General features: G+C 69.5%; 41 protein-coding genes and 3 pseudogenes (1 of these 44 running past the window's edge). 23 read left to right on the plus strand and 21 right to left on the minus strand.

The genetic code is table 11. From position 1 onward, the window contains the following. Together Aph01nite_RS08785 and Aph01nite_RS08790 are read left to right on the plus strand one after the other, a co-directional pair. A protein-coding gene (locus Aph01nite_RS08785) for a carbohydrate ABC transporter permease (protein ID WP_204040282.1) crosses the window boundary here: on the plus strand, positions 1–545 show its 3' portion. Its footprint begins 361 nt before the window's first position; 545 of the gene's 906 nt are visible here — the last part of the coding sequence; its start codon lies beyond the left edge, outside the window; its stop codon occupies positions 543–545. Positions 546–618: 73 nt separating this feature from the next. Beyond that, positions 619–1,977 (plus strand): ABC transporter substrate-binding protein, encoded by a 1,359-nt coding sequence (locus Aph01nite_RS08790; protein ID WP_204040283.1) that lies wholly within the window; start codon positions 619–621, stop codon positions 1,975–1,977. Here Aph01nite_RS08790 and Aph01nite_RS08795 read toward each other — a convergent pair. From Aph01nite_RS08795 to Aph01nite_RS08815, 6 genes are all read right to left on the minus strand, one after another. Then, the gene (locus Aph01nite_RS08795; protein ID WP_239161496.1) at positions 1,964–4,015 is read right to left on the minus strand and encodes a beta-galactosidase; all 2,052 of its coding nucleotides are present in this window, start codon (positions 4,013–4,015) and stop codon (positions 1,964–1,966) included. The two genes, Aph01nite_RS08790 and Aph01nite_RS08795, sit on opposite strands and share 14 nt — an antisense overlap. A gap of 74 nt (positions 4,016–4,089) precedes the next feature. Continuing rightward, the gene (locus tag Aph01nite_RS41200) at positions 4,090–4,764 is read right to left on the minus strand and encodes a hypothetical protein (protein WP_239161497.1); all 675 of its coding nucleotides are present in this window, start codon (positions 4,762–4,764) and stop codon (positions 4,090–4,092) included. A 2-nt stretch (positions 4,765–4,766) separates the two neighbouring features. Next, entirely contained in the window at positions 4,767–5,663 is an 897-nt protein-coding gene (locus tag Aph01nite_RS08800; RefSeq protein ID WP_204040285.1) for a carbohydrate ABC transporter permease, read from the minus strand. After that, positions 5,660–6,586, minus strand: coding sequence for a carbohydrate ABC transporter permease (locus Aph01nite_RS08805; RefSeq protein WP_204040286.1), 927 nt, complete (start codon positions 6,584–6,586; stop codon positions 5,660–5,662). The genes Aph01nite_RS08800 and Aph01nite_RS08805 overlap by 4 nt, the downstream gene beginning before the upstream one ends. Positions 6,587–6,662: 76 nt before the next feature. Next, on the minus strand, positions 6,663–7,955 hold the full coding sequence (locus Aph01nite_RS08810; protein ID WP_204040287.1) for an ABC transporter substrate-binding protein: 1,293 nt from the start codon (positions 7,953–7,955) through the stop codon (positions 6,663–6,665). Between the two features lie 28 nt (positions 7,956–7,983). Then, entirely contained in the window at positions 7,984–9,000 is a 1,017-nt protein-coding gene (locus Aph01nite_RS08815; protein ID WP_239161498.1) for a hydroxyacid dehydrogenase, read from the minus strand. Positions 9,001–9,169: 169 nt separating this feature from the next. On the opposite strand from Aph01nite_RS08815, the gene Aph01nite_RS08820 reads away from it, so the two are divergent. After that, positions 9,170–11,080 (plus strand): DUF2264 domain-containing protein, encoded by a 1,911-nt coding sequence (locus Aph01nite_RS08820; RefSeq protein ID WP_204040288.1) that lies wholly within the window; start codon positions 9,170–9,172, stop codon positions 11,078–11,080. Here Aph01nite_RS08820 and Aph01nite_RS08825 read toward each other — a convergent pair. The 3 genes from Aph01nite_RS08825 to Aph01nite_RS08835 form a co-directional block, all read right to left on the minus strand. Further along, the gene (locus Aph01nite_RS08825; RefSeq protein WP_204040289.1) at positions 11,043–12,149 is read right to left on the minus strand and encodes a substrate-binding domain-containing protein; all 1,107 of its coding nucleotides are present in this window, start codon (positions 12,147–12,149) and stop codon (positions 11,043–11,045) included. The genes Aph01nite_RS08820 and Aph01nite_RS08825 overlap by 38 nt on opposite strands. Positions 12,150–12,216: 67 nt before the next feature. Beyond that, positions 12,217–14,193: a heparinase II/III domain-containing protein gene (locus Aph01nite_RS08830; protein ID WP_204040290.1), complete on the minus strand. Its 1,977-nt coding sequence runs from the start codon at positions 14,191–14,193 to the stop codon at positions 12,217–12,219. 81 nt (positions 14,194–14,274) lie between these two features. Further along, the gene (locus tag Aph01nite_RS08835; RefSeq protein WP_204040291.1) at positions 14,275–15,675 is read right to left on the minus strand and encodes a family 43 glycosylhydrolase; all 1,401 of its coding nucleotides are present in this window, start codon (positions 15,673–15,675) and stop codon (positions 14,275–14,277) included. Between the two features lie 387 nt (positions 15,676–16,062). On the opposite strand from Aph01nite_RS08835, the gene Aph01nite_RS08840 reads away from it, so the two are divergent. The 4 genes from Aph01nite_RS08840 to Aph01nite_RS08855 all read left to right on the plus strand — a co-directional run bounded on the left by Aph01nite_RS08840 (position 16,063) and on the right by Aph01nite_RS08855 (position 20,959). After that, positions 16,063–17,445 carry a glycoside hydrolase family 43 protein gene (locus Aph01nite_RS08840; RefSeq protein ID WP_239161499.1) on the plus strand — a complete coding sequence of 461 codons (1,383 nt, stop codon included), beginning with the start codon at positions 16,063–16,065 and terminating at the stop codon, positions 17,443–17,445. 112 nt (positions 17,446–17,557) lie between these two features. Then, positions 17,558–19,006, plus strand: a complete 1,449-nt coding sequence (locus tag Aph01nite_RS42065) for a glycoside hydrolase family 43 protein (RefSeq protein WP_204040292.1) — start codon at positions 17,558–17,560, stop codon at positions 19,004–19,006. A gap of 11 nt (positions 19,007–19,017) precedes the next feature. Next, positions 19,018–20,478 carry a family 43 glycosylhydrolase gene (locus Aph01nite_RS41215; protein WP_239161500.1) on the plus strand — a complete coding sequence of 487 codons (1,461 nt, stop codon included), beginning with the start codon at positions 19,018–19,020 and terminating at the stop codon, positions 20,476–20,478. 121 nt (positions 20,479–20,599) lie between these two features. Then, the gene (locus Aph01nite_RS08855; RefSeq protein WP_204040293.1) at positions 20,600–20,959 is read left to right on the plus strand and encodes a hypothetical protein; all 360 of its coding nucleotides are present in this window, start codon (positions 20,600–20,602) and stop codon (positions 20,957–20,959) included. A 317-nt stretch (positions 20,960–21,276) separates the two neighbouring features. Here Aph01nite_RS08855 and Aph01nite_RS08860 read toward each other — a convergent pair whose 3' ends face one another. Beyond that, positions 21,277–22,158 (minus strand): helix-turn-helix transcriptional regulator, encoded by an 882-nt coding sequence (locus tag Aph01nite_RS08860; RefSeq protein ID WP_204040294.1) that lies wholly within the window; start codon positions 22,156–22,158, stop codon positions 21,277–21,279. 276 nt (positions 22,159–22,434) lie between these two features. On the opposite strand from Aph01nite_RS08860, the gene Aph01nite_RS08865 reads away from it, so the two are divergent. Further along, entirely contained in the window at positions 22,435–23,361 is a 927-nt protein-coding gene (locus Aph01nite_RS08865; protein WP_204040295.1) for a hypothetical protein, read from the plus strand. A gap of 238 nt (positions 23,362–23,599) precedes the next feature. Here Aph01nite_RS08865 and Aph01nite_RS41220 read toward each other — a convergent pair whose 3' ends face one another. Then, positions 23,600–23,788, minus strand: a complete 189-nt coding sequence (locus Aph01nite_RS41220; protein ID WP_239161501.1) for a helix-turn-helix domain-containing protein — start codon at positions 23,786–23,788, stop codon at positions 23,600–23,602. A 12-nt stretch (positions 23,789–23,800) separates the two neighbouring features. Between Aph01nite_RS41220 and Aph01nite_RS41225 the strand changes: the two genes are divergently transcribed. The 5 genes from Aph01nite_RS41225 to infA all read left to right on the plus strand — a co-directional run bounded on the left by Aph01nite_RS41225 (position 23,801) and on the right by infA (position 26,870). Next, entirely contained in the window at positions 23,801–24,073 is a 273-nt protein-coding gene (locus Aph01nite_RS41225; RefSeq protein ID WP_239161502.1) for an MFS transporter, read from the plus strand. A 49-nt stretch (positions 24,074–24,122) separates the two neighbouring features. Then, the gene (locus tag Aph01nite_RS08875) at positions 24,123–24,899 is read left to right on the plus strand and encodes an aldo/keto reductase (RefSeq protein WP_204040296.1); all 777 of its coding nucleotides are present in this window, start codon (positions 24,123–24,125) and stop codon (positions 24,897–24,899) included. Between the two features lie 205 nt (positions 24,900–25,104). After that, the gene (locus tag Aph01nite_RS08880) at positions 25,105–25,533 is read left to right on the plus strand and encodes an MmcQ/YjbR family DNA-binding protein (protein ID WP_239161503.1); all 429 of its coding nucleotides are present in this window, start codon (positions 25,105–25,107) and stop codon (positions 25,531–25,533) included. 253 nt (positions 25,534–25,786) lie between these two features. Further along, positions 25,787–26,536, plus strand: coding sequence for a GNAT family N-acetyltransferase (locus Aph01nite_RS08885; RefSeq protein WP_239161504.1), 750 nt, complete (start codon positions 25,787–25,789; stop codon positions 26,534–26,536). Positions 26,537–26,645: 109 nt separating this feature from the next. Beyond that, positions 26,646–26,870, plus strand: a complete 225-nt coding sequence (infA, locus tag Aph01nite_RS08890) for a translation initiation factor IF-1 (RefSeq protein ID WP_204040298.1) — start codon at positions 26,646–26,648, stop codon at positions 26,868–26,870. 66 nt (positions 26,871–26,936) lie between these two features. Here the strand turns inward: infA and Aph01nite_RS41230 are convergent, their stop codons facing one another. Continuing rightward, positions 26,937–28,118, minus strand: a complete 1,182-nt coding sequence (locus Aph01nite_RS41230; RefSeq protein ID WP_239161505.1) for a helix-turn-helix transcriptional regulator — start codon at positions 28,116–28,118, stop codon at positions 26,937–26,939. A 183-nt stretch (positions 28,119–28,301) separates the two neighbouring features. Between Aph01nite_RS41230 and Aph01nite_RS08900 the strand changes: the two genes are divergently transcribed. Next, positions 28,302–28,646, plus strand: coding sequence for a hypothetical protein (locus Aph01nite_RS08900; RefSeq protein WP_204040299.1), 345 nt, complete (start codon positions 28,302–28,304; stop codon positions 28,644–28,646). Between the two features lie 251 nt (positions 28,647–28,897). Here the strand turns inward: Aph01nite_RS08900 and Aph01nite_RS08905 are convergent, their stop codons facing one another. Next, a complete protein-coding gene (locus Aph01nite_RS08905) occupies positions 28,898–29,725 on the minus strand; it encodes a hypothetical protein (RefSeq protein ID WP_204040300.1) in 828 nt (275 codons plus the stop codon). Between Aph01nite_RS08905 and Aph01nite_RS08910 the strand changes: the two genes are divergently transcribed. The 6 genes from Aph01nite_RS08910 (at position 29,724) to Aph01nite_RS08935 (ending at position 36,497) form a co-directional block, all read left to right on the plus strand. Then, entirely contained in the window at positions 29,724–29,906 is a 183-nt protein-coding gene (locus Aph01nite_RS08910) for a hypothetical protein (RefSeq protein ID WP_204040301.1), read from the plus strand. The two genes, Aph01nite_RS08905 and Aph01nite_RS08910, sit on opposite strands and share 2 nt — an antisense overlap. Before the next feature lie 930 nt (positions 29,907–30,836). Next, positions 30,837–31,961, plus strand: coding sequence for an IS701 family transposase (locus Aph01nite_RS08915; protein WP_239161506.1), 1,125 nt, complete (start codon positions 30,837–30,839; stop codon positions 31,959–31,961). A gap of 307 nt (positions 31,962–32,268) precedes the next feature. Beyond that, positions 32,269–32,616 (plus strand): ArsR/SmtB family transcription factor, encoded by a 348-nt coding sequence (locus Aph01nite_RS08920; protein ID WP_204040303.1) that lies wholly within the window; start codon positions 32,269–32,271, stop codon positions 32,614–32,616. Beyond that, the gene (locus Aph01nite_RS08925; RefSeq protein ID WP_204040304.1) at positions 32,613–33,053 is read left to right on the plus strand and encodes an SRPBCC family protein; all 441 of its coding nucleotides are present in this window, start codon (positions 32,613–32,615) and stop codon (positions 33,051–33,053) included. The genes Aph01nite_RS08920 and Aph01nite_RS08925 overlap by 4 nt, the downstream gene beginning before the upstream one ends. Before the next feature lie 5 nt (positions 33,054–33,058). Continuing rightward, the gene (locus Aph01nite_RS08930) at positions 33,059–33,646 is read left to right on the plus strand and encodes a maleylpyruvate isomerase family mycothiol-dependent enzyme (RefSeq protein WP_239161511.1); all 588 of its coding nucleotides are present in this window, start codon (positions 33,059–33,061) and stop codon (positions 33,644–33,646) included. A gap of 445 nt (positions 33,647–34,091) precedes the next feature. After that, complete coding sequence (locus Aph01nite_RS08935) at positions 34,092–36,497, plus strand: glycoside hydrolase family 31 protein (RefSeq protein ID WP_204040306.1); 2,406 nt, start codon at positions 34,092–34,094, stop codon at positions 36,495–36,497. A 66-nt stretch (positions 36,498–36,563) separates the two neighbouring features. On the opposite strand, the pseudogene Aph01nite_RS08940 reads toward Aph01nite_RS08935, so the two are convergent. Together Aph01nite_RS08940 and Aph01nite_RS08945 are read right to left on the minus strand one after the other, a co-directional pair. Then, a pseudogene (locus Aph01nite_RS08940) lies at positions 36,564–37,519 on the minus strand (NAD(P)-dependent alcohol dehydrogenase). Positions 37,520–37,800: 281 nt separating this feature from the next. Continuing rightward, positions 37,801–38,289 carry a hypothetical protein gene (locus Aph01nite_RS08945; protein WP_204040308.1) on the minus strand — a complete coding sequence of 163 codons (489 nt, stop codon included), beginning with the start codon at positions 38,287–38,289 and terminating at the stop codon, positions 37,801–37,803. 265 nt (positions 38,290–38,554) lie between these two features. On the opposite strand from Aph01nite_RS08945, the pseudogene Aph01nite_RS42575 reads away from it, so the two are divergent. The 3 genes and pseudogenes from Aph01nite_RS42575 to def form a co-directional block, all read left to right on the plus strand. Continuing rightward, positions 38,555–38,749 (plus strand): annotated as a pseudogene (locus Aph01nite_RS42575) (MucR family transcriptional regulator); the annotation flags it as partial. A 134-nt stretch (positions 38,750–38,883) separates the two neighbouring features. Further along, the gene (locus Aph01nite_RS41235; protein ID WP_239161507.1) at positions 38,884–39,300 is read left to right on the plus strand and encodes a hypothetical protein; all 417 of its coding nucleotides are present in this window, start codon (positions 38,884–38,886) and stop codon (positions 39,298–39,300) included. 115 nt (positions 39,301–39,415) lie between these two features. Further along, on the plus strand, positions 39,416–39,934 hold the full coding sequence (gene def, locus Aph01nite_RS08955) for a peptide deformylase (protein WP_373872276.1): 519 nt from the start codon (positions 39,416–39,418) through the stop codon (positions 39,932–39,934). An 11-nt stretch (positions 39,935–39,945) separates the two neighbouring features. On the opposite strand, the pseudogene Aph01nite_RS08960 reads toward def, so the two are convergent. The 6 genes and pseudogenes from Aph01nite_RS08960 to Aph01nite_RS08985 form a co-directional block, all read right to left on the minus strand. After that, positions 39,946–40,137: pseudogene (locus Aph01nite_RS08960) on the minus strand (CGNR zinc finger domain-containing protein); the annotation flags it as partial. Between the two features lie 61 nt (positions 40,138–40,198). Then, positions 40,199–41,935 (minus strand): thiol reductant ABC exporter subunit CydC, encoded by a 1,737-nt coding sequence (gene cydC, locus Aph01nite_RS08965; RefSeq protein ID WP_204040311.1) that lies wholly within the window; start codon positions 41,933–41,935, stop codon positions 40,199–40,201. 40 nt (positions 41,936–41,975) lie between these two features. Next, the gene (locus Aph01nite_RS08970; protein WP_204040312.1) at positions 41,976–43,679 is read right to left on the minus strand and encodes an ABC transporter ATP-binding protein; all 1,704 of its coding nucleotides are present in this window, start codon (positions 43,677–43,679) and stop codon (positions 41,976–41,978) included. Beyond that, positions 43,676–44,416, minus strand: coding sequence for an ABC transporter ATP-binding protein (locus Aph01nite_RS08975; protein ID WP_204040313.1), 741 nt, complete (start codon positions 44,414–44,416; stop codon positions 43,676–43,678). The genes Aph01nite_RS08970 and Aph01nite_RS08975 overlap by 4 nt, the downstream gene beginning before the upstream one ends. After that, complete coding sequence (locus tag Aph01nite_RS08980) at positions 44,413–45,480, minus strand: FecCD family ABC transporter permease (RefSeq protein ID WP_204040314.1); 1,068 nt, start codon at positions 45,478–45,480, stop codon at positions 44,413–44,415. Before Aph01nite_RS08980 ends, Aph01nite_RS08975 begins: the two co-directional genes overlap by 4 nt. Continuing rightward, positions 45,480–46,092, minus strand: a 613-nt coding sequence (locus tag Aph01nite_RS08985) for an ABC transporter substrate-binding protein (protein WP_204040315.1), incomplete at its 5' end; no start/stop codon positions are given. The genes Aph01nite_RS08980 and Aph01nite_RS08985, both read right to left, overlap by 1 nt.

Genomic DNA, 46,092 nt, shown 5'->3' on the forward strand with positions numbered 1-46,092 from the left:
TCCCCGGCAAGAAGGCGGTGTTCGCCGTCGTCATCGGCGCGGTCGCGGTGCCCGGCACGGCGCTCGCGGTGCCGACGTTCCTGATGTTCTCCCGCATGGGCCTGACGGACACGCCGTGGGCGATCATCGTCCCGTCGCTGGTCTCGCCGTTCGGGCTCTATCTCATGTGGACGTACGCGGCCGGCGCCGTCCCCGACGAGATCCTCGAGTCGGCGCGGGTGGACGGATCGCGGGAGTTCCACACGTTCGTCCGCATCGGCCTGCCCCTGCTGGCTCCCGGCATCGTCACGGTCCTGCTCTTCACGGTCGTCGCGACCTGGAACAACTACTTCCTGCCGCTGATCATGCTGAAGGACCCCGACTGGTATCCGCTCACGCTCGGCCTGGCCGGCTGGAACGCGCAGGCCGTCACGGCGGGCGGCGACGTGATCTTCAACCTGGTGATCACGGGTTCGCTGCTCACCATCATCCCGCTGATCGCGGCGTTCCTGCTGCTCCAGCGGTACTGGCAGTCGGGGCTGGCCGCCGGAAGCGTGAAGGGGTGACCGGCGCCGAACCCCACCCCGAACCCCACCCCGAACCCCACCGTCTCCCCGATCCACCGACGAAGGGACGACCATGACGACCAATCGCCGACACACTCTCCTGCTGGGCGCCGTCGCGCTGTCGATGTCCCTGCTGGCCGCCGCGTGCGGTGCCGATCCCGGCGGTTCCGATCCCGGCGGCGGAAGCGCCGCCCCGGCGAGCACCGCCGCCGCGAACGAGGTGCAGGCCGCCCTCGACGCGGGCGGCACCCTCAAGGTCTGGGCGTGGGAGCCCACGCTGAAGCAGGTGGTCGCCGGCTTCCAGGCCAAGTACCCGAAGGTCACCGTGGACCTCGTCAACGCCGGCACCGGCAACGACCAGTACACCGCGCTGCAGAACGCGATCAAGGCCGGGTCGGGCGTGCCCGACGTCGCGCAGATCGAGTACTACGCGCTGCCGCAGTTCTCCCTCGCCAAGTCGGTCACCGACCTGCGGGCGTTCGGCGCGGACCAGTTGCAGGGCACGTTCACGCCCGGCCCGTGGGCCTCCGTGCACTCCGGCGCGGGCGTGTACGGCCTGCCCATGGACTCGGGCCCGATGGCGCTGTTCTACAACAAGGACGTCTTCGACAAGCACGGCATCGAGGTGCCCGCGACCTGGGACGACTTCGTGGCCGCCGCGGAGAAGCTGCACGCCGCCGACCCGAAGGCGTACATCACCAACGACACCGGGGACGCGGGTTTCACCACGAGCCTGATCTGGCAGGCGGGCGGCAGGCCGTACCAGGTGGACGGGACGAGTGTGGCGGTGAACTTCGGCGACGCGGGCACGCAGAAGTTCACCTCGACCTGGCAGAAGCTGGTCAGCGGCAAGCTCGTCGCGCCGATCGGCTCGTGGAGCGACGCCTGGTACAAGGGGCTGAGCGACGGCACCATCGCCTCGCTCGTGATCGGCGCGTGGATGCCCGCCAACCTGGAGAGCGGCGTCAAGGCCGGCGCGGGCAAGTGGCGGGTCGCGCCGATGCCGCAGTGGGAGAGCGGCGGGAAGGCGACCTCGGAGAACGGCGGCAGCTCGCTGGCCGTCCCGGAGGCCGCCGCCAACAAGGCCCTCGCCTACGCCTTCCTGAAGTACGCCGCCGTCGAGGAGGGCGTGCAGGCCCGCGTGGACGGCGGCGCGTTCCCCGCCACGACCGCGCAGCTGTCCTCCCCCGCGTTCCAGGACAAGGAGTTCCCCTACTTCGGCGGGCAGCAGGTCAACAAGGTGCTGGCGGAGTCGGCGAACCAGGTCGCGGACGGCTGGTCGTACCTGCCGTACCAGGTGTACGCCAACAGCGTCTTCAACGACACCGTCGGCAAGGCGTACGCGGGCGGGGCGACCCTGTCGGAGGGACTGAAGTCCTGGCAGGACGCCTCCATCAAGTACGGCCAGGAGCAGGGCTTCAGCGTCCGGTGACGTGCGGCCGGCGCACCACGGCCACCTGACGGGGAGCGAGCGTCAGGCCGGCGGCCAGGGAGGGGGCTTGGAGGACCTCCCCCGTCAGGCCGCCGACCTCGACGCTCGCGCCGGTGCGGTTCAGCAGGAACCAGTACTCGGCGTCCGCGCCGGTGCGGATCGCCAGCTCGACCGCGCCGGCGGGCACGCCCGCGAGCTCGGGGCCCACCCCGCTCGTCTCCAGGAACCGCGCCAGCACGGGGGCCAGTCCCTCCGGCCCGAGCCGGGTGGAGACGTACGACGCCGAGCCGGTCCCGGCCAGGCGGGTGGTGACGGCGGGCCGCCCCGCGTGGTCGCCCGAGGTGTACGCGGCGACGACCTTGACGTCGGCGCCGGTGACGTCGATCCGGTCGGTCCACAGCGACCCGGAGACCCCGAGGTCGAGGCCGACGGTCTCGCCGTCCAGGAGGGGGCCGAACTCCTCGATGCGGATGCCGAGCAGGTCGCGCAGCGCGCCGGGGTAACCGCCGAGCCACACCTGGTCGTTCTCGTCCACGATGCCGGAGAAGTACGTGGTGACGAGGTGCCCGCCGCCGTCCACGAACCGGCGCAGCCGCTCGGCGAGTGAGGCGGGCACGACGTGCAGGACCGGGGCCACGACCAGGTCGTACTCCCCGAACGGCCCTTCGGGCCCGATGACGTCGGTGCGCACGCCCGCGTCCAGGAAGGCCGAGTACCAGTCCAGGGCCTCCTGCCGGTAGCGCAGCAGCGACGTGGGGTGGGAGTCCAGCTCGCTGGCCCACCAGGACTGCCAGTCGAAGACGATCGCCGCCCGGGCCCGGCGGCGGCGCGTGCCCGCGACGGGCGCGAGTGCTTCCAGGGTCGCGCCGAGTTCCGCCGCCGAGCGGAAGACCTCGCTGTCGGTGCCCGCGTGGGGCACCATCGCCGAGTGGTACTTCTCGGCGCCGCCCGCCGACTGCCGCCACTGGAAGAAGCAGACCGCGTCGGCGCCGTGGGCCACGTGGGTGAGGGAGTCGCGGGCCAGGTCGCCCGGCCGCTTGGCGGTGTTGACCGGCCGCCAGTTGACCGCGCTGGTGGAGTGCTCCATCAGGAACCAGGGGTCGCCGCCCGCGAGCCAGCCGGTGAGGTTGGCCGAGAACGACAGCTCGTCCCGCGCGCGCGGCCCGGTCTGCACGTAGTGGTCGTTGGAGACGAAGTCGACCTCGGCCGTCCAGGACCGGTAGTCCATGCCCTTGGTCTCCCCCATGACCATGAAGTTGGTGGTGACGGGGACTCCGGGGGTGACCTCGGCGAGCACGCGCCGCTCGGCGCGCAGGTGGTCGGCGAGGGCGTCGGAGGAGAAGCGCCGGAAGTCGAGCTGCTGGGCCGGGTTGGGGTAGGAGGCGGCCAGCCGGGGCGGCAGCACCTCCTCCCACGCGCCGTACGTCTGCGACCAGAAGGCCGTGGACCAGGCGCGGTTCAGCTCGCCGACGCCGGCGTACCGGTCGCGCAGCCAGGCGCGGAACGCCGTCGCGGCGTCGTCGGAGTAGTCGTGGACGTTGTGGCAGCCGAGCTCGTTGGAGACGTGCCAGGCGGCCAGGGCCGGGTGGGAACCGTACCGCTCGGCCATGGCGCGGACCAGCCGCAGCGCGTGCTCGCGGAAGACCGGCGAGGTGGGGCGCCAGTGCTGGCGGGCGCCGGGGCCGAGGGTGCGTCCCTCGCGGTCGACGGGGAGGATCTCCGGGTGCAGGGTGGTCAGCCACGGCGGTGGTGAGGCGGTCGCGGTGGCCAGGTCGACGGCGATGCCGTTGGCGTGCAGCAGGTCCATGACCTCGTCGAGCCAGCCGAAGGTCCACCGGTCCGGACCCGGCTGGAGCCGCGCCCACGAGAAGATCGCCAGCGAGACGATGTTCACGCCGGCGTGCCGCATGGCGCGGACGTCCTCGTCCCAGACCTCGCGGGGCCATTGCTCGGGGTTGTAGTCCGCGCCGTACCCGATCCGGCCGCGCTCCGGCTCGGAGGGCCAGCGAATCCAGCGAGAACCGCGATCAGCCGCCACCGAAGCTCCTCCGCGCGTCCAGATGTTTACGTAAACATACAGTAACGCATCGCGGAGGGGCTGGGCAGGGTCCGTCAGGAGCCGGGCAGCAGGGGCAGCACGACGTAACGGGTGGTCGCCCAGACTGCGTAGAGCAGCGGGGCGAGCCCGAGAAGCAGGCCGAGCAATGGCTTGACCAGCACGAACGTGACCGCGAGCGCCAGGACGGCCAGCGTGGGCGCCATCAGGTACCAGCGCCGCGCGACCAGGTACAGACATGGCCGGATCAGGCCGCGAACTCCGCGGGGCGACTCGGTGACCACGACGAGCACGGCCACGGCGACGGCCATGACCAGGCCGGCCGCCGTGACGAAGAACGGCACGAGCGCCGGCCCCCACGCGAAGCGCCCGGCGACCATGGCGTCCACCGCGAGCACGCTCATGGCCGCCGCGCCCGCCAGCCATACGATCACCGCCCGGCCGAAAGCCCGCCGGTAGCCGCCCCAAAAGGCGGCCAACACCGCGGTCGAGCCCTCCTCCACCAGGGCGAAGCAGCGGAACGCCCCCGCCAGCGCCGGGGCGCAGACCGCCGACAGCGCCGCGAAGAACGGCCAGGACGCGAGCGGATCCCGGACGACGGCCAGCGCGAGCAGCAACGGCGCGCACGACAGCGTGAGCAGCAGGTTGGTCACCAGCCCGGCGTACACGGTCGCGAAGACCTTCTCGTACGTCTCCTGCCGGGCCGGGCGGAGAATGCGCAGACCGGTCATGGTCACCCCTTCAGCCCGCTCGTCGCGATGCCCTGGATGAAGTAGCGCTGCCCGAACAGGAAGATCACCATGATGGGCAGCACCGACAGCACCGCCCCCGTCATGATCATCGCGTACTCGGCCTCGTACTGGCCGACGAAGGAGCGCAGGCCGAGCTGCACCGTCCACAGCTCGTTGCTGGTCAGGTATATGAACGGTCCCATGTAGTCGTTCCACGTGTTGACGAAGGTCAGCAGGGCCAGGCTCGCCAGCGCCGGTTTCGACAGCGGCAGCACGATGCGCCGGTAGATGCCGTAGTCGTTGAGCCCGTCGATTCTGGCCGCCTCGCACAGCTCGTCCGGGATGGACAGGTAGTACTGCCGCATCATGAACACGCCGAACGCGCCGAACGCCTGGAGCAGGATGATCGACCAGTACGTGTCGGTCAGCTCGGCGCGCTGCATCATGATGTACTGCGGCACCATGTACGCCTGCCAGGGCACCGCGATCGTGGCGATGTAGCCCAGGAACAGGGCGTCCCGCCCCGGGAAGCGCACCTTGGCGAAGCCGTACGCGGCGAAACTGCCGGTCAGGACCTGGAGGATCGTGATCGTGACCGACAGGAAGAGCGAGTTGCCCAGGTAGGCGGCGAGCGGGATGCGGTCCCAGATCTCCGTGAAGTTGGACCAGCGCAGCTCGTCCGGGATCCACTGGATGGGGATGGCCAGCACCTCGGTGTCGCGTTTGAGCGCGGCCGACAACATCCAGCCGAACGGCACCAGCGTCAGCGCCGTCACCGCCGCCAGCCCGGCGTAGGCCAGCACCCGCCGCAGGCGCGCGTACCCGGGGCCGGAGGGGCCAGGCCGGGCGTGCCGGGAGGGTCCCTTCGTGACCGGGGGCGCCTCGCGCAGCGTGGTCATGACGCGTTCCTCCGTTCGTTGAGGCGGAACTGGGTGACGGTCACACCGAACACGATCAGGAACAGCACCAGCGCGATCGCCGACGAGTAGCCGAACTGGCCCTCGACGATGCCCTCGCGGTAGACGAGCTGGGCCAGCACGAGCGTGCTGCGGCCAGGGCCGCCGCCGGTCATGACCACGATCAGGTCGAGCACCTTGAAGCTCTGGATGGTCAGCATGACCAGCACGAAGAAGGTGGTCGGCCGCAGCGACGGGAGGGTGATGCCCCAGAACCGCTGCCAGGCGTTGGCGCCGTCCACCTTGGCCGCCTCGTAGTACTCCTTCGGGATCGTCTGCAGTCCGGCCAGATAGAGCACCATGTAGTAGCCCATGTCCCGCCAGACGCTGGTGATGATCACCGCGGGCATCGCCCAGCCGGTGCTCGACACCCAGCGCGGCGGATCGTCCACGCCGACCGCCTCCAGCAGCAGGTTGACCGGACCCGCCGTCGGGTTGAACAGCATGTTCCACACCACGGCCACCGCCACCAGCGACGTGATGTACGGGAAGAACGCCGCCGTACGGAAGAAGTTCACGCCGCGCAGCTTCTGGTTCAGCGCCAGCGCCAGCCCCAGGGAGGCGACCAGGGTCAGCGGGATGTGGCCGCCCGCGTAGTAGAAGGTGTTGCGCAGCGCGACGTGGAAGCTCTCGTCGTCCCACAGTCGCTGGAAGTTCTCCAGCCCCACCCACTCGGGCGTGCCGTACGAGTCCCAGTCCATGAACGCCAGCGCGAAGGCGGCGACCACCGGGACGAGGGTGAACAGGGCGAAGCCCAGGAAGTTCGGGAGGATGAAGCTCGTCCCGATCAGGATGTTCCGCCAGGGCCGACGGCGGCGGGGTGCGCCCGGCGCGATCGGCGCGGGCCGCGTCGTGACAGAGGCCATGCTGATGCTGATCCTTGGTCTCGGCTGATGCCCGGTCCGGGAAGGCGGCGGGCCCGGGAGCCCGCCGCGGCGGCTCCTAGTTGAGGACCTCCTTCGTGACCCGCTCGTTCATCGAGCGGATCCCGTCGGCGATGGACTTGTCCTCGACCATGATCAGCTGGTGTTCCTCGTTGAGGATCGTGTCCACGTCGGAGGTCTTGTCGCTGACCGGCATCTCCAGCACGACCTTGTCGGGCGCGAACGCCTTCTTGGACAGCTCGTCGGACGGCATGCCGGGCAGCGCGAAGTACGCCTGCGTGATGGCCGGGTCCTGCAGCGCGGGGACGACGCCCACCTGCGCGATCGCCTCCGCGCCGGCCTTGCCCGCCGCGAACTGCACGAACTTCTTGGCCAGGTCGGCCGACTCGCTGCGCTTGTTGACCGCGAACGCCGTCGGCGAGCCGAAGGTGACGACCTCGGCGGAGCCGGGCCGCTGCGGCATCGGGGCCAGCGCCCAGTCGACGTCGCTCTCGCCCTTCTTCTTGGATTCCAGGATGCCGGAGATGTACCAGGTGCCCATCGGCATCATGGCCGTCTTGCCGGTGCCGAACATGGTGCGGTAGTCGGCCTGCTGCGCGGTCGCGGTGCCGAAGTCGAGGGCCGCCCCACTCTTCTGCAGGCCGACGGCCATCGTGTACTGGTCGGTGAAGAAGGTGTAGTCGCCGCCGAGCTGGTCACCGCCCGTCTGGGCCGCCGAGACCGCCTGGATCACCGAGCGCCACGTGTGGTGGTAGGTGCCGTAGACCTTGTCGTTGCCCTCGCCCGAGCTGAGCTGCTGGGCGTACTTCGCGTAGTCGTCCCAGGTCGGAGCCCCGTCCAGGGTGATGCCGGCCTTGGCCAGCAGTCCCTTGTTGTAGTACAGCAGCCAGAAGTCCTGCCGGTACGGCAGCGCGAAGTAGGTGTCGCCGACCTTGAAGGCGTCCAGGCCCGCCAGCTTCGCGGTGTCGGCCGAGGCGGCCACGTCGGTGATGTCGAGGAGCTGGCCGCGGCTGGAGTAGCGCGAGTAGTCGGTCACGTTCTTCATCGTGATCACGTCGGTCTTGTCGCCACCGGCCAGCATGGTGGTGACCTTCTCCGGATAGTCGTCGGCGAGGATGTCCACCGGCTTCACCGTGACCCCGGGGTTGGCCTTCTCGAACGCCTGGAACAGCGCGGTGAACTCCGGCGTCTTGGCCAGGTTCCACACGGTGACGGAGAGGGTGGTGCTCCCGCCGCCCGCGCTCGGCGCCCCCGCGCCGCCGCCGCCGCACGCGGCGACCCCCAGCGCGAGAGCGGCGGCGACCCCGATGATCTTCACATGCCCGCTGACGGAGCTGATGGCAGTGCGCATCGATCCGGTCTCCTTTCGTGAAGCCGGTTCAGGCGCTCACGGCGAACTCGTCGGCCGTCACCGCCGCGCGCGGCGGCCGGCCGGACAGGTAGCGGTCGAGTTCGTCGAGGGCGCTCTCACTCATTCGCCGGGTCTCCGATCCCAGGGAGCCCGCGATGTGGGGGGTGATCATGACGTTGGGGAGGTCGTACAGCGGAGAGTCCGCGGGTAGCGGCTCCGGGTCGGTGACGTCGAGGATCGCGTCCAGGCGTCCGCTGGCGCACTCGGCCTCCAGCGCGGCGGTGTCCAGGACGGCCCCGCGCGCGGTGTTCACGACGGTGGCGCCGTCGCGCAGCAACGCCAGTTCCGCCGCTCCGATGAGGTGGCGGGTGGCGGGCAGCGCCGGGACGTGCAGGGTGAGCACGTCGCAGCGCGAGAGCAGGTCGGGCAGCGCGACGAGCCGCCCGCCCGCGGCGCGGACCTCGGCGGCGTCGGCGTACGGGTCGGACACCAGGACGTGCACGTCGAGGCCCCGCAGCCTCTCGGTGACCCTGCGCCCGACCCGTGAGAAACCGACGACGCCGATGGTCCGGCCCCGGTTGGACAGCTCGCCGCGCCGGCCCGCGTAGGACCAGTCGGCGCGGTGCCTGCGCGCGTCCTGGGCCAGGAAGGGAGCCTTCTTGCCGGCGAAGATGATGGCGGCGAGGGTGAACTCGGCGACCGGTACGGCGTTCTCGTCCGCCGCGTTGGTCACGAGCAGCCCGCGCCGCCACACCTCGTCCGTCACGAACGAGCGCACGGTCCCGGCGCAGTGGAAGATCGCCCGCAGGCCCGGCGCCGCGTCCAGCCGCTCCTTGGTGAGCGGCGGGCAGCCCCAGGAGGTCACCAGCACCTCGACCTCGTGGAGCCGGCGCCGGACGAGCGGAGCGTCCAGGTCGGCGGCGGACAGGGGATCGGCGAGTTCGACGAGATCACGCAACCGGCGTAACTGCGGTTCCTGAAACTGCACGCCGAGGTGAGCGGGATCCATCACCAGCAGGGCCTGGGGTCGCGGGCGGTCTCGCACACCGATCCTTTCGGTAGCAAGCGCTTGTCAGTGGACCGATCATGTCCGATCATTTCAATCAGGTCAAGGGAATGTTAACGTTAATATGATCGTTATGATCAATGTTAATGCCCGTCATTGATCAGTTTGAGCACTTCTGATTAATAGCGTTCTCGGCACAGGAGGCCCGATGCGGCTGCTGGCATCACTGGCGGAGTTGGAGGACCGGCGGCTCTCGCCGTACACGGGCTGGACCAGGGAGCACTGGGTCGCGCTCGCCGACCATCTGCTGCTGTCGGCGCGCGGACACGCCTCGCCGGAGCACGCGCTCCTCTCCTTCCCCGGCGAGCCCGGCGGGTACGGACCGCGGGTGGACGGGCTCGAAGGGTTCGCGCGCACATTCCTGGCCGCCGGATTCCGGGTGGCGGGCGAGCACGGCCGCGACCCGCGCGGATACCTGGAGTGGTACGCGCGCGGCCTGGCCGCCGGCACCGACCCCGCCTCGCCGGAACGCTGGGTACGGCTGGACGAGCACGACCAGGCCAAGGTCGAGGCCGCCTCGATCGCGCTGGTGCTCCACCTGACCCGGCCCTGGTTGTGGGACCACCTCGACGAGCGCGTACGCGAACAGGTGGTCGCCTACCTCGCGCCGGCCGTCGGAGGGAAGTACCCGCCGATCAACTGGATCTGGTTCCAGCTCGTCGTCGAGCAGTTCCTGGCCTCGGTCGGCGGGCCGTACGCGCGGGAGGACGTCGAGACCGGCTTGGCGCTGACCGACGGCTTCGCCCGCGCGGAGGGCTGGTACGCCGACGGGGAACGCCGGGGCTACGACCACTACGCCGGGTGGGCGCTGCACTTCTACCCGCTGCTGTGGACCGAGATGGCCGCCGGCGATCCGGCCGCCGACGCGCGCCGCCCCGGCTATCTCGCGCGGTTCGAACGCTACCTGGACGACGCCGTCCACCTGGTCGGCGCGGACGGCTCGCCGCTCGTGCAGGGCCGCAGCCTGACCTACCGTTTCGCGGCCGCCGCCCAGTTCTGGGCCGCCGCGCGGGCCGGGGTCGCGACTGCCGCGCCCGGCCTGCTGCGCCGTGCCGCGTCCGGGATCGCGCGCCACTTCGCCGAGCACGGCGCGCCCGGCGACGACGGGCTGCTCACGCTCGGCTGGCACGGGCCCTGGCGGGCAATCGCGCAGTCCTACTCCGGTCCCGGCTCGCCGTACTGGGCGGCCAAGGGCCTGTACGGTCTGGCGTTGCCCGCCGGCCATCCCGTGTGGACGGCGACCGAGGAGCCGTTACCCGTGGAGCGCGGCGACTTCCGCCGGGTGATCCACGCGCCCGGCTGGCTGGTCTCCGGCACCCGCGCGGACGGCGTCGTCCGGGTCGTGAACCACGGCACCGACCACGCCACTCCCGGGGACCACCGGACGGACTCGCCGCTGTACGCGCGGCTCGGCTACTCCACCGCCTCCTCCCCCGTCCTGGCCGGGCCGTACGCGGGTGAGCCGCTCGACCAGTCGGCCGTCCTGCTCGACGCCGGAGGGCGGCCCAGCCACCGGACCGGCTTCGAGACGCTGCCGGCCGGCTGCCTGCCCACGGGCACCGCCGTCGGCGCGTCCCGCTGGCGGGCGCACTGGGTCGAACCCGATCAGGACGCCGCCGACCACGGCTACGGCCGTGCGGGCGAGGTCGTGCTGGGGCCGTGGATCACGGTGGTGTCGGCGGTGCGCGGCCCGTGGGAGGCGCGGCTGGTCCAGGTCGCGGGCGAGGGCGCGTTCCCGCTGCGTGTCGGCGGCTGGGCGGTTCCCGAAGGCGCGGCCGTGACCTCGTCGGTCGTTCCCGGCCCCGGTCTGGATCGTAGCGACGTGGCGATCGCCGAGGACGCCACGCCGCTGGCCGGGCGGACCGTCATCCCCTGGTGCGCGACCGCCGGTCCCGCTCGGCCAGGCCGGTGGTACGCCCTGGCCCTGCATCTCGGCGCGAGCCCGGCACCGCCCCCTCCGGTGATCGTCCACGACGGCGACGCCGCCCGGGTGACCTGGGCGGACGGCGTCGAGGACGTCGTCACGACGACGATCGCACGATCAGCCGGGGCTCGATGACCACGCGATGCGTGGGCCGGTGGGGGTCCGGGTCGGTCAGCCGGTCGGCCAGCAGCGTGAACGCGGCCCGCCCGATCGACCGGCGCGGCGGCCGGACCGCCGTCAGCGGCGGATCGCACAGTTCGGCCACCTCGTCGTCGTAGGTGATCACCGCCAGGTCGGCGGGGACCCGGATGCCGCGTTCCCGGCAGCGCTCCACGAGGCTGATCGCCTCCGGGTCGGAGTGGACCAGCAGCGCGGTCGTGCCGGTCTCCCGGCAGGCGTCCAGGGTCTGGTCCAGCACGCCGGACCAGGCCGGGTCGCGCTGGTCGACGGTGACGACGTCGGGGGTGCCGTCCAGGTCGAGGCCGAGCTCCTCCCCCGCCTGCCGCCAGCCGCGCCGTACGTGCGGGCTGGTGGGGCTCTGCAGGGTGGTGATCACGCCGATCCGCCGGTGGCCGAGGGCGGCCAGGTGGCGGACCGCCATGGTCGCGCCGAGCGCGTGGTCGCTGACGACGGACTCCATGGCCTCGCCGTACGCGCCGATGGTGGCGGCCCGTTCGATGAGCACGACGGGGACGGGCGCCTGCCGCAGCCAGCGCACCAGTTCCTCGCCGTCGTCGCCGGTCGTGGTGGGCGCGACGAGCAGGCCGTCGACGCCGGCGAGTTCCATGAGCCCCGAGAGCTGGCGTCGCTCGTCGGCCGCCTGGTAGGTGGCGCCCCGCAGCACGATCCTGGCTCCGGCCGCCGCGGCGGCCTCGCGCACGCCGCGGATGACCTCGGGCCAGTAGTAGTCGAGCGACGGGACGACCATGCCGATGGTGAACCGCCGGACTTCGCCGTCGGTCTCGCCGTCCGGTTCCTCGCCGTGCTCCTCGGCGGGGGCGCCGTCGAGCAGCATGGCCCCGCCCCGGACGCGCCGGATCACGCCCTGCGAGGCGAGCAGGGCGATGTCGCGGCGGATCGTGATGGCGGAGACGTCCAGTTCCTCGGCCAGGTCGGTCACCCGGACGGGTCCGCGCCGCCGCAGCAGCTCCACGACTTGGGCGCGGCGTTCATCGGGCAGCGGAGTGGGGTCGGAGACGGTCACGCGGCCCTGCCTTTCTGAGTAGCTACGACCACGGGCGCCAGATCCGTGCCTCTGCTTGGCAAACGCATCAGGCAGCCACCTGCACCCGCACCGCGAAGGATCCGCGGGCCGCGGCGGGCGGTGCCAACCGCAGCCGGGTCAGCCGCCGGCCCCACACCTCGGCCAGCATCGGATCGTCGAGTTTCCGTTCGTCCAGGGCCGCGGACGCCGACCCGGGATTCCAGGTGAGGAGCGCGGCCCGGCCGTCGCCGGGAGGCCTGACCAGCACCCGTCCGGGGGCCTCCTGCCGCACCTCCCCCGCCAGCAGGAACCGCACCTCACCGGGTGGCCCCTCGTCGCCGAAGGTCCAGGAGTCCTCGATGGTCACGCCGCCGTCCTTCCGATCCAGTCGTGCGGTACGCCGCCAGCTCAGGAGCCCCGCCACGGAGTAGGCGGGAGCGAGGTCCAGGCGCAGGGCGAAGACGCCGGGCTCGTCGGTCACCTCGACGTCGCGGGCCGCGAAGGACGCGCCCTGCCCCTGTTCCGCGCCGCGCACGACGGGGACGTTGTGCCAGCCGCTGCGCATCGTCCAGATGGCGTACCGGTCGGGGCCGAAGGTCTGGGCCGTGTACGTCGGCCGCCCCGCGTCCACGACCACGGGCACCCCGTCCACGGCGACCACGACGGTGCCCACATCGTTGTGGTTGTGGTTCTCGGCGTTGTGCCCGCCTTTGACCGCGAGCAGCAGCCCCCGTACGGTCCCCGCCTCGGCGCGGGCGACCCCCACCTGCGTGCCGGGCAGCCAGGCCGAAGCCACCAGCGGCGGCTCGGCGGAACCCGCTCCCCGCCACCCGTCATCGGCCAGCTCACTCAGCGCCCGTCCCAGCTCCGCATCGGTCGGAACACCCCCGCCCCGATGCGCCACGGCGTGCCGGACGCCGTCGTCGTCGCCCACTCGGCGCGCCCAGCGGTGCAGGACGTGCCACGGCTGATCGCCCGGCGGCCGCGCGCGGGCGTCGGCGAAGTTCAGGTACCACCGCCCGCCCACATGCATCCGGTACGGAAACCGCACCGTCTCGCGCACGACCGGCACGCCGACGGCCTCCAGGGCTCCGGACGTCGCGTGTTCCAGCACGTCGAGGGCCTCCAGCGCGCGGCACACCCCGTTCCACCAGTACTCGTAGCCCTCGTCCACCGACCCGTCGGCGGGCAGCGCCGCCAGGTAGCGGTCCAGGCCCTCGATCGCCAGCGCGACCTGCCGCGCCCGGCCGGGCCCCGGCTCGCCCAGCCGCAGCGCGGCCACGAGCACGTTGCCGCAGATCCACGGGCACCAGTTGTGCACCCGCCCGTCGAGGCCGAGCCAGTGCCAGTCGCGCCGCCGGGCGAACGGCTCCAGCACCCGCCACCGCGTCTCGGCGCGCATACGCTCGCGCAGCCCGGGGAAGCGCGCGGCGAGCCGGTCGCCGATCGCGGCGTCGGCCCAGGCGAGCTGCGCGGCCACGTCGGCCGCCCCCAGATCCAGGCACGGCGTCGCCGGGTCGGGCAGCACGGTGCCGCGCGCCGGGCAGGTGTCCTCGTGGGCGGGCCAGGCCCACGAACTCTGCTCGCACAGCAGGACCAGGCCATCCGCGGCCTCATCGAGCCACGCGTCCGCCACGGTCGCGGCGTCCGCCACGGTCGCCCCAGTCCCGGCAGTCTCCGCGGTCTCCGCCATCGCGGCCGTCGCGGCAGCCATGAGGATCGCGCGGGTGAGCCGGTCCTGCCGGGCGAACACGGCGCTCTCGTAGCCGGTGCGGTCGCCGTCGCGGAAGTAGCGGGAGTACAGGGTGGCCAGCGGCTGGGGCCACGGCGACCCGCGCTCCGCCTCCGCCCGCTCGCGCACCCGCGCCAGCTCCTCCTCCGCGTACCGGGACGGCACGGGCAGAGTGTGTTCGGGATCGGGCAGGATCCGGGCCAGCGCCTCGGGTGAGGCGGCCGCGCCCCACCGGCCGAGCAGGGGGCCGGGGACGCCGCTCGTCAAGGGCGGAGCGGGCAGGGCGGGCGCGTCGGTCGCCGGATGGGTCATGGTCCTCCTCGGGACCTTCTCATCCTAGCGATCGAAAGTGATCGAAGTTGATCCGTTTGTGAACTACTCCGGGGAATGATCTCAGAGCGTCGGCACGATCGGGCGGATCGTCCCGTCCGCGGCGAACTCCAGCCGGTCGACGGCCACCTCCCGGTTGGTCCCGTTCCCCGCCGGTACGGCGAACCGGTGATAAGCGACATACCACGTGTCAGTGCCGGGAGCCCGGACGACCGAGTGGTGCCCGGTGCCCTTGATCCCGGCCTCCAGCCGCTTCTGCAGCACCACGCCACGCCTGGTCCACGGCCCCAGCGGGCTCGACCCGGTCGCGTACGCCACCCGGTAGTCCTCGCTGCGCGTGTCGTTCTCCGACCACATGAAGTAGTAGATCCCGCCCCGCCGGAACACGAACGGCGCCTCGTTGTAGCCGGACGGGGTGATCGTGCGCACCTGCGCGGCGTCGAAGGAGGTCATGTCGGCGTTGAGCGGCACGACACGGGCGGCGCCCTGCCCCCAGTACAGGTACGACCGGCCGTCGTCGTCGGTGAACACCATCGGGTCGATCGCCTGGCCGGAGTACTGCCCGGCGGCGACGAGCGGCCGTCCGAGCGCGTCCCGGAACGGCCCTGTCGGGGAGTCGGAGACGGCGACGCCCAGCTGCTTGGCGGTGTTCCCGGAGGCCGCGCCGCCGCTGAAGTACAGGTAGTAGCGGCCGTTGGCCGCCGCGAGCGCCGGTGCCCACGCCGAGTCGTCCGCCCACGACACGTCGGGGCCGTGGTCGAGGATGACGCCGTGGTCGGTCCAGGTCACCAGGTCCGCGGAGGAGAACGCCTTGTAGTAGGTGCCGCGCCAGCTCGCGTAGCCGTCGGTCGTCGCGTACAGGTAGTAGCGGCCGTTGATGGCGGTGACGTGGGGGTCGGCGAACAGGCCGGGGATGACCGGGTTCCGGTTCGTCTTCGGCGTCCACGGCGCGGCGATCCGGAACGAGCTGTCCGCGCGGAAGGCCGCGGTGTCCTGGTAGGCGTCCAGCCAGAGCGCGAAGTCGCGGTGCCTGATCCGCCGGTTCGGATAGTTGTACGAGGTCAGCGACGTCGACCCGGAGACCGAACCGTCGACGGCGCAGAACGTGGCATCGGCCCGGAACGTCGCGTCGCCGGTGTTGGCGTCCACCCGCAGCCGCCAGTCGCGGTGCCGCAGGAAGAGGCCGTCAGCGGTCTGGAAGGAGTAGCAGGACGGCGCGGCCAGCCCGTTGACGATCGTGAAGGTCGCCTCACGCTTGGTCTGGGCGGTGGCGGCCGAGGTGACCTGGTCGAGGCGGCCGAGCGCGTCGAGGTGCCGGACGTACCGGCCGGGATAGTTGACCGACTCCAGCGACCGGGCGCCGGTGGGCGGCGTCGCCGCGTACGCCGGAGCGGCCGTCGCCACCAGGCCGGAGCAGACCAGAACGAGCGCGGCCGTGGCGGCCGCCCCTCTGCCGACCGTCATGCGAGCCCCTTTCCGAGCACTGAAATGTGAACGCTAACATTCTTGGGCGGCGTATCGGGCAGGTGAGTTCCGTGGGACGCCGATGCGCGCTGCGCCGTCCGTAACCGCGGCGAAGCGGCCGGCCATCTCGGCGTCACATCAGTGTGTGGGGGCGCATTCGATCGGTCAATACCCGTCAGGCACGGCAAATCGGCCTTCCGGATTTCTTGCGGCCGCCTGTTGACATCCGGGATGGCAACGTAAACACTCTGCGGGAAATAGGGCAGAAACATTGCCGCGACCCGATGTCCCCGTCTCGCAGGGGGCTCCCGCCGGTTTTCCCAGGTCGGCTTGCGTCTAGAAATGTTAGCGCAAACATAGTTGCGATGCCCCGAAGGGTGGTCCCCCGTGTTCCTCCGTCGAAAGATCGCCGCCTTGCTCGTGCTGCTCATGAGCGTGGCCGGCGCCGTCGCGACCGCGCCCGCCGCGTCGGCGGCCACGTACGCGGCGTACGTGATGGGCTACTTCAAGGAGTCCCCGAACCAGTCCGGCGACAGCTACGCCCTCCACCTGGCGGTCAGCTCCGACGGGCTGAGCTGGATGCCGCTCAACCAGAACAACCCGGTCGCCACCCCGACCGCCGGCATGCAGGGCCTGCGCGACCCGTACATCCTGCGCAAGCAGGACGGCACGTTCGTGGTCCTGGCCACCGACCTCAAGGGCCGCGTGTTCAACCTGAACAACCAGTACATCCACGTGTGGGACTCAGCGAACCTGACGGGTTTCTCAAATTATCGCCGGGTACGCCTGCACACCATGGCCACGCACTCGTGGGCCCCCGAGGCCTTCTGGGTGCCCTCACGCAACGCGTACGCGGTCATCTACTCCGCCAACAACGGCACCCGTGACGTCTTCATGGTCAACTGGACCACCGACTTCATCACCATGGGCAGCCCGCAGGTGTTCTTCGACCCGGGCTTCAACGTGCTCGACGGCGACGTGCTCGTGGACGGCTCGAACTTCTACCTGTCGTACAAGAACCTCTCCAACGGCAACCTGTACGTCGCCCGGTCCACCACCGGCCTGCCGAACAGCTTCACCACGCTGACCGGCGGGCTGCGGCAGGGCGGTGCCATCGAGGCGCCGATCCTGGTCAAGTCGAACACGAGCAGCACCTTCTGGCTGTGGGGCGACTCGTTCTCGCCGGCCAACGCGGTCTTCTACGCCTGGCAGTCGTCGAACGTGAACGGCAACTCCTGGTCGGCGCTCAACCAGCGGGCGTACACGGCCCCGATCAACGCCAAGCACGCGACGATCTCGCCGATCACCGCCGCCGAGCAGTCCGCGCTCATCTCCCGCTGGGGCGCGCCGCAGTGGAACCGGCTGAAGTCGTACAACGCCCCCGACCGGTACGTCCGGCACGCCGCGTACGCCGCCCGGATCGACCCGTTCCCGATGGACCCGACGGCCGACCAGCAGTGGCGTCTCGTCCCCGGCCTGGCCGACTCCGCGGGTGTGTCGTTCGAGTCGGTGAACGTCCCCGGCCGTTACCTGCGCCACTCGAACTACGCGCTGCGGCTCGATCCGAACGACAACACCGCGACGTTCCGCGCCGACGCCACCTTCTACCGGACGGCGGGCCTGGCCGACGGCGCGTGGGCGTCGTTCCGCTCCTACAACTTCCCCGACCGCTACATCCGGCACTCGAACTACGCGCTGCGCATCGATCCGCTCGGCTCCGGCTCGGCACTGGCCGACCGGCAGGACGCCACCTTCCAGATCACGTACTAGCGGCGCCTCCACCGCCGACGGTCCCGACGTCCAGCAGTACGTCTGCGGCGCCGGCGCCCACCAGCAAATGGACCCGCACCCAATCCTGATCATCCGCGTAACCGGAGACACCATGACATCCATCCTGCGAAGGACGGGCCTGATCGGCTTGGTCGGCGTCCTGCTGGTCGCCCTCGGCCTGACCGCCTTCGAGCGTCCCGCCAAGGCCGCCGACCCGTACACCGCGTACCTGATGGCGCATTTCACCGGTGAGAGCGCCAACGGCGAGCAGATCTACTTCGCCACCAGCACCGACGGCCTCCGCTGGACCGACCTCAACAGCTCGCTGCCGGTCCTCACGTCGAGCCTGGGCGAGCTCGGCGTCCGTGACCCCGCGATCGTGCGCTCGCCCTCGGGCGACCGGTTCTACCTGATCGCCACCGACCTGCGCATCGCCAGCGGCAAGGGCTGGAGCGTCGCCCAGCACGACGGCAGCACCTCGCTCGTCGTGTGGGAGTCCACCAACCTCGTCACCTGGTCGGCGCCCCGCCTGGTGAACGTCGCCGGCGGCATCGCCGACGCCGGCTGCGCGTGGGCGCCCGAGGCGATCTACGACCCGGCGACCGGCGACTACATCGTCTACTGGGCGACCATCTCGCCGCGCAACGGCGTCGACAAGGCCCGCGTCTACTACTCCCGCACCCGCGACTTCCGTACGTTCTCGGCCGCGCAGATCTACATCGACCGGCCGGGCAGCCAGGGCATCATCGACACGCAGATCATCGAGATCCCCGGCAGCGTCGGCGGCTACCGCTACATCCGCGCGTCCGGCGACGGCCAGATCAGCGTCGAAGGCAGCAACCAGATCCTCACCGGCTGGACCCGCCTCGGCGACATCTCCCACCTCGGCTACACCGGCGCGCAGGTCGAAGGCCCGATCCTGCACCAGTACAACGGCCGCGACGAGTGGGGCCTCTGGGTCGACCAGTACGCCGCCGGCCGCGGCTACCTCCCCCTGACCACCACCAACCCGGCCAACCCCTCCGTCTACCGCGTCCGCGGCACCTCGGAGTACGCGCTCGGCGCCAGCCGCAAACGGCACGGCTCGATCATCGGCATCACCCAGGCCCAGCTCACCGCCCTCCAGGCCAGGTGGGGCGGCCCCGCCTCAGCCGGAACCCAGCGCCTCCAGTCGGCCAACTTCGCCGACCGCTACGTACGGCACAGCAACTTCGACGTCCGCATCGACCCGAACGTGAGCCCGCTGGCGGACTCGCAGTGGCGTCTCGTCCCCGGCCTGGCCGACTCCTCGGCGGTGTCGTTCGAGTCGTCGAACTTCCCCGGCTGGTACCTGCGCCACTCCAACTACGACTTCGTCCTCGCCAAGTACGACGGCAGCGCGGCCTTCCGCTCCGACGCGACGTTCCGCCGGGTGGCGGGCCTGTCGGACGCCTCGGCGGCGTCGTTCCAGTCGTACAACTTCCCCGACCGGTACATCCGCCACTCCAACTACCTGCTGCGCCTCGACCAGATCACCACGGCCACCGGGCGCGCGGACGCCACCTTCCGCGTGACCAGCTGAGGAGGCCCGCCATGTCCTCCCCCACGCGCCGGGGGCTCGTCGCGCTGCTGATGCTGCTCGCCGTCACCCTCGTGGCGACTCCCGCCTCGGCCGGGCCGGCGTTCACCAATCCGCTCAACACGACCGGCCCCGATCCGTACCTGACCTGGTACGACGGCAACTACTACCTGATGACGACGCCGTGGAGCGGGCCGCTGACCATGCGGAAGGCGCCCACGATCGCGCTGCTGAAGGAGACCTCGCCGGTGCCCGTCTTCAGCGCCCACGCCTCCGGGCGGAACCAGAGCATCTGGGCTCCGGAGTTCCACCTGCTGAACGGCCCCAACGGGCGGCGGTGGTACGTCTACTACTCGGCCGGCAACGGCGACATCGAGACGCAGCGGGTGCACGTGCTGGAGAGTTCCGGCCTCGACCCGCTCGGGCCGTACACCTACAAAGGAATGGTCTTCGGCGGCAACAACTGGTGGGGAATCGACGGGAGCGTCGTCACCATCAACAACCAGCTCTATTTCACCTGGTCAGGGGTGCCGACGACGTTGTGGCGCGACAGCGATCCCCACATCTACATCGTCGCGATGAGCAACCCGTGGACGGTCACCGGGTCCCGGACCGTGATCTCCGCGCCCACGTACGACTGGGAGCGGCAGGGCACGCCGATGAACGAAGGGCCGGTGGCCATCCAGCGCAACGGGCGGACCTTCATCACGTACTCGGCGAGCGCGTGCCAGGGACCCGACTACAAGATCGGCCAGCTCACCTACACGGGCGGCAACGTGCTGGCGGCCTCGTCGTGGACGAAGAAGTCCACGCCGATCTTCCAGCGCAACGACGCCGCGAGCGTGTACGGGCCGGCGCACCACGGGTTCTTCAAATCCCCTGACGGGACCGAGGACTGGATCGTGTACCACGCCAACTCCTCCGCCTCCCAGGGCTGCGGGGCGACCCGTACGACCCGGATCCAGAAGATCACCTGGAACGCGGACGGGACGCCCAACCTGGGCGTTCCGGTCTCCACGGGGACCCTGCTCACGCCTCCCGCCGGGGAGCCGGCCGGGCCCGCCGTCTCCCTGCAGCGGCTCCAGTCGTTCAACTTCCCCGAACGGTTCGTCCGGCACGCCGACTACGACGCCCGGATCGACCCGAACGTGAGCCCGCTGGCCGACTCGCAGTGGCGTCTCGTCCCCGGCCTCGCCGACTCGTCGGGGGTGTCGTTCGAGTCGTCGAACTTCCCGGGGTATTTCCTGCGGCACTCCAACTACGACTTCGTGCTGGCTCGCAACGACGGCAGCGCGACGTTCCGTGGAGATGCGACATTCCGGCGGGTTGCCGGGCTGGCGGACTCCTCGGCGGCGTCGTTCCAGTCGTACAACGTGCCGGATCGGTATATCCGCCATTCGAACTACTTGCTCCGCCTGGATCCCGTCTCTACGGCTACGGCCAGGGCGGACGCCACCTTCCGTATCGTCAGCTGATTCCCTGGCGGCGAGGTCCGGGCCGGTGACAGCCCGGACCTCGCCTTGTCGGAACTGAACTCGTCGGAAATGGAACGGGATGGAACGCCTTCTAGGCATAACGCCTTGAAAGGAGTTCCCCGTGGCACCAGCAGACCGGAGCCGGCTCGTCGTCTACGGCGTCATGAGCCTGCTCGGCACCGCGATCATCTCGTCGGCCATGACCCACCAGCGCGGAATCATCCCGGGCATCGTCGCGGGCATCGTGTTCGGCGCGATGTTCCTGCCCATCCTCGCCTGGGGCGAATGGGCCGAAACCCAGTACCGCCGCCACCCCTGGCTCAACGCCATCCACTTCACCGTCGTCTACTTCATCGTCTCCGTCCTGCTCTTCCCCGAACATTCCCTCCTCCGCTCCGCCATCACCGCATTGGTCGTAGGCCTGATCTTCGCCGTCCTGTTCACCGTCGTACGCCGCCGCCAGCAACGCACCGCACCCTGACCCCCAGGGCCGCGAGGGTCCGCGTCATGGTCGAGCATCAGGTGCTCCGGCCAGGGACAAGCGCTGTCTGCCCAGAGGAACATGCACTGGTAATGGGCAGCGAACCTCACCGGTTCCCCGCCCGGGTGTCGCTCCAAACGGCGATCTGATCTCTATCCCGATCGCTCATCGGCAACATCCGCAGCACGGCGAAGGCGTCCGTGACAGCCAGACACGTCTGGCGAAGGAGCATGAACGGTCGTCCCGCCCCCGGCCTTCTCCGACAGGCGAAACCGGCCTTGAACGACGGTTGCCGCAGCATGCCGTTCACCTGTCGGTCAGGCGCCCGTGCGCAGGCCGGCGTCCCGGCCACGCTGGGCGGCTTCCCGGCAGAGCGCGGCGAGCCCCCGCGCGGACGCGGTGCCGGGGGCGGCATGGAGAATGACCAGCTGCTGGCCGGGCGAGCGCACGACGCCGAATATGTCGCAGCTGAGGGTGAGATCCCCGACGGTCGCGTGGCAGAGGCGCAAGGTGTCGTTGGCGGCCACCCACACGTCATGCCGGGCCAACACGCGGCAGAAGTCCTCACTCTGGTCGGACAGTTCCTCGACCAGCTCGGTCAGGCGGGGGTCGTCCAGGTCCCGGCCGGCGGTCGCGCGAAGGTGGGCGACCCGGACCCGGGCGGCGTTCTCCCAGTCGCGGTAGAACCCGCGCTCGATCGGATTGAGGAAGAGCAGGCGGAGCATGTTGTCGCCCACCTCCAGCTCGTGGCTCGTGCACTTCTCGAAGAAGGCCGCGGCCAGCGGGTTGACGGCCAGCACGTCCATGAACGGGTTCATCACGAAGGCCGGGACCGTGTCCCAGCTGCCCATCAGGCGGACCAGGTGCGGGCTGACCCAGGGCGCGGTGCCGGCAGGAGCGCGCTGCGCCCGGTGGACGGGGATGTCGGAGTGGGCCAGCGCGTACAGGTGGGCGGTGGCGTCGGCGCCGAGGCCGAACACGTCCGCCAGGGCGCCGATCACTCGGTCGGAGGGGCGGCGTTCGCGGCCCTGTTCGAGACGGGTGTAGTAGTCCGTACTGATTCCCGCCAGCATCGCGACCTCCTCCCGTCGGAGTCCCGGGGTCCGGCGTACTCCGACGTTCAGCAGTTTGACCTGGGCAGGTGTGGTGATCTCGCGCCGAGCACGGAGGAACTCGCCGAGCGGTCTGTCACTGGTCACGCTTGCAACCTTATGTCTGTTATGCCCGATTAGCCTGGGTGTGGCACGGTCAGACAACCGGCGGGACGGAGTGGTTGGGGTCACCGTGGGTGGGCCGTACCAGGCCTATGGTGACGGTCCGGACCTCCGTCCAAGCGGAGACATCCGGCAGTTCGGCCTCGATTCCCGGCATGCCGATCCAATGGCGCCGATCGTTCATGACTGAGGATCATGTCGGTGGCGTGCGCTACATTCACCGGATCGAAAGATCGTTCCCCTCACCGTGAAACGGACGGCATGCGCCCCCTCATCATCGCCCTGGTCCTCCTGCCCGCCGCTCCCGCCGCCGCCCACGCCCAGGCCGCCGCGCCTGATCCGATGGCGGCGCTGCGTTCGCTGCTCGCCCGGGGAGCGGGGGCGACGACCGAGTTCTACGGGTCCGTCTCCACCGATCTGACGCGGACGAAGCGGCTCGACACCGGTCAGTGGCTCTCCTGGCAGGCCGGCATGGCGTTGAGCGGCACCGGCAAGGTCAAACTGGGGCGGTCCGGGGTGGTCGCCTCGGAACACGTCGGGAAGGTGAAGATCGGCTCCCGGTTCCTGATGGAGGAGGCTGCGCCCAAGGATCCCTACTTCGCCGGGGTACTCAAGACGGAGGGCACGCTGCGCGCGGTCAGCACGAACGGCTGGCAGTACCAGCTCGCGCCCAAGGCGAAATCCTGGATCCGTACCGGCAAGGCCAGCGGCGCCGCCGCCGCGTTCGGCGACCAGTTCGTGAACGTGCTCAAACCGGCCACGATGCGCAAACTGCTGGCCACGAAGAGCCGCCAGACCGTGTCGAGCTGGTACAAAGACCGCACCACAGGCCGTAAGCAGCGCATCTACACCCTGACTGGGACGATCACCCTCAACGAGCTCGCCCGCGTCTCCCCGACCTTCCGCGAAGTGGCCGGCACCTCGGCTCCCGGCACGTCCGAGGTGACCTGGACGTACATGTACGACGACCGCGGGTTGCCCTACCGGGTCGGCTGGCGCTTCTACGCGCACCCGCGCCCCGAGGTCCCGGGCCTCGGCCAGGATCGGATCCTGCGAGCCCACTACGCCACCCAGTACCGCTACTGGGAGAAGCCGATGACCATCACCGCACCCAGGGCAAGCCCGGGACCGGGCCTGAAGGTCGACGACCTCAGCGACGTGTTCAGCGCCCCGCAGCGCCGCAGATAAGGCGTAAGGTACCGCGGATCGGGACTGCCGGTGCACATGGCACCGGCAAGACGACCTCGTCGAACTGCGGTGCACACCCCGACGGCCCTCCAGGTCATCGCCGACGTTCCCGTGATCGAGCTGACAAACCCGCTCGGAGGACGAGTCATGCCGGGGCTGACGCATGCGGGAACTCCCCCCGGCCCCGAGCTAGGCGAACATCTATCAGACCCGGAGCGGTTCAGTTCGCTCGGCAACTTCACGAGCGAGGACGGCCGTCCGGGTTCGCGGCCGGGGTGTGGCCGAACGTGCGGCGGAAGACGTCAATGAACGTGCTGGCCGACGACCACCCGCACCGGTGGACCACCGCCGTCACCGGCTGCCCTTCCGCCAGCAGGACCAGAGCGTGCTGCAGCCGCGCCTGGGTGCGCCATTGGGGGAAGGTCATTCCCAGGTCGCGGTGGAACAGCCGGCTCAGCGTGCGGTCACTGGCGCCGCCGGTACTGTCCTCAGCGGCGCTCTGGCCGGGCGCCGGGGCCGGATCGCGGTGTCCCGCTGGTCGTACCTGATCGCGATCGGCGCCGTGGCGGGAGTGGTGTTCGTTCCGGGACCGGCGCTCTTCTGCTTCGCCGCCCTCACCTCGGTCAGCCTGTCGGTGCCCTTCTCCCTGCAGGCCACCCTCGGCCAGGACTACCTGCCGTCACGCGTCGGGGAGTCTCACCATGCCGCTTGAACTGGACGGATATAAGCGGTACCCGCAGTGTTGGGGCAGAATGCTACGCATGGCTAAGACTGTGAACCTCCCTGATGGCACTGCGCTGCCGTTGATCGGTTTTGGGACCTGGCAGCTGCGGCCCAAGGAGGCGTACGAGTCGGTGCGTGCGGCGCTTGAGATCGGGTACCGACATGTCGACACCGCGACCTTGTACCAGAACGAGTCGGCCGTCGGCAGAGCCGTGAAAGACAGTGGCTTGGACCGGGAGCAGGTCTTCGTCACCACCAAGCTTCCCCCGCGGGACGCGCGGCATGCCCGTCGTACCCTGGAGTCGAGTCTTCGGCTGCTCGACACCGGCTACGTGGATCTCTGGCTGATCCACTGGCCGACGGACCAGGACGAGCTCGTCTCGACGTGGCGGGAACTGTTGTCCGCCAAGGACGCCGGACTGGCCCGCAACGTCGGGGTCAGCAACTACAGCCCGGCACAGATCGACCTGCTGACCAAGGCCACCGGACGGCAGCCGGCGGTCAACCAGATTCCGTGGAGCCCGGCGCAGCACGACTCGGCCCTGCTGGAGGAGCACCGCCGCCGAGGGGTAGTCGTCGAGGGCTACAGCGGCCTCAAGAACACCGACCTGCGCAACCCGGTTCTCACCGAGATCGCCCAAAGGCACGGAGTCACTCCGGCCCAGGTCGTCCTCCGCTGGCATCTGGAACATGACATCGTGATCCTGCCCAGGTCCTCCCGCCGGGAACGCGTCGCCACCAACTTCGACCTGCAAGGATTCGACCTCACACCCGAAGACGTCACCGCAATCGACGGCCTCACCCGAGTTGGCTGACCGAAGACGGCGGGCGAACCCCGCGTGAAGACAATTGCCCCACGGATAGAGCGGACGCTGGGGCCGTAACGCGGTCGTTTGTGTTAGGTCGGGCGCGGAGGTGAACGTGGGCGGCCCACAGGGAAGAGCAGTGCCGACCCGCCGACCGACCGCCCAGCTCGCGGCATGGCCGGACGTTCCACCGGGAGCCGCCTACGCTGAGACTGTGTCCGACGATGACGGAAGCCGGCCGGCCCGCGTCGAGGACGTGCACGAGCTGGCTCTGGCCATGCCACACGTCACCGTCGAGTACGGGCCCGGTGACAATCCGGTCTACCAAGTGGGCAGGAAGTCGTTCGTCTTCTTCCGCAACCCACGACCGGACGCGGTCGACCCCGACACCGGGGAGCGCTACGCGGATGTGATCGTCTTCTGGGTTGAGTCCGAGGCGGACAAGCAGGCACTGATTCAGGACGAGGCGTCGCCGTTCTTCACCACCGCGCACTTCGACGGTCACCCGTCTGTGCTGCTGCGGGCCAGTCGGATCGGTGAGCTCACCCGGAACGGGCTGGCCGAGGTGGTCCAGGACGCGTGGCTGTCCCGCGCATCAGCGCGCAGGGCGGCAGCCTGGCTCCGCGCACGCCACCCGGAATGATCACACCTCGCCTCCTGGACGGCGGAAAAGAGTTGGACGGGACGGCGTTAGGGCCGATAGCGTACGGGAGGCCGTGACATCACACGAGGAGGTGAGACCCATGAACGCTGTATCGATGTGGGTGCTCTCCCTCGTCGTCACGGTCGGGCGATTGACGTAGGTGTCGCCGGGAGCGCCTCGACAAGGCAATCCCGAAAGGCAACAACCTATGAATTCTGTGCATTTCACCTCGCCCATGGGCCAGCCTGCCGTAGTGATCACGCAGGTCGCGGAGACGCAATGGCACGCCGTGGAGGACGACCGGGTGGTCGGCCGCGGCGACGCTTCGCGCAGGCCCGACGGGCGGATCTTCCTCAGCATCGACGCATGGCATGGCGCGGTCTTCGACCAGCTCGCCGATGCCATGCTGGCGGACCTGCCGAAGCCGTTGTACACGGTGGTCGACGAAGCCGACCTCGACTTGACGTGCGACTGGGAGCGAGCCGGCTTCACGATCCGACGCCGTGAGTGGGAGTACCTCGTGCCCACCGACCCGCGGGCTACGGGACTCGGCTCGGCGCTACCGCCGTCGGGCGTGACGATAGTGGCCGTCGGCGAGGCGGACGAGAGCCCGCTGCGCGAGTTGCATCGCGTGATTCGCGACGAAGTCGAGGCCACGGTCGGATGGCGAGAGATGCCGGCTGAGGTGCTGCCCCGCCCGGGCGGCGCTACCCTGCTGGACCCGTCGAAGTACACGGTGGCAGCACAGTCCGATGAATACGTGGGACTGGTCCGGGTGGTGCCGGTGCGGCAGCCACGGATCGGGCTGATCGCAGTCCGGTCCGGCCGGCACCGCCGCGGGATCGCTCGAGCGCTGCTCGCCCACGTGCTGGGTTCGCTGCACCACCGCGGGATCGATGCGGCATGGGCCGAAGTGAACGAATCCAACGGAGCGGCCACGGCGCTGTTCGAAGGCATCGGCGCCCGGCGTGCGAGCAGCAACCTGGAGTTGGTGCTCCGCTGACGGCCCAAGCATGAGCGGCATAGGCCGACCTGATGAGCGACCAGCGATCGCTCAACGGAATTCGTTACCTCACCGACCTCACAGTCACCGACCGGAGAAGTCAGAGAATATGGCAAGAACAACAGACGGCATCGAAGTCGAGGGCACCGTCATCGAGTGCCTGCGCAACGCCACCTTCAAAGTGGAGCTCCAGAACGGGCACAAGGTGCTGGCGCACATCAGCGGGAAGATACGGAAGAACTACATCAAGATCTTGCCGTATGACCGCGTGCTCGTGGAACTCAGCCCGTACGACCTCACCCGCGGCCGGATCCTCTACCGTTACAGGACGTAGTCGCGGGCAGGGTGAGATTTTCGCAGGCGCGCAGTTCCCGGGCTGGGGAGCGGCGCGGCCCCGGGCTCAGACGTGTACGAGAGAGACGTGCAGGGCGTCGGAGTAGTGCTCGGCGAAGAGCTTCGCGGTCAGCTCACCGCGGCTGCTCACGCCGACCTTCTCGAAGACGGACTTGATGTAGTCGCGCACGGTATGAGCGGACAGGACAAGCTCCGCGGCGATCTCCGGCGTCGACAGGCCGCAGGCGATGCTCCGCAGAACCTCCCGTTCCCGGGGGGTCAGACCGTAGGCTTCCACGATGATCGGTGCGACTTCCGCGCTCTGCGCCGGCTCGATCACCACGGCGGTCGGACTGTCCGGATCGGTCTCGTCCATGCAGGAGGCGTGAAGCACGACCCACCGACCATCATGGCTCCTGCAGCGAAGTCGCGCGGGCCCGTCCTCGTAGCCCAGCGCCACCGCCTGCGCCTGCGACACCAGCGCCTGCAACATCAGCACCTGCGACACCCGCTCCCACATCGCCGGGTACGAGCGGAGAGCGGGTGACGTCGAGCGCTCCGACAGCACGGACGTCCACGACTCCTCGACGAGGTCCGGGCCGTAGACCTCGCGCAGCCAGGCCCTGGCGTGGAGGTTGGCCGACATGAGCATGCCCTTGGCGTCGAAGAGCAGCACACCGGGCGCCCGGAGCGCCTCGATCGCCCGGGCCGAGGGCGAGTGCAGCACGTTCCGCGTGCGCAGCGCGACACCGACGGCGTGGGAGATGGACCCGAGAAGCTTCAACTCGTCCGCGTCGAAGGCCCGGCGTCCCTTCTCCCGGTACAAACCGGCGACCGCCCACGTCGTGGTGCCCGTGCGGAAGGCGACTCGCACCTCGTCGTCGTATCCCTGCGGTCGCAGGAAGTCACGGTAACGCGGGCTGCGCAACGGCTTGCCGTCGGTGGCGGTCCGCAGCGACCCGGCCGGATCCGGCTGCCGCGCCAGATCGCGGAAGCGCAGCACGTCGTTGTCGTGGAACTCGCCGTGCCAGAACGACCGGCAGAACGACGGGTCCATGTGTTCGAGTCGCGCCGGGGCGGCTGCGAGGAGTGTCGAGGGATCGACACCGAACCACATGCTCCCGTCGAACGGAACGACCTTGCGCACTTCGCCGCTGACCGCGGTCAGAAACTCCTCCACGGTCGCGCAGCGCGCGTCCACACGCTGGATCGACGCCACCAGGCGATGAGCGATCGCGCTCCCGGTCATGTCAAGGATGGTAATCCCCGGATCTTTTCGGCACCCCCCCTCAATCGGGGGGAGTCTCCTTACCCGAAGCACCGCAGCCAAGGGATACCGGCCCTCGCTCGACGGCCCGAGAGTTGACCCCGTTGCGTTGAACGGCCTGTCGTGGCCCCCGGACATCAGGTCCTTCCAAAGGAGATATACGAAATGCGATCAATCGGAATCGCCGTGGCGGCCAGTGCCGCTCTGGCCGGACTGCTGGGGACGGCAACCCCCGCTGCCGCAGCAAGCGTCACCCGTACGACTTACCTTGGTACGGCGGCCGACGGGATCACTCGGACGAGCACCATCTCCTGCAGTTCCGGCGCTCGGCACGTGGTCAACACGCGTGACACGACCTATGACGCCACGCAGGTGTGGCTCACCGTCACCAACCCGCCGGCCGTCGTCAGGGGCAGCATCCAGATAAGTTGGATGACACCGGCGGGCTCAATCCTCGGGCTGACGCCCAAGTTCGAATACACGTGCAGCAGCGAACCACCGGCGGCTTGACCGGTGCGGACTCGGCCGGAGCAGGCACGACTTCTCCCCCGGAAGGAGACGTGCCTGCCGTCCTTTTGATGGTGCGGGGACAGATTGCTCGCCGCTGCACCGCCGAAATGGGCCTGACCGCGCCAACGCGCTGCGCCACCCGCCTATGACAGCCGCCACCGCCCGGTGGGCTCGGATGTCGGACCGCAGGTCAGCGTCCAATTCGACTTGTCGCACCCCACACGCGGCGACCCGGCTGGTACGGCGTTCGGTCAGGGGCAGGGAACGATCTGGGCGGCTGGGCCGCCGACCTGGGTCCAGGAGTCGCCAGACTTGTTCCACCTGTAGATGCCGCTGCGGTCCGGGGACAGGCCGTAGATGTCATAGTCGGTGACAGCCCACTCCCAGCCGGCCGTACCGACGCCCTGCCAGTTGAAGGGCGAGCCGAGATAGCGGGCGATCTCGTTGCCGTTGGGAGACGTGGCGAAGAGGCCGAAGCCGCCGCCGTACAGATTTCCGGCCGGGCCGCCGATCTGTGTCCAGTCGGTGCCGGTGCCGTCCCACTTGTAGACGCCACTGCGATCGGAGGAGAGGCCGTAGATGGCGTCGTTGGTGACGCTCCAGGTGGCTCCGGGGCCGCCGATGCTTTGCCAGCTGCCGGGTGAGCCGAGGTAGCGGACGATCTCGCTGCCGTCAGGGGTCGTGGCGAACAGGCCGAAGCCGCCGCCGTAGATCCGGTTGACGGGGCCGCCGATCTGCGTCCAGTCGGTGCCGGTGCCGTTCCACTTGTAGACGCCACTGAGGTTCCAGGTGACGCCGTAGATGGCGTCATTGGTGACGGTCCAGAAGGAGCCGACGCCGCCGATGCGGTCCCAGGTGCTGTCTGAGTAGTCGTAGCGGTGGATCTCGCTGCCGCGGAAATTCATGGCGAACAAGCCGAAGCCCCCGCCATACAGGCGCCTGGCCGGGCCGCCGATGTGCAACCAGGCGGAGCCTCCGGGGGTCAGCCGCTCCACGGACGTGCTACCTGGGGAAAGTCTGCAGACGGTGTAGGTGGCGGCGGCGGCTGGCGTCGCCGTCACTCCTATCACGGCCGTCATGACCGGCACCATGATGCAGAGTCCAGCGAGTACTCTGCCCAGGCGTTTCACGCCCGAGGCCGGGTTGGATATCGAGTTCATGCTGTTCCTTCCAGTCGTTCAGGCAGCGCCGTCGGAACGGGCGGTGTCGCGTATCGGGGAAACGCCGTCAGGCTGGCAGGGCGTGCTGCAACGGGGCTGAAGGCAGGCTGGAATGGCTGCGTCAGGAAGGTGTCCCGCACGAGAATCAGGATTCTGCTCCGGCGGATCTACGTCCTGATCTTGTCAAACACGGGACCCGCCACCCGCGTATCGCCGACGTGACCGCACATCCGACGGGGAATGGGTTACACAGCAGGCGCGAAACCTGATCGCCGATCCTGGAATGGCGGATGTCCATCTCGCCGAAAAGGAACTTGACCAATAGCAGGAGACTGCTCCGGCCTATCGACCCCAAAATGGGGCCAGACCGCTTAATCGCGGAGAAAAGGTGGTTGCCGATCTTATCCAGTTGTTTCGGTGAAGCCGTACCCACATCGGTGCTCTGTTCCAGGCGGGTAGGACCGCCGCCTGTGCGTGCCGAAATCTCGGCCATAGGTTCTGAGCTGGGATGACCTGTTCGTGGACACGATCACGGTAGGCGGCTCACCACCGGGGTGTGCTCATCGCCCGGCACACTGCTGCGCTGGCACGCCAGCCTGGTGAAATGACGGTGGACCTACACGCGTAGACGGCAGGGACTCCCACCGACGCGTCGCCGAGTCCGGCTAGTTCTCCGGTAACCCCACAATGGTGGTGTAACCCCTTCTACTGATATGGCAGCTGTAGATCGGGATCTTGAGGCTGTGGCGATCGCGGGGGTGCTTGTGGGCATGAGAACGGCCACCAGCATCATGATCGTTTGTGAGAACAAATCCAGATACGGTGGCCGTACCGGTCACCGTAGCGCACGAACACTGGCCAGTCTGCTTCGAAGAGCTGATGGACCGGCTCGCTGTCTGCTTCCCACGCCGGAAACCCGGCTGACCTGCCGACACATGATCGAAGCGATGCTGACGGTCGAGGAGACGGCCAACTGCTGGACCTGGGCGAGGCGATCGGGCACCGCGGCCCGCACGTGCTGCAACACTTCTTGTCTGGGGCCCGCTGGAATGACGACGCCGTCCGCGACCGGGTCGCCACCTGGGCGGTCGACCGGCTCGGCGACCTGAATGTGGTGCTCGTCGTGGACGAGACCGGCGATGAGAAATCCTCCACCGACGCCGTCGGAGCGGCCCGCCAGTACTCGGGCGCGCTGGGCGGGGTCGGCCTGTGCCAGGTGGCCGTGCATCTGTCGTACGCCACCCCGACCGGGCACACGCTGATCGATCGGCGTCTGTTCCTGCCCAGCGCGTGGGCGGCCGATGAGGAACGCCGTGAGCTGGCCGGGGTCCGCGAGGAGGTGATGTTCGCCAGCAAGCCCCAACTCGCCATCGACATGCTCGCCCGCCTGCCCGAAGACGGCGTCACCGACGCCTGGGTCGCCGCCGATGAGTTCTACGGCGGCCGGGAAACACGCACGGCGATCCGCCACGTGGCCTACCGCTATGTGATCGCCGTCAAGACCGACCATCGGGTGACCACTCCGGCCAGCACCTCCACCGTCATCGACCTGGTCAAACGCTTGCCCGCCCGGTCCTGGCAGCGCCTGCGGACCGGTAGCGGCACCAAAGGCGACCGCCACTACGACTGGGCGATGATCGACGTGTTCGCCGATGGCACCCCCAACCGGCACCAGGCCGGGCAGAGCACCCTCTTGGTCCGCCGCCACCGCTACACCGGCACCCTGTCGTTCTATCGGTGCTGGTCAGCCACGCCCCGACCGCTCCACGAACTGGTGAGCGTGGTGTGTCGCAGATGGCGGATCGAGGAGGACTTCCAAGCCGCCAAGGGCCTGGCCGGGCTGGACCAGGGACAGGTCACCAGCTGGACCTCCTGGCACCGGTGGAGCCTGATCAGCATGATCGCCTACGCGCTGCTGGCCATCACGACCAGCCTGGAACGCAGCGGCACCACCCAGAGCGCGCAGGTCGAATTCGTTCCCGTGAGCTGCCGTGAACTGGTGAAACTCCTCCGCCAATTCACGCTCCCCCGCCCTCGGCAAGACATCGATCCCGAACATGCCCTGCGCTGGTCCGTGTGGCGGCGCCGCCATCAATATCAGGCAGCGACCTGCCATCGGCGATGGAACGAGGTCACGGCGGCCTCCATCACATGACCTTTGCCGCAACACTTGACGATCTGGCTTTGTTCGTCACTTACAGCGCCAGATGTGGCTGAGCTCGGGTACCAGCGAGATCCCGTCGATCCCGTTGTTCGTGAGTTTCGGCGCCACCTTGGTTGCGTTGGCTACCGCCTGCCGATGATCGAGCTTCTCGCTTACGCATGGTGACGAGCCGCCAAGGGTCCAGCGCGCGTTGTCTGCGGCATGAGCCGGTGTTGTCGTGAGCCGCAGCCCCAGCCCAAGACGGTGCGTGAGTTCCTCCAGTTGACACTTGATAAAGCAAATGCTTGATTAGGCTGTCATGGAAACTACCATCGAAGATCAGCAGCTCGATGCTCTGTTCACCGCGCTCAGCGACCGCACCAGGCGAGACATCGTGGTCCGGTTGAGCAGGGGTCAGGCGACGGTCAAGGAGTTGGCGGAGCCATACACCATGAGCATGCAGGCTGTTTCGCAGCACATCCGGGTGCTCGAGCGGTCCGGCCTGATCAGCCAAGGACGGCACCGGCAAACCCGGCCATGTCGGCTCGAGCCCGCGGCGCTTGAGGCCGCGCTCTCCTGGATCGAGGAGAGCCGGCGCACATGGTCAGACCGAATGGACCGGCTGGAGACACGTCTCGCCCGCTTGCAGGAGCACGAGAACCAGTGAACGGCGATGAACTTGTCTACCGGCGAGTCTTCCGCGCGCCGCGCGAGCTGGTGTGGCGGTGTCTCACCGAGCCCGCCGAACTCACGCATTTCTGGGGCCCGAGCGGCATGGACACGCCGATCGACGGCATCGTCGTCGAACTCTACCCCGGTGGCCGCTTCGAGACCCTGATGCTCGGCGAGCATGGCAGCCACCGGATGGTCGCCACCTTCATCGAGGTCGTCCCGCCCGAGCGGCTCGCCTGGGTGGAGCAGGCGACCGGGATGCACACCATCAGCACGCTCGACGACCTCGGCGACGGCAGAACCGCAGTCGTCATCCATCAGCGGAACGTGCCCGAGCCGATGCGCACACCCGAGGCCCGCGCCGGCTTCCTCACCTCCCTCGACAAGTTCGAGGAGCGCCTCGCTCACCTCGTACAAGGAGGCCGAACGTGACCGACATGCAGCACCAGGTAGCGCAAACCTACAAAGGGCTCGCCAATCTCCTCACCGCCATGACCGCCGACACTTGGGACGCCCCGTCACTATGCGAGAAGTGGCCGGTGCGCCATGTGATCGCACACGTGACGATGCCGGTGCGGCTGACCCCCGAACAGTTCGGGGCCGAGATGGCGGCGGCCGACGGCGACTTCACCGTACTTTCCGACACCGTGGCCACGCGGGACGCTTCGCTGCCCGTCGCCGACCTTCTCGACCAGCTCCGATCGCCGAGACTGCACGCGTGGCAGCCGCCGGGCGGCGGTGCAGCCGGTGCACTCAGCCATGCCGTCATTCACTCTCTGGATGTGACGATCGCACTCGACCGGCCCGCAGTCGCACCGGCAGAGGCTGTCACCGCCGTCCTCGACCAGCTCACCGCCAGTAACGGCACCTGGTTCGGGGTCGACCTGACCGGTGTCCGGCTCGAAGCTGCCGACACCGATTGGAGCTGGGGAAACGGCCGGCTCATTCGCGCCGACAGCGGCTCTCTGGTGGCACTCCTGAGCGGCCGGACACTGCCCGACGGCCGGACACTGCCCCGCGGCTGACACGCCGAGGCCGACATACCACCCCCTCATGGGGATCAAGGACAGCCACGTCCGTAACGTCCCAACAACACGCCCTCCACATGGGCAGGAGATCTAATCATCGGCAGAAGTACGCATCGTCCCATCGTTCGTTATCGCCGCCGATATTTACGGAAAGTGACCGCGCGCTGTTGTGAGCTTCGCCGTCTCAGCCATAGTCAACAAGTGGCGCTCGTTCTCACAAGCATTTGAGCGGGTACGGGCCGGCGAGGTGGCGCCGAAAGGGGCGAACATCTGACTCCCGTTCTCGCGAACGAAATCAACGATCTACAGCTGCCGTAACTGATCGACGGGTAGCCGCCGGGCGCTCCATCGGTGTCGTGTGATCATCTCTTGACGGTGATCCGGGTAGCACCACGAACGGAACTCTCTTTTCGCAGCCGAGGTCTCGTTCCAGGAGTGCGTGTTGACCTGTCCATCCCGCCTTCCCGCGCCGCTTCGCCTGCTGCCCGCGAGCGGGTTGCTGATCCCGCTCGTCGTCGGGGGCGGGCCACCCACTCCCGCCGCCGGGCCCGTGGTGGACGGCAACGCCCGGTTCACCGTCCTGTCCCCCACCCTGATACGCGTCGAGTACGCCGGCGACGGCGTCTTCGAGGACCGGCCCACCTTCAACGCGGTCGCCCGCGCGACGGAGCCGCGAGCGTTCACCACCACGGTCAAGAACGGCACCCGTATCATCCGTACCGACCGGCTGACCATGCGCTATCGGCGCGATTCGGGGCCGTTCACGCCGGCGAACCTGTCCGTCGACCTGATGGCCGGGGCACGGAAGGTGACCGCACGCCCATCGTTCGGCGCCTCCTCAGCCGTCAATCTAGGCGGCTGGCGGCGCTCGCTGGACAAGCTGAGCGCGTCGGTGGCGCTCAACGAGGGCCTCCTCACCAGGGACGGCTGGTACCTGCTGGACGATAGTTCGACGGCCATCCTCAACCCCGACGGCACGATCACACAGCGGCCGGGGCACGGCGGCCGGCCGTACCAGGACGGGTACCTCTTCGGCTACGGACACGACTACCGCCGAGGGCTGAAGGACCTGCGCGATCTCACCGGACCGGCGGTGATGCTGCCGCGATGGGCCTTCGGCATCTGGTTCTCCCGCTACTACCCCTACCGGGAGTCCGACTACCGCGACGACCTGCTACCCAGGTTCCGGGCCAACCGGGTGCCGCTGGACATGCTGGTCGTGGACACCGACTGGAAGGCGCCCAGCACCTGGAACGGCTGGAACTGGAACCCTGCGCTCTTCCCCGACCCGCGGAGCTTCCTCAACTGGGCCAGGGGGCAGGGGTTGCGGGTGGCGTTGAACATCCACCCCAGCATCTCCCCCGCCGATCCGAAGAACGCCCGGATCAAGGCCATCGGCGGTGGAGATCTACCGGCGGGCGACTGCCCCCGGCAGCCGGGGTGCAGGGTCTTCGACTGGAGCGACCCGAAACAACTCAAAGCGTACTTCGACCTGCACAAACCCATGGAGGACCTGGGGATTCGGCTGATGTGGCTCGACTGGTGCTGTGACCCGAGCAGGGTGAGCGCACCGGGCGTGACCCCCGACACCTGGATCAACTCCAGGTACGCCCTCCGGGACCGGGAACGCGGCCTGCGCGGATTCGCGTTCTCCCGGGCCGGGGGCGGCTACGGCGGTATGCGGGTCTACCCCGCCGGTCCGTGGGCCGAGCACCGCTACACCGTTCACTTCACCGGCGACACGAATCCCAACTGGGACGTCCTTGCCTTCGAGGCGGCCTACACCCACCTGGAGGGCAACATCGGCATGCCGTACGTCTCGCATGACATCGGCGGCTTCTACGCCGCACCCAAGCACCTGCCCGACGACCTCTACGCCCGCTGGGTGCAGTTCGGTACGTTCCAGCCGATCCTGCGCCTGCACTCCAACCACGGCGACCGGCTGCCCTGGGAGTACCCGGGCGTAGCCCAGCGGTCCGCGCAGAAATTCCTGCGCCTGCGCGAGGCGCTGATCCCCTACACCTACACGCTGGCCCGCCAGGCGGTCGATACCGGACTGCCGATCACCCGCGGCATGTACCTCAACTATCCCGAACACGAGAAGGCCTACCGCTACAGGACCCAGTACCTCTACGGCGACGATGTCCTGGTCGCACCGGTGACGACCCCTGGCACCGGCAAGGTGACCACGAAGGTGTGGTTCCCGCCGGGCACCTGGACCGACTACTTCACCGGCGCGACCCACACCGGACCTGCCACAGCCAGAGTGACCACCGACCTGTCAACCATGCCGATATTCCTCCGCGCGGGCGGCATCCTGCCGACAAGAACCGACTACGTCGACTCGGCGGAGCAGAAGCCGCTCGACCAGGTCACGCTCGACGTGGCCACCGGCGGCGACGGAAGCCTGTCGCTTTACGAGGACGAGGGCGAGGGCCCCGGCCACCACTCGGGAGAGTCGGCCACCACCGCGTTGACCTTCGACACGGGGACGCACCTGTTGCGGGTCGCCGCCCGCCAGGGCACCTTCCCCGGCGCGGTGACCACCCGCTCCTGGACCGCCCGCTTCCGCGACGTGAACCGGCCCACCCAGGTCAAGGTCAACGGAACCGCGATCCCGGCCCGCACGAGGGCTCCCGGATGGACCTACCGCACCGCCACCAGGACCCTGATCGTCCGTACCAGGGCGCTCCCAGTCACCGCCGACACCACCTTCCAGTTCGTCGATGACCCCGTACGCTCGCGTCCGATACGAAAGGGTGGCCTCGGGCCAAGTCGATGGAGATCAGGCTCTGATCGCGGGACAGGTCGGGATCATGGCTCCATGCGGGAGATGGGCTTGTCCTGATCGCCACAGCCCGATGAAGAGAAGGCGTTTGTCACGGCGAGGCAGGCACACCAATATCGTCGAACATCATGCGACGACCAGAACGACGTTGCCGGTCTTCTGTTCCGTCTCTACGTATCTCGTCGCCTCGACCGCGTCCTCCAGCGGGTAACGTCGGTCGATGACCGCCCGGTACCGCCCGGCCCCGATGAGCTCCCGGAGGAACACGACGTCCTGCTTGTCGTATCGGGGAGGGATCGGGAACACCACCCGCTTGTCGCCGAACCGGGAGGTCCACATGGCGAGGACGACGTTCTGGAAATGGTCGGTGGCCAGGTAGGTGCCGCCGCTCTTGAGCGAGTCGCGGCAGTGTTTGAACGTGTGCTGCCGACCGCGTCCAGGATGACGTCGTAGGCTCGGCCGTTCTTCGTAAAGTCCTCGCGGGTGTAGTCGACGACCTCGTGAGCGCCAAGGGATCTGACCGTTTCGACGTTTCTGGTGTCGCACACCGCGGTGACGTCGGCGTCGTAGTGTCTGGCTAGCTGGACTGCGGCGGTGCCGATGGAGCCGGAGGCTCCGTACACCAGGATGCTCTTGCCGGGGGCCAGCGCCACATGCTTGAGGCCCAGCAGTGCCAGGATCACGCCGTCGCAGACGGCGGCGGCCTCGTCGAAGGGCATGCCGGCGGGTTTGCGCGCCACGGGGGCGCTCTGCGGCACGCAGACGAACTCCGCGTGCGCGCCGAAACGCCACGGGTTGATGCCGAAGACCTCGTCGCCGGTCTCGAACTCGGTGACGGCGGCACCGGCCGCCGCCACCTCGCCGGCGAGTTCGAGGCCGAGGATCGGCCACTTCGGCCGGCGCAGGCCGGTGACGAGACGCCCGGCGGCCGGCTTGCCCTGGCGGAAGCCGCAATCGGTGCGCGTGACCGTGGTGGCGTGGACCTTCACCAGGATCTCGTCCTCGCGGGGGACCGGCGATTCGACATCCTTGAGCCGGAGAATCTCCGGAGGGCCGTACCTGTCGCAGACGACGGCTCTCATCGGCTCACCATCCAAGCGCCGGCTCCGGCTCCCTCCTTCGAGGATACGAGCCACCGAACTCCCGCGAGCGGCCTAACCCGGGCCGCTTTGGCGCTGGTATACGGGCTGCCACCGCGAACACGGCGTCGCCGAGGCCGTGTCGTGGGTGAAGCCTCGCGGACCTGGGCCGTAACCTCGCGATCGACCGGCGGATGCGCCGCGAACTGACCGGTCATGCAGAGCCGGCTGACGCTGCACGCGCTCGCCTTTCCCGTCATCATTACTTGAACGGGGTCACATCCCTATCGGAGGGCTGAAACCATCAGGTCCGCGGGCAACCGCCGTAGGCCGTGGACGATCGAGGGCGTCCCGTTGAGTGCCGTCGCCACGACGTCGTCGCTGTGCAGAAGATGTGCCAGGTGCCGCAGGGCGTGGGCAGCCACGTTCTCCACCTGCACGTCATCGGGACTGGGAGCCGCCGGAGTGGACCCCCGCGCGAGCCGGAACTCCGTCAGTTCCTCGGCCGACGCCAGAGGGTCGGGGTCGGGGCAGACGGCGTAGGTGAGCACCAGTCGTCCTTTGGGCTGGTAACGCCAGCTCGTGGAGTGCACCACGGTGGCCTGGTCGTCGGCCGCGACTCCCACGTGGCGGCGCACGGCCTCGTCCGGTGTCTCACCGTCGCGAAGCGCGGTCACCAGCCGTCGATAGCGCCACCTCCCGGCCTCATCGACCCGCAGCGCGAGGATCTCGACTGACAACGGCACGAGCCCCCGCTCGGGCTGGTCGTCCACGTGCGTCCCTCGGCTTCCCTGAGCTTGTTGCGAACAGTATGCAGCAGCATTCATATCGCGGTACGCCGCTATCGATGCCATGGTCGAATTTCCGCCCTTCCGCCGCCCCGCAAGCTGGGTGAACACCTCGGCGTCTCCGCCCGCGCCCATGCGTACTTCGCCCGGCGCGTGAACCTGGACGTCCACGATCGACAGCGATCGAACCTTATTGCGAGTAGATTGCAATAGCGAATGGGAGGCGGATCGGACTGGCGGGAGGGCCGGCATGAGTTATGCCCCCTATGGCGTCTTGGTGCGCGACGAGGAGGCCGACCGAGTCCTGTGCCACCTCTGCGGCCGCTGGTTCCGCGCCCTGGGCGGCCATGTCCGTGTCCACGGCCTGTCCGCCGACGAGTACCGGCAGAAGTTCGGACTGTTCGCCACCAAGGCATTGGCCTCGCGGGAGGTCTCGGAGAACCGCCGCCGCATCCAGCGCGCCGCCTACAAGACCTCGCCCCGCCTGCGCGGAGACCTGTCCGTCGGCCAGTCGATGGCCCAGTCCGGAACGTTGTCACCCGGCATCGCCCGGCAGTCCAGCGCCAGCGGACCACGGCGATGCTCGGCGAACTGGCGAGGGGACGGGCCACCCGGCGGTCACAGGCCGAACTGCGGGTCGTCGAAGCCCTCGGAAGGCGAGGCCACACCGACGTCGCCGCCGGTCTTCGCGCCCTGTACGCCGACCGGCCCACGGGCATCGAACCACTGGCCGCCGAACTCGGCGTCGGCAAGGGCGTACTGCGCGACCTGCTCACCACGCACGGGATCGCTCTCCGCCCGGCCGGAGCCAACACCGCCGCCGGTCGGCAGGCACGTGCCCACCTGAACGAGCAGGCGGCGGCCCGCCGAGTGGGAACCCCCGACCTGCGCACCTGGCTGCATGAGCGCCGTCGTGAGGGCTGGACCCTGGCCCGGCTGGCCGCAGCGCTCGGCCGCAGCGTCCCTTGGGTCCGTGCCCGGATGACCGACCTTTGACGACCGCTCACCGGGCGAGTGGAAGCCCTCGCGGTATCAGCGGGTATCTTGCCTTCTCTCGATTTGTCTCCCCATCTTCAGCTCCCTTGATCAAGGCGGTCACTCCATGAGCGGCATGGCACGTCCTATCACCGTCGTCGGTACTCCGGTGCTGCGCACCCCGTGCCGCCCGGTCGAACGTTTCGACGAGGAACTCGCCACCCTGGTGGAGGACATGTTCGCCAGCATGTACGAAGCCAAGGGCGTCGGCCTGGCGGCCAATCAGATCGGCGTGGACCTGCGCGTGTTCGTCTATGACTGCCCCGACGGGGACGACGTCCACCAGAAGGGCGTGGTCGTCAACCCGACACTGGTCCTGCCGGGGGCAGGAGAACGCAACCTCGATACGGGCGACGAGGGCTGCCTGTCGATCCCCGGCCCGCGCGCGGTCGTCGGCCGGCCGGACCTGGCCACCTGCCACGGGTTCGACGTGACGGGCGCCCCGGTGACCGTCCACGGGACGGGAGTGCTGGCCCGCTGCCTCCAGCATGAGACCGACCACCTCGACGGCCTGCTCTACATCGACCGGCTCTCGAACGCGGCCCGCAAGGCCGTGTTGAAGGAGTTCGAGGAGATCCGCGGACCCCAGGCCTGAGGTCCCGGGGCTCAGCCGACCATCCGGTTCGCGCGATGGCGGCGGACCGCGTCGCGGTTGGCGCACGGCTGGGAGCAGTAGCGTTGCCGTCCCGTACGGGAAGTGTCGGCGAAGATCACGGTGCATTCGGGCACCGCGCACCGCCCGAGCCGGTGCATGCCCCGCCCGAGCAGGTGCAGCGCCGTACTCACGGAGATGAGCGCGAAGAGCACGGCCCCGAGCGGTTGCCGGGTCACACATCAGCGGCGCGGGATCGAACCCTGATTAGCCGGACACCTGGGTGGCGAGCAGCCGCCGGTACGGCTCCGAACGTGCCAGCAGCTTGGAGTGCGCACCTGAGTCGACAACCCCGCCGTTCTCCAACATGACCACCCGGTCGGCGGTCAGGATCGTGGACAGCCGGTGGGCGATGATCAGTGTGGTGCGGTTCTTCCTGGCCTGGGTCATGGCCGCGGAGACCTCCTGCTCGCTCTCGGCGTCGAGGTTGGAGACGGCCTCGTCCATGATGAGAATCGGGGCGTCCTTGAGCAGGGCGCGGGCGATGGCGACGCGCTGCCGCTGCCCCCCGGAGAGGCGTGCGCCGAGTTCGCCGGGGACGGTGTCGTAGCCGTCGGGCAGGCCGGTGATGAACTCGTCGGCCTGGGCGGCGCGGGCGGCGGCGATGACGTCCTGGTCGGAGGCGTCGGGGCGGCCGAGGCGGATGTTGTCGCGGATCGGGATGTTGAACAAGTAGACGTCCTGGGGGACCAGGGTGATCAGGCGGCGGAGTTCTTCCTGGGGGAAGTCGCGGATGTCGTGGCCGCCGATGGCGATCGTGCCGGAGTCAGGGTCCCAGAAGCGCATGAGCAGGCTGGCGCAGGTGGACTTGCCCGCGCCGGAGTGGCCGACGAGTGCGACGGTCTCGCCGGGTTCGATGGTGAAGGACGTGTGGGAGACGGCGGCGGGCAGGCCGGGGCCGTAGGAGAAGGTGACCGCGTCGAAGGCGATGCGGGGGTCCGGCCCAGCGGGAGCGGTGGTGACGCGGTCGGTGACGGGAGCGGGGGTGCGCAGGATGGTCATGATGCGGTCGCCCGAGGCCAGTACCAGGTTGAGGTCGCGAGCCACGTCGACGACGGCGGTGACGGGGGCGAAAGTGGTGGCGGCCAGGACGACGGCGACCGGGAACAGGGCTGGGTCGAGATCTCCGCCGGTCACGAGCAGGGCGGCGGTCAGCAGGACCGCGATGAGGCCCACTACGGTGATGGCGTTGGTGACGGCGTGTTCGAGGCCGGATCTGCGGCCGTGCGCGAGCTTGGCGGCCAGGAGTCTGGTGTCCTGGCCGGCGAACCGGGCGATCTGACGGTCGGCCGCACCGGAGGTGAGCAGCTCCCGCATGCCCTGCAGGGTGTCGACGGCTTCCGCGCCGAGTTCGCCGAGTCGGGCGCGGAGTTCGGCGCCTTGGGCTTCGGCGCGGCGGCGCAGCCAGCCTGGGACGGTGGCCAGCAGGATCAGCGCGGGCGCCAGGGCCAGCGCCAGCGTGGGGTGGAAGACGCCGAGCGCGGTGAGCGCCGCCAGCGGCACCGTGGCCGCGCTGACCAGAGGGCTGAGCGTGTGCGCGAACCACAACTCCAACTGCTCCACGTCGGAGATGGCCGCCGAGCCCAGGTCGCCGGAACGACGCTCCAGCAGATAGCCAGGGGCCAGCCGCTCGAAAGCCGAGTAGACCCGTCCTCGTACGTCGGCCAGTACCCGGAACGCGGCCACATGGGCGAGGTAGGACTCCAGCCACGGCGTGAGCCCCACCAATGGCAGCAGCACGCCCAGGACGACCAGGCCGCCGGTCAGGTCGCCGCCTCCGGTGATCACCCGGCTGACCACCCATGCCGCCACTCCGGCCGAGGCCAGGACGACCAGGTGGTGGGCGATGCCGCTGAACACTGCGGCGAGCAGCAGCGGACGGTGCGGCCCCAGCAGCGCCAGCACCGGCCGCAGGCGGACGAGGGGCGGGGCGACGGAGGTCATCGGCGCGTGCCTTTCCGAGCGGGGAGGTCGATCGAGGCGATCACGCGGCTCCCTCCTGGGCGGCGACCAGGCGGGCGTACACACCCTGCCGTGTCAGCAGTTCCCGGTGGCCGCCGGATTCGACCACCTGGCCGGCGTCGAGCACGATCACCCGGTCGGCGTCGCGTACGGTCGAGAGCCGGTGGGCGATCATGAGGGTGGTCCGGCCGCCGGTGAGGGTGTCGAGGGCCTGCTGGATGCCCGCTTCGTTGGCGGCGTCCACGCTGGAGGTGGCCTCGTCGAGGATCAGGACGGGGGCGTCCTTGAGCAGGGCGCGGGCGATGGCGATGCGCTGCCGTTCACCGCCGGAGAGTTTGAGGCCACGTTCGCCGACGACGGTGTCATAGCCCTGGGGAAGAGCGGCGATGAAGTCGTGGGCCTGGGCGGCGCGGGCTACCGCCTCCAGTTCGGCGTCGGTGGCCTCCGGTCTGGCCAGAGCCAGATTGCGGCGGACCGTGCCGTGGAAGAGGTAGGTGTCCTGCGAGACGACCGAGACCAGGGCGCGCAGGGCGGGGAGCGGCAGGTCGCGGATGTCGGTTCCGTCGATGGTGATCCGGCCGTGCTGGGCGTCGAAGAAGCGCAGCAGCAGCGCTGCCACGGTGGTCTTCCCCGCCCCGGACCGCCCGACCAGGGCGACCCGTTCCCCGGGGGCGACCTCCAGCGAGAAGTCCGCCAGCGCGGGACGGTCTCGCTCGCGGTAGACGAAGGTGACGTCCTGGAAGTTCACCGCGGGCGGCCCCGCGGGAGTGAGCGTGTGCCCGCCGGAGGGCTGGATCTCGGCGTCGATCACCTCGAACACGGCTCGCAGCGACGGGACGGCGTTGCAGCTGGCGTGGTAGGCGCCCTCCAGGTCGCGCAGCGGGCGGAAACATTCGGCGGTCAGCATCAGGATGAGCAGCAGCTCGGTCACCGTCAGTTCGCCCGCCGCCAGCCGCAGGGCGCCCGCTCCGACGGCGACGGCCGTGCCGAGGCCGATCACGAAGGCGACGCCGCCGACGTAGGCGACGACGACGGCCATCAGCCGGATCGAGTCGCGGCAGAACTCTCCGGCCAGCCTGGCCAGTTCCGCGCCGCGCCGGCCACTGGCGTTGAACGCCTTCAGGGTGGCCATGCCCTGGAGGGCGTCGAGGTTCTCCGCGTACAGGCCCTTGTAGGCGCGGAACCAGGCGTTGTTGCGGTCCCTGACCACGTGTTCGGAGACCAGCGGCAGCACGGGCAGCAGGATCGAGCAGGCCAGGACGACCAGTCCGACCAGCGGATCGATCGTGAACAGGTAGGCGGTGACGGCGAGCGCGCCGACGATGGCGGCGGCGACCTGCGGCAGGAAACGTCCCACGTACGCGTCAGCGGTTTCGATCCCGTCGACCAGGCTGGACTGCGCTGATCCGGTACGCCCCGAGTGCCCTGGTCCCAGCGCCAGTAACCGGCTCATCATCTGCTTCCGCAGCCGCGCCTTGACCAGTCCGGACACGCGGATGGCGGCCGTTTCGCGGATGGCGAGGGTGACACTGCGGACCACCTGGAGCAGGGCGATCCCGGCGAGCGGCCACAGGATCGAGGTCACCGGCCGCCCGTCGAAGACCCGGGCCAGCGCCTGGGCCACGAGGATGCCTTGGCCGACGTAGCTGGCGGTGATGGTCAGCAGCAGCGCCACCAGCCCGGCGACCCGCCGGCGCACGCCGGGGGTGAGCAGGCGGAAGATCACGGGTCCTCCTTGAGCCGTTCGAAGGCGTACTGGGTGCGCGGCACCGCGCGGACGCCGAACACGCGTGTGATCACCTCGGGGGTGAGGGCGTCGGCGACGATGCGGCCGCCGTCCATGACGTAGATCCGGTCGCAGAACTCGGTGGCCTGGTTGAGATCGTGCAGCGCCGCCAGCGCGGTGATGCCCAGCTCGCGGACCAGGTGCAGCACGTCGAGCTGGTGGCGGATGTCCAGGTGGGTGGTGGGCTCGTCGAGCAGCAGCAGGCGGCTGCCCTGCACCAGGGCGCGGGCGATCAGTACCCGCTGCTTCTCCCCGCCGGACAGGGTCGCGTACGACCGTCGCGCGGCGTGGCCCAGATCGACGCGTTCGAGGGATTCGGCGCAGCGGTGCAGGTCCTCGGCGGTGGTGCGGGACAGCGGGCGTTTGTGCGGGGTGCGGCCCATCAGGACGACGTCCTCGACGGTGAAGTCGAGTTCGGCGGGGTTCTCCTGGGCGACGACCGCGATCCGCCGGGCCGATTCGCGGGGCGGAAGCCGTACCAGGTCGTCGCCGCCGACGGTGATCAGCCCGGCGGCGGGGCGGAGGGCGCGGTAGGCGGCGCGGATCAGGGTGGACTTGCCGGAGCCGTTGGGGCCGACCAGGCCGGTCAGCTCGCCGGGCTCCACGACCAGGTCGGCCCCGCGCACGATCGAGCGGCCGTCGAGGGTGACGGCGAGGCCGTCCAGGACGAGTCTCATGCGCGTCTCCGCAGCAGCCACAGGAAGAACGGCACGCCGAAGACGGCGGTCACGATGCTCAGCGCGAGTTCCTGGGGTGCGTTGACCGTGCGGGCCGCGATGTCCACCAGTTGCAGGAACGCCGCCCCGAGCAGCGCCGTGACGGGCAGCACCCGGCGGTGGTCGGCACCGGCCAGGAGCCGGGCCGCGTGCGGGACGATCAGGCCGACGAAGGCGATCGCCCCGCTGGTCGCCACCAGTACGCCGACCAGCAGCGAGGTCAGCACGAACAGCTGGAGCCGGAACCGGGCCACCGGCACCCCGAGCGAGGTCGCCGTGTCCTCACCGGCGGCCAGCGCGTTCAAAGGACGGTGCTGCGCCAGCAGGTACGCCACGCCGGCGACCAGCACGATCGCGGGAATGGGCAGCATGTCCCAGCGTGCCCCGCCGAGGCTGCCCAGCAGCCAGAAGAGCACCTGCTGGGCGGCCCGCCCGCTCTGGGCCTGCTGGAGCACGAAGCTGTAGACCGCCTGGAACAGGTACGCCAGGGCCACCCCCGCCAGCACCAGCCGCGCCGGAGTGAGCCGCCCCGACCGCTGCGCCAGCACGTACACCAGGACGAGCGCCACCAGCGCGCCCGCGAACGCCGCCGCCGACAGCGACAGTCCGCCGAGCGCCGACGTCCCCAGCACGAACACGATCACCGCGCCCAGCGACGCTCCGGAGGAGACGCCGAGCAGAAAGGGGTCGGCGAGCGGGTTACGGACAAGGGCTTGGAGCACCGCGCCCACGACGGCCAGTCCCGCCCCCACCAGGAGAGCGAGCACGGCGCGTGGCAGCCGGTAGTCCCAGACGATCTGCTCCTGGACCGGCGTCCAGGTCCGCGTCACCAGCCCGGGGACGAGGTGGTCGGCGACGATGCCCCCGCACTGCGCCAATCCGACATGGACGGCACCGATGCTGACCGCCAGCCAGGTGGCCGCCACCACGGCGACCACCAGCACGATCACGAGGATCGTGAACCGGCCACGAGCCGAGGGCCGGACCCCTGGCGCGCGGGTGACCTGGGAGGTTTCCAGGCTCATCAGGCGAACGCGTCAGGATGCAGGAACCGGGCGATCTCGACGATGGCCAGGATGTTGCGGTACCCGGGATGCGCTGCCACCGCCGGGATCGGGATGACCTTCTCATCCCGCGCGGCCGGGCTGTTCTTGGCGATCGCCAGGACGTCGGCCGCCTTGGCGTCCGCGGTGGGCATCTTGTCCCCGGCGAAGACGACGTAGTCCAGCACGACGAGCGCCTCCGGCTGGGAGGCGGCGACCTTCTCGACGCTGACCTCGGTGTAGTCGGCCTGGACGTCGGCCAGCACGTTCGCGCCGCCCGCCAGCTCGATCATCTGGTTCATCAGCCCCGCGCCGCCGTAGGCGTTGACGGGTCCCTTGCCGCCGTCCACGGCCAGCACCTTGACCTCGGGCAGTGAACCGACCCGCTGCCGGACGTCGGCGAGCCGGCCGCGCAGTTCGGTGATGAGCTGGTCGGCCCGGTCAGGCACGCCGAAGATCAGGCCGAGGTTGCGCAGGTCGGTGAAGGTGTCCTCGATGGTGAACTCCAGGACCTGCTCCGGGGTGCACCAGCCGCCCATGATGTAGACCGGCGTGCCCGCCGCCGTCAGCTCGTCGACGGTGGCGTACCCGCCG

It is taken from the genome of Acrocarpospora phusangensis (assembly GCF_016862995.1).
In the GTDB taxonomy this organism is placed as follows: Bacteria; Actinomycetota; Actinomycetes; order Streptosporangiales; family Streptosporangiaceae; genus Acrocarpospora; species Acrocarpospora phusangensis.

Coding starts and splice junctions, on each gene's coding strand:
- Aph01nite_RS41235 (WP_239161507.1), top strand. CDS start 38,884: ATGCTCGGCGAACTGGCGAGGGGACGGGCCACCCGGCGGTCACAGGCC.
- Aph01nite_RS08980 (WP_204040314.1), bottom strand. CDS start 45,480: ATGAGCCTGGAAACCTCCCAGGTCACCCGCGCGCCAGGGGTCCGGCCC.
- Aph01nite_RS08930 (WP_239161511.1), top strand. CDS start 33,059: ATGCAGCACCAGGTAGCGCAAACCTACAAAGGGCTCGCCAATCTCCTC.
- cydC (WP_204040311.1), bottom strand. CDS start 41,935: ATGACCTCCGTCGCCCCGCCCCTCGTCCGCCTGCGGCCGGTGCTGGCG.
- infA (WP_204040298.1), top strand. CDS start 26,646: ATGGCAAGAACAACAGACGGCATCGAAGTCGAGGGCACCGTCATCGAG.
- def (WP_373872276.1), top strand. CDS start 39,416: ATGGCACGTCCTATCACCGTCGTCGGTACTCCGGTGCTGCGCACCCCG.
- Aph01nite_RS08810 (WP_204040287.1), bottom strand. CDS start 7,955: ATGCGCACTGCCATCAGCTCCGTCAGCGGGCATGTGAAGATCATCGGG.
- Aph01nite_RS42065 (WP_204040292.1), top strand. CDS start 17,558: ATGACATCCATCCTGCGAAGGACGGGCCTGATCGGCTTGGTCGGCGTC.
- Aph01nite_RS41200 (WP_239161497.1), bottom strand. CDS start 4,764: ATGACCGGTCTGCGCATTCTCCGCCCGGCCCGGCAGGAGACGTACGAG.
- Aph01nite_RS08920 (WP_204040303.1), top strand. CDS start 32,269: ATGGAAACTACCATCGAAGATCAGCAGCTCGATGCTCTGTTCACCGCG.
- Aph01nite_RS41215 (WP_239161500.1), top strand. CDS start 19,018: ATGTCCTCCCCCACGCGCCGGGGGCTCGTCGCGCTGCTGATGCTGCTC.
- Aph01nite_RS08835 (WP_204040291.1), bottom strand. CDS start 15,675: ATGACGGTCGGCAGAGGGGCGGCCGCCACGGCCGCGCTCGTTCTGGTC.
- Aph01nite_RS08865 (WP_204040295.1), top strand. CDS start 22,435: ATGCGCCCCCTCATCATCGCCCTGGTCCTCCTGCCCGCCGCTCCCGCC.
- Aph01nite_RS08830 (WP_204040290.1), bottom strand. CDS start 14,193: ATGACCCATCCGGCGACCGACGCGCCCGCCCTGCCCGCTCCGCCCTTG.
- Aph01nite_RS41230 (WP_239161505.1), bottom strand. CDS start 28,118: ATGACCGGGAGCGCGATCGCTCATCGCCTGGTGGCGTCGATCCAGCGT.
- Aph01nite_RS08910 (WP_204040301.1), top strand. CDS start 29,724: ATGACCGGCACCATGATGCAGAGTCCAGCGAGTACTCTGCCCAGGCGT.
- Aph01nite_RS41220 (WP_239161501.1), bottom strand. CDS start 23,788: ATGACCTTCCCCCAATGGCGCACCCAGGCGCGGCTGCAGCACGCTCTG.
- Aph01nite_RS08790 (WP_204040283.1), top strand. CDS start 619: ATGACGACCAATCGCCGACACACTCTCCTGCTGGGCGCCGTCGCGCTG.
- Aph01nite_RS08905 (WP_204040300.1), bottom strand. CDS start 29,725: ATGACGGCCGTGATAGGAGTGACGGCGACGCCAGCCGCCGCCGCCACC.
- Aph01nite_RS08900 (WP_204040299.1), top strand. CDS start 28,302: ATGCGATCAATCGGAATCGCCGTGGCGGCCAGTGCCGCTCTGGCCGGA.
- Aph01nite_RS08820 (WP_204040288.1), top strand. CDS start 9,170: ATGCGGCTGCTGGCATCACTGGCGGAGTTGGAGGACCGGCGGCTCTCG.
- Aph01nite_RS08975 (WP_204040313.1), bottom strand. CDS start 44,416: ATGAGACTCGTCCTGGACGGCCTCGCCGTCACCCTCGACGGCCGCTCG.
- Aph01nite_RS08805 (WP_204040286.1), bottom strand. CDS start 6,586: ATGGCCTCTGTCACGACGCGGCCCGCGCCGATCGCGCCGGGCGCACCC.
- Aph01nite_RS08800 (WP_204040285.1), bottom strand. CDS start 5,663: ATGACCACGCTGCGCGAGGCGCCCCCGGTCACGAAGGGACCCTCCCGG.
- Aph01nite_RS08875 (WP_204040296.1), top strand. CDS start 24,123: ATGGCTAAGACTGTGAACCTCCCTGATGGCACTGCGCTGCCGTTGATC.